Genomic DNA, 56,283 nt, shown 5'->3' on the forward strand with positions numbered 1-56,283 from the left:
GCTCGGTGTCCGCGCGTCGAGTCCCAGCCGCTCGAGGTACCCCCGCAGGTCGAGCTGCGCGGCCTGCCAGTCGTCGCGGGTCGTCACGACGCCACCTCCGCCAGGGCAGCCGGGGGACGAGCGGCGCGCAGCGTCCACCCCCACCAGATCAGCCGGTCGAGCATCGCGCGCATCGCCCGGTCGGGCCCCGCCGGGGAGCCAAGGCACCCACCGTCGTCGAACATGTCCCAGACCCGCACCAGCGTGACCGACTCCCGGACCGTGACCGCGTCCAGCTCCGCGAAGACCTGCCGCAGCTGCTCGACGGAGCGCGCCCCGCCCGCGCCGCCGCCGTAGGAGACGAACGCGACCGGCTTGGCCTGCCACTCGTCCACGACCGAGTCGATCGCGGTCTTCAGGTAGCCGGGGTAGCCGTGGTTGTACTCGGGCGTCAGGACGACGAAGGCGTCGGCCGCGTCGACGCGCGAGCGCCACCGCTCCGTGTCTCCCCCGCCGTCGAGCCCGGCGGGCAGGTCGAGCTCCATGAGGTCGACGACGTCGAGACAGGTCCCCCCGTGCGCCACGATGCGGGCGGTGGCCCAGGCGGCGACGGTCGATCCGAACCGGTCGGGGCGGACGCTCGCGACGACGAGCACGACGCGAAGATCGGCAGTGGGGTGGGACATGGCCTTTCCTCTCTCGGTCAGGAGTGGTGCGGGGCGGTGCCGGTGGTGGTGCGGACGACGAGCTCCGTGGGCAGGAGCACGCGGTGGGCGGTGAACGACGGGTCGAGGAGCATCCGGCCCAGCGTGCGGCCCTTCTCCCGGACCGGTTGGTGGACGGTCGTCAGCCCTTCCTGGGCCGCCTGCGGCAGGTCGTCGAAACCCGTGACGGAGACGTCCACCCCCGGCCGGACGCCACGGCTGCGGAGGGCCTCGAGCACCCCGAGCGCCAGGACGTCGGACGTGGCGACGACGGCGGTGACCCACGGGTCGCGCGCGAGGATCGCGTCCACGGCACGACGGCCCGACCGCGCCGTGTTGGTGCCGGCGTCCACGACCATCACCTCGTGGGGCTCCAGCGCCTCCCGGACACCCTCGAGACGGCGCCGCGCGTACGGGAAGAGCGGCCGGTGGTCGGCGGGCTCGACCCGGGGCCTGCCGTCACCGGTGCTGTCGGCGACGAACGCGACCCGCCGGTGCCCCAGGCTCCGCAGGTGCTCGCCGAGCGCCCTGCCCGCGCCGGCGTCGTCGACGACCACGCTGCGCCCGCCGCCCTCGTCGGTGGTGCGCACGAGCGGGACGTCCCGCTCGGCGAGCACCCGCAGCATCGGGTGGTCCGGCTGGACGCCGTCGGCGATGGCCCCGTCGACCGCCGCCCGGCGCACGCCGTGCACCAGGCGCATCTCCTCGTCGCGCGAGTACGTGCGGGACGAGACGTGGGGACCCACCGGCATGAGAAGGATGTTGGAGCCTGCCTCCGTCGCGACGTCCGCGATGCCGGCGAGCAGCGTGGTGCAGTAGGGGTCGTCGAACGCGTAGGTGAGCGCCTGCGCGAAGAGCATGCCGATCGAACCGGTGCGCCGGCTGCGCAACGAGCTGGCGGTCGGGTCGGGGCCGGCGTAGCCCATGCGGTCGGCGACGTCGAGGATCCGTTCCCGCACGGCGCCGGAGAGCTGCTCGGGTCGGTTGTACGCGTTCGACACCGTCGCCGGCGAGACGCCGGCGGCCGCGGCCACCGTCTTGATGCTCGGTCTGCTCGTCATGGCTCTTCCGCTCGACGACCCTCGGGCTTCTTGATCGATTTAGTAGAACGTATCAGGAGATCGGGGCGAGTCAACAGGTTCAGGTGCGGATCCGCGCGGTCAGCGCACCATGGACTGCCGGCCGACGACGGCGAGGAGCGCGAGCTTCTCCTCCGCCTCGGAGCGGGGCGGCGCGGTGAGCACGAGCAGCGCCTGCGTCTGGTCCTCGGTGAACAGCACCTGGCAGTCCAGCTCGACGGGCCCGACCTGCGGGTGCATCAGCGTCTTGTGGTCGGCGAAGCGCTGGTGCACCTCGTGCCGGTCCCACAGCTCGGCGAACTCGGCGCTGCGCGCCTGCAGCTCGCGCACGAGCTCCCCCGCCCGCGAGCGCGGCCCGAGCATCCCGTGCGCCACGCGCAGCGTGGAGACGAGCGCGCGCCCCTGACGGTCGCGGTCGTCGTCGGGGTAGAGCTCGCGCTCGACGGGGTCGGTGAACCAGCGGTAGACGTCGCTGCGCGCCCACCCGGTCAGTGCGGAGCGGTCGCCCAGCAGCGCGACGGCGAGGTCGTTCGCGACCAGCGTCTCGCCCAGGGCGGACAGGACCAGCGCGGGAGTGTCCGCCAGCCTGTCGAGCACCCGTAGCAGCGCCGGGGAGACGTGCGACGACATGGTCATCCGGTCCGGGGTCCCGCGGCCGGCGACCCGGAACAGGTAGTCCCGCTCGTCGTCGGACAGGCGCAGCGCCCGCGCGAGGGAGGCCAGCATCTGCTCGCTGGGCTGCGGGCCGCGCTGCTGCTCCAGGCGGGTGTAGTAGTCCGCCGACATGGCCGCGAGCGCCGCGACCTCCTCGCGTCGCAGGCCGGCGGTCCGGCGCCGCGCACCCTCGGGCAGCCCCACGTCCCCGGGTCGTACGGACTCCCGGCGTCGGCGGAGGAACTCCGCGAGGGCTGCTCGGTCCATGCGGACCATCGTCCGACGGCGCCGCGCGCTCCGCCAGGCCCCAGCCAGGGACCGCCGGTCCCCCGATGACCGGTCCTCTCCCGCCCCGCGCGACGCCGGCGCACGGTGAGGACATGGACCTCACCACCAGCACCGTCTTCATCCCTGGCGCGACCAGCGGCATCGGTCTCGCGCTGGCCCTGCGGCTCCGGGCCCGCGGGGCCACCGTGGTCGTGGGCGGCCGCCGCACCGCGCTGCTCGACGAGATCGCCGCCGCGCACCCCGGCGTCGACACCGTCCGCATCGACACCGCGGACCCCGACAGCATCGACGCCGCACGACGCGAGGTGCTCGACCGGCGCCCCGACCTCGACGTGGTCGTCGCGATGGCCGGCATCATGCAGGCCGAGGACTGGACGTCCGACGACTTCCTCGCCACGGCCGAGCGCACGGTCACCACGAACCTGCTCGGCCCGATCCGGCTGGCCGCCGCGTTCCTCCCGCACCTGCGGGGGCGCGCGGACGCCGCCTTCGTCACGGTGTCGTCGGGCCTGGCGCACGTGCCGCTCGCCGCGACGCCCACCTACAACGCGACCAAGGCGGCGGTGCACCGGCTGAGCGAGGGCATCCGGCTCCAGCTCGAGCCGGCGGGCGTGCGGGTGCTGGAGATCGTGCCGCCCGCCGTGCGCACCGGGCTCATGCCCGGCCAGGAGGACAACCCCGTCGCGATGCCGCTCGACGCCTTCGCGGACGAGGTGGTCGACCTCCTGGTCTCGCAGCCGGACGCCCGCGAGATCCTGGTCGAGGGCGTGAAGTTCCTCCGGTTCGCCGAGACGTCAGGTACCTACGACGCGACCGTCGCGCGCCTCAACGCGACAGACCGGCACGCCGTCTGACCGGGCCTCAGGGGCGCGACTTGCGCAGGTACTTCGCCGCGAGGAAGCCGTACTTGCTGCCGGCCTTGACCTTCACCCAGCCGTTCTTCGTCGGGTGGATCATGGCCACCGCGGTGCCCTTGCTCAGGCTCGCGCGGACGGCCGACGACGTGGTGGGCTTGGCCCGCAGCCGCAGGCCGTTCACCTGCACGTACCTCGTGCCCAACGACGTCGTGGTGGGCGAGACGTAGTACGCGTGCATCCAGCCGACCGTGCCGTTGCGGTTGACCTTGCGCCAGACGCCCGAGCCGTCTCCCGGCTTGGCGGTGAGCTTGAGGTTCACCCCGACCGTCTTGAGCACCCGGTAGTCCGTGCCCGGGCCGGAGCGGAGGTTGACGCTCGTCGTCGTGAAGTACTTGCACGACGTCGGCACGACCCGCTTGTTGGCCCACGCCGCACCCCGCCTGAGGTCGGCGCCGTGGTTCTTCATCCACGGCAGCGGGTCGGCGGTGCGGCCCGAGCCCTTGTAGGCGTTCTTCCAGATCTCCAGGTGCAGGTGCGGGGCGGTCGACGTGCCCGTGCTGCCGACCTGCGCGATCCGCTGGCCACGCTTGACGTTCTTGCCCGCCTTCACGAACCGGTCGCCGTCGATGACGTGCCCGTACACGTGGAAGACCTTGCCCTCGGTCGCGTTGGTGCGGATCACCACGACCTGGCCGAACCCGGTGGCGGACCCCGCCTTGACGACCCTCCCGGGCGCGACGGCCTTGATCGTGGTGCCGCGCCTGGCGCTCATGTCCTGGCCCTGGTGGTACGTGGACGCGCCGCGGATCGGCATGCACCGTGGGCCGTAGTAGGACGACAGCCCGTACGAACCGTCGGGCAGCGGGCGTACCGCGGCCTCGGCCGCGCCTGCCCCGACGAGGCCGGTGGCGGCGGCCAGGGCCCCGGCGAGCCCCATGGCGATGCCGGTCGTGGCGATACGGCGTGCGAGTCCCATGTCCCTGCCCTCCCCGTGCGGAGGGCCCCGTTGCCCCCCGTGGCGCACGGTAACCATGCCGACGGCCGGAGCGCGCGGGATGACGGTCGCAAACCTTCCCTGGCACGCGCGAGTGTGAAACTCTCTTACCGTCCCGCCCGTCGTCCCGACCACGACCGCTCGACCGGAGGAACTGCAATGACGCACCCCGACTCGACAGCCACGACCACCCCGACCGTCCCGACGGCGCGTGCCCTCGACCGCCGCGGCTTCATCACGCTGGCGAGCGCCGGCCTGGCCGGCTCCGCCCTGTCCGTCACCGTCGGGTCGATGACGCCCGCGGGCGCCGCGACGTCCACGGACACCCCGGTCGCGTCGTCCGCCGCGGCGCTCCCGGCCGCGCGCAAGCGCGAGCTGCGGGCGATGTGGATCTCGTCGGTGGTGAACATCGACTGGCCGTCGCGCACCGGCCTGAGCGCGGACGAGCTCAAGGCGGAGTACCTGCACTGGCTGGACGTCGCCGCCGACATGAACCTCAACGCCGTGTTCGTCCAGGTGCGCCCCACGGCGGACGCGTTCTGGCCCAGCCCGTACGAGCCCTGGTCGCAGTACCTCACCGGCACGCAGGGCGGCGACCCCGGCTTCGACCCGCTGCGCTTCGTGGTCACCGAGACGCACCGGCGCAACCTCGAGCTGCACACCTGGTACAACCCGTACCGGGTGTCGATGCAGACCGACCCGTCCCGGCTGGTGCCCGAGCACCCGGCGCGGCAGCACCCCGACTGGGTGTGGCCGTACGGCGGCAAGCTGTACTTCGACCCGGGGCTGCCCGAGGCGCGCGAGCACATCTACCGCGCCATCCTGCACAGCGTCGAGCACTACGACATCGACGGCGTCCACTTCGACGACTACTTCTACCCGTACCCCGTGGCGGGCCAGACGCTGCCCGACGCCGCCACCTACGCGGCGCACGGGGCCGGCTTCGACACCATCGAGGCGTGGCGCCGGAACAACGTGGACGAGTTCGTCCGGGAGGTCTCCGAGCGCATCAAGGCGCTCAAGCCCTGGGTCAAGTTCGGCATCAGCCCGTTCGGCATCTGGCGCAACGCCGCGACGGACCCGCGCGGGTCGGACACGAACGGGTCGCAGAGCTACGACAACCAGTTCGCCGACACCCGCCGGTGGGTGCTCGAGGGGTGGCTCGACTACGTCAACCCGCAGATCTACTGGCAGCTCGGACTCGCCGTCGCCGACTACCGCAAGCTCGTGCCGTGGTGGGCCGACGTCGCCGCGCAGTCGGGCGCCCACCTGTACGTCGGCGAGGCGCTGTACAAGGTGACGTCCGGGGTGTTCACCGACCCGGCCGAGCTGAGCAACCACCTCACCTACTGCGCCGAGGTCACGGAGGCCGGCACGCCCGTGCACGGCAACGTGCACTTCTCCGCGGTGCACGTGCCGCAGGACCCGCAGGGCTCGATGTCCCGGGTGCGCGCCGACCACTACGCCCACCCCGCCCTGGTCCCCGCGATGCCGCACCTGCCACGCACGCCGGTGCGCGTCCCCGTGCTGACGCACGTCGGCGCCACCGGCGACGGGGTGGAGCTGCACTGGGTGGACGCGGCGCCGCACCGCGCCCGGGCGACGTCGTTCGCCGTCTACCGCGTGCCCGGACGACACGGCGGACCCGACGCCGTCGACGTGGACGACGCGACCCACCTCCTCGCCACCGTCCGGTCGTCGGGGCGGGTGCTGCAGCAGCTCACCGACACGACGGCCTTGCCCGGCGAGCGGTACACCTACGTGGTGACGGCGCTCGACCGGGTGTGGAACGAGTCGGGCCCGAGCCGCCCCCGCCACGTCTAGGCCGGACGCACGACGCCGAACGGTTGCACCGAGCCATCAACCGGGACACTGTGACCTGTGCCACCATTGCAGACCTGGAACAGGAGTCGATGATGCCTCGCACCGGTCCAGCGCTCCGGCGCACCCTCGCCCTCGCCCTCACGGCGGCCACGGCCGTCGCGGGCGTCTCCGCCGCGGCACCGCCCGCCACCCCCGAGGCCGCTCCCGCCCAGGCCGCCGGCCACGGCGGCGGCGGGGGCGGCCACGGCGGCGGGGGCGGCGCCGACCAGGTGGTGACCTGGGGCGCGAGCGCCGACACCGTCCCCGGGTCGCTCGACGACCAGACGGTCCGCAACCTGGTGCACACCAGCATCGGCGGGCGGAACGTCCGGGTCGAGGTGTCGAACGCGTTCGGCACCGAGCCCGTGACGTTCGACTCCGTGTACGCCGGGATCCCCGCCGACGAGGACGACCCGGCCGCCGACCTCGCGCCCGGCAGCAACCACGAGGTGACGTTCTCCGGCAGCTCGAGCGTCACCGTGCCGCCCGGCGCGCAGGCGCTGAGCGACCCGGTGGACTGGGACGTCCCCGCCGACACGACGCTCGCGGTGAGCGTGCACGCCGCGGGCGAGCAGGGCGCGCTCACCGGCCACAACCTCGCGATGTCGACCACCTACGTCTCCGAGCCCGGCGACGTCGCCGCCGACGAGAGCGGCGACGCCTACACGCAGACCGAGGAGCACTGGTACTGGGTGACCGGCCTGGTCGTGGACGCGCCGCGCCAGGTCGACACCCTCGCCCTGCTGGGCGACTCGATCACCGACGGGCACAGCTCGACCGTCGACGCGAACCACCGCTGGCCGGACCTCCTCGCGGACCGGCTCGCCGAGGAGCCGCTCCCCCATCGGTACGGCGTGATGAACCAGGGCATCTCCGGCAACCGCGTGCTGGTCGACAGCGCCGGGGTGAGCGCCCAGGCGCGCTTCGACCGCGACGTCCTGGCGAAGCCCGACGTCGAGACCGTGGTCCTGCTCGAGGGCATCAACGACATCGGCAACGGCGACGCCACCTCCGCGGACCAGCTCGTCGCGGCGTACCGGCAGCTCATCGCCCGCGCCCACGCGGCGGACGTGTGCATCGTCGGCGCGACGCTCACCCCGTTCGAGGGCGCCTTCTACTACAGCGAGGCCAAGGAGGAGGTGCGCGCCGGGGTGAACGAGTGGATCCGCACCAGCGGCGAGTTCGACGCGGTCATCGACTTCGACGCCGCCGTCCGCGACCCGGAGAACCCGCTCGCGATGCTGCCCGCGTACGACATCGGCGACAACCTGCACCCCAACGACGCCGGCTACCAGGCGATGGCGGACGCCGTCGACCTGGACGTCCTCGACTGCGACCGGTGAGCCGCCCGGCGCCGGCCGCGCGACGGCCGGCGCCGGTCAGTCGAGGAAGATCCCGTTGCCCGGCCCCACCGGCAGGTCGAGGAAGAAGAACGCCGTCAGGATCGCCGCCCACACCACCCAGAAGCAGACGGTGAACGGCAGCAGCCGCGCCATGACGGTGCCGAGCCCGGCCTCGGGCTCCCAGCGCCGCAGGAACGTCAGCAGCACGATCATGTACGGGTTGAGCGGCGTGATGATCTGCGTGGCGGAGTCCCCGACGCGGAACGCGGCCTGCACGAAGCCCGGCTCGTAGCCGATGAGCGCGAACATGGGGACGAAGACGGCCGCCATCAGCGTCCACAGCGCCGAGCCGGAGATGATGAACAGGTTCAGCAGCGACGCGACGACGAGGAAGCCGAGGATCGCGCCGTAGCCGGTGAGCCCGACCGACTCCAGCGCCGACGCCCCCGACACCGCGATCCACTGCCCCACGCCGGACCAGTTGAACAGCGCGATGAACTGGCCGAGCACGAACGCCAGCACGACGAACCCGATCATGTCGCGCAGCGCCTGGCCGAACATGATCGGCACGTCCTCGATCCGGCGCACGGTGCCCACGGCTCGGCCGAAGGCCACCGCCGGGACCAGGAACATCGTGAAGACGATGAACACGATCGAGCTCAGCAGCGGCGACTCGGGCAGGAAGCCGCCGTCCTCGTTGCGCCAGGGCGAGCCGGGCACCAGCACGGCCGCGGCCATCACCACGGCGACGGCGAGCCCCGCGAGCAGCGCGTGGCGCAGCCCGCGTCGCTCGTCCGGCGTCGTCGCGGCGGACGTCGACGCGAGCGGGTCGTCGCCGTCGTCGGCGACCTGCTCCACGGGGACGCCCTGGCGCCGGATCCGCGGCTCGAGCACCTTGTCGATGAGGAAGCCGGCCAGCAGCGCCAGGACGACCGACGAGACGGCGTTGAAGAACCAGTTCGACAGCGGGTTCACGGGGTCGCCCGGGTTCGGCAGGATCTGCACGACCGAGCTCGTGATGCCCGCGAAGAGCGCGTCCAGGCTGGTGACCAGGATGTTCGTCGAGTACCCGGCGCCGGCGGCGGCGAAGCCGCCGAGCAGCCCCGCCACGGGGTGGCGCCCGGCGGCCCGGAACACCATCGCCGCCAGCGGCGGGATGATGATGAACGCCGTGTCGGCCATGACGCTGCCGAGCACGCCGACGAACCCGACCGCGTAGGCGAGCGCCCAGCGGGGCGCCGAACCGAAGACGACCCGCACGGCGGCGGGAAGCAGCCCCGACTTCTCGGCGACGCCCACGGCCATGAGGATGGGCAGCACGGTCACCAGCGGCGGGAAGCCGACGAAGTTGGCGCCGAGGTTCTCGGTCAGCCACGTCATCCCCTCGGCCGTGAACAGGCCCTTGACCTCGACGACCTCGTCGGTGCCCGGCATCTGCACCGTGACGCCCGCGAGCGCCATGCCCGTGGACGCCACCGCGATGACGGCGAAGAGGACGAGGAACAGGGTGAACGGCTCGGGCAGGCGGTTCCCGACCCGTTCCACGGCGGCGAGGAAGCGGTCGGTGCGGGATCGTGCGTCGACGGCGCTGGTCACGCGACCCGACGATAGTGGCCCCGGTCACATTACTGACCCCTGGGCGCGCCGACATCCCTACGATGCCTGACATGACCGCGACCACACCCGGCGACCGGCCGAGCACCGCGTACCTCGACCACCTCGCGTCCGAGACCGAGGCCCGGCGGGGGGCCACCGTGGCGCCCGACGTCGCCCCGTCGTCGCTGCCGGAGGCGGTCGCGGCCGCCGTCGAGCGCGCGGCCGAGGCGCTGGAGCCCGAGCTGCGCGAGATCGTCGAGCGGCTGCACGCGGACCCGGAGCCCGCGTTCGAGGAGCACCGCAGCGCCGCCACGCTCGTCGAGGTCCTCGCCCGGCACGGGGTCACGGCCGAGCTCGGGGCCCACGGGGTCGAGACCGCGTTCCGCGCGGAGCTGGGCGACGGCGCCGGGCCCACCGTCGCGATCTGCGCCGAGTACGACGCGCTGCCCGGGATCGGGCACGCGTGCGGGCACAACGTCATCGCTGCCGCCGGGGTGGGGGCGTTCCTCGCGCTGCAGGGGGTCATGACCGGCGACGGCGCGCCCGCCGGCCGCGTCGTCCTGCTGGGCACCCCGGCCGAGGAGGGGCACACCGGCAAGGAGGTGCTGGCCCGCGCCGGGGCGTTCGACGACGTGGACGCCGCGATCATGGTGCACCCGTACGGGCAGGACGTCGCCGACCAGGTGTGGCTGGGCCGCCGGCTGCTCACCTGGACCTTCACGGGCCGGCCCGCGCACGCGTCGGCGCAGCCGTTCATGGGCCGCAACGCGCTGGACGCGGCGAACCTCGCCTACCAGGCCATCGGCCTGCTGCGGCAGCAGATGCCGCCGGTGGACCGCGTGCACGCGACGATCGTCGAGGGCGGCACCCGGCCCAGCATCATCACCGAGCGTGCCGTGATGCGACTGTACGCCCGGTCGAAGTACCCCGACACCCTGCGCGACCTGTCCGCCCGGCTGGACGACGTCGCCCGCGGCGCGGCGCTCATGACCGGCACCGAGGTGGAGATCGCGTGGGACGACGGCGCGCTGCCGAGCCTGCCGGTGCGCACCAACGCCGCGCTCACCGCACGCTGGGTGGCGGCGCAGCGGCGGCGCGGCCGGGACCCGCTGCCGGCGGGCGTGGTCTCCGAGACGCTCGCGGCGTCCACCGACTTCGGCAACGTGTCGTTCCGGGTGCCGGGGATGCACCCGCTGATCCAGGTCTCGGGCCCCGAGGTGGCCCTGCACAGCGCCGAGTTCGCCGATGCCGCGGCCGGTCCCGACGCCGTGCGGGCCGCCGTCGACGGCGCGTTCGGGCTCGCGACGACCGCCCTCGAGTACCTCGCCGACGACGCGCTGCGGACCGCCGTGCACGACGAGTTCGTCGCGCACGGCGGCCCGCTGGACGTGCCGCGCTACTTCGAGTGAGGCAGGGTCAGCTGCCGGACGTCACCCCGATGTTCGCGGGGACCTTGCCCGGCACGTCGCCGCGCAGCACGGTCGCCTTCGCGGCGGTCCGCTCGTCGGTCACCGTGAACCGCAGGGTCTCGGTGAACTCGCGGCCGCGGTTGTCGGTCGCGCTGACCTCGGCGGTGTGGGTGCCCTCGTCGAGGTCCGCCGGGAGCGGCAGCCGCCACAGGTGCGCGTTCGACTGCGTGACCCCGCCGCTGGTGAGCAGGTTGCGCGTGGCCGCGAACGTGTCGGAGTACTCCCACCCCGTCGCCAGCGCCTCGCCCTGCATGGGCTGCGAGTGCTCGGCCTCGACCTCGGCGCCGCCGTCGATCGACACCTCGACGCGGGCGTCCGTGGAGCCGGCGTAGAAGTTGGCGGTCAGCCAGCTCTCGCCGGCCAGGTCCTCGGCGGAGACGACGCCCTCGTCACCGAGCGCGGGCGCGTCGCCCTCCTTGCCGCCGTCGCGCCACTCGAGCTGCTTGGCGGCCCACTCGCGCCAGTGCGGCGTGTTCACGCCGAGCGCGAGCTGCAGGTCGTCGGACTCCCCGCGGATCGTGTACCGCTCGGAGAACTCGTTGCCGTCCAGCTCGAGCGTGAGCACGCCGGGGCGCGCACCGTCCGTCATGAACGCGTACGGCAGGCCCTGCTCGTCGAGGCCGCCGGAGTACCAGTTGCCCGACACGGCGCCGGCCACGAGCTGGGTGTGCTCGAGCTCCTCGACGCCGCCGGCCGCCCACTCCTCGCGGGTGTCGCCCGGGAGCAGGTTCTCCAGCATGTGCGTGTGGCCGCCGATCGTGACGGCGTTGCGCCCCTCCAGCACGTCGTACAGCTCCGCGGCGTTGTCGGTGACGACCATGCGGTGGTCGACGATCGGCGCGTGCGCGGCGACGACGACGAGCTTGTTCGCCGGCACCTCGGCGAGGTCGTTCTCCAGCCACTCGAGCTGCTGGTCGTCGATCGCCTCCTTGTAGCCGCCGTTCTTGCCGCCCTCCTTGGCGCCGTTGTAGATGACGTTGTCCAGCACGACGACGTGCGCCTGCCCGACGTCGTAGGAGAAGTAGCCGGGCCCGAACTGGTGGCGGAACGTGTCGAGGGCGTGCGTGTCGTCCGCCGCGTCGTAGTCCATGTCGTGGTTGCCGGGCGTCGCGCGGACGGGCCCGTTGGCGTCGGCGTAGATGTCCTTGAGCGCCGGGTTGAGGCTCAGGTCGTCGCCCACGTTGTCGCCGAGCATGAGGATGCCGCAGCTGGCGTAGTCGTCGCGGGCCATGAGGTCCGCCACGGCGCCGTCGCGGGCGTAGCCCATCTCGGTCATGTTGTACGCCTGCGTGTCGGAGGCGATCGGGCAGCTCTGCTGCGCCTTGCCGGTCGCCTTGGACTTCGCCAGCGGGAAGTTCACCGCCTCCGGCAGCTCGCCGGTGGCGGGGATGCCGCCGTACTTCAGCTCCGGCGACCCCTCGGGCAGGTGGTTGTAGCTGAACTGGGCGATCTGGTGCTCGTCCACCGGCACCTGGTAGCCCGCGGGCTGGGTGACGAAGACGGTCATGTTGTCGAAGGCAGGGATGCTGTAGCGGCCCTGGCCGTCGGTGGTGGCGACGTCGCGGCCGTTGGAGACCGTCACGCCGGCGATGCCCTTCTCCCGGCGGTCCTGCGTGGAGTCCTCGTCCCGGTCGTGGAACACGGTGCCGGTGAGCACCTCGGGGTCGGCGGCCTCGCCGCGGACCACCTCCACGTGGCCGGTGTAGGGGTCGTAGGACGCGCCGTCGCCGGATGGTGCGGCGCTCGCGCCCGGCGCGACGAGGAACAGCCCGACGATGGGGGCGATCCCTGCGACTGCGCAGGTCAGACGTGTGCTGCGGGGGCTCATGTACTTCCTCCGAGATCGATGTGATCGGTGAGAGCGGATCGAGTACACGCCCTGGCCAAGGGCGCTCCGGCATGCCGACGACGACGTTATGCAGCCCGGGCAACCGTCTGGTGACGGCCGGTGGCCGGTCAGCCGAACGTCAGGAGCTCCTCCGCGAACTCTCGGCGAACTCTGCCGAGGGCGGGCCGCACCGGTTGCGGTCCCGCGGGTGCGCGGCTACCCGCATGGCTGCGCGCGGCCTGTCCGGCCCTGGGCGCGGCCCCACGTAGCATGCTGCGAATGATCGAGACGTACCCCGCACTCACGCTGCTGCCGCCGCTGGTGGCGATCGTGCTCGTGGTGATCACCAAGAAGGTGCTCGTCAGCCTCGGCGTCGGTGCCCTGACGGCGGCGCTGCTGGTGGCGGACTTCGCTCCCCTCGAGACCCTGCGGCTGGTCTGGGGCGCGTTCGCGGGCATCTTCTGGGCGGACGGGGCGCTCAACGCGTCGAACGTCTACATCCTGGCGTTCCTGCTGATGCTGGGCGTGACGACGGCGTTCGTCATGATGTCGGGCGGCACGCGGGCGTTCGCGGACTGGGCGATGACGCGCATCCGCACGCGCCGCGGGGCGCAGGTGCTGCCGGCCGTGCTCGGCATCATCATCTTCATCGACGACTACTTCAACGCCCTCGCCGTGGGCCAGGTGAGCCGCCCGGTGACCGACCGGCATCGGGTGTCCCGCGCCAAGCTCGCGTACATCATCGACTCGACGTCGGCGCCCGTGTCGGTGCTCGCGCCGATCTCCAGCTGGGGCGCGTACATCATGGGGCTGCTCGTGCCGATCGTGGCGGCGACGACGCTCGACCTCGGCAGCGTGGAGGCGTTCCTCGGCGCCGCCGCCGCCAACTACTACGCGATCGCCGCGCTGGTGCTGGTGTGGCTGGTGGCGCTGCTCGGGATCGACCTGAAGCCGATGCGGGCGGAGGAGGAGCGCGCCGTCACCGAGGGCCGCCCGTTCGCCGACGCCGCCGACCTGCCGGGGCGCCTGTCCGAGGACCTGCCCGTCCACCACCCCGGCGCCAAGCGGGCGCTCGTCGTGCCGTTCGTGCTGCTGGTCGTCGGCGTGCTCGCGGGGATCGTGTGGACCGGTCACGTCGCGTCGGGCAGCTGGAACCCCGTCGACGTCCTGGCCGCGACCGACTCCTCCCAGGCCCTGATGTGGGGCGGCATCGCGGGCCTCGTCTCGGCCGTCGCCCTGTACCTGCGCTACACGGCGCCCAACCCGCGGTTCGCGGCGGGGACGTTCGGCCGGGGCTGGTCGGAGGGCGTGCGCTCGATGCTGCCCGCCGTGCAGATCCTCGTGCTGGCCTGGATGCTCGCGGCGCTGATCGACGAGCTCGGCACCGGCGCCTACCTGGGCGGGCTCGTGGAGGGCGCCAGCATCCCGACGGCGTGGCTGGTGCCGCTCGTGTTCCTCGTCGCGCTCGGGATGGCGTTCGCGACCGGGACGTCGTGGGGGTCGTTCGGGCTCCTGCTGCCCCTGGTGGGCGGCATCATCGCCTCGACGGACTCGCCCGAGCTGCTGCTGCCCGCGATGGGTGCCGTGCTGGCCGGCGCCGTCGGCGGGGACCACGCGTCACCCATCTCGGACACGACGATCCTGTCCGCCACCGGGGCGAGCTGCAACGTCATCACGCATGTGCTGACGCAGCTGCCGTACTTCGCGGTCGCGGCCGGGTGCGCGCTGCTCGGCTACGTCGCCGTCGCGCTGGGCGCCGGCACGCTCGTCGGCCTGCTGGTGACACTGGCCGGGCTCGCGGTCTTCACCGTCGTCGCGCGCCTCGCGACGCGTCCGGTCGCCGTCCCCGCCTGAGCGTCCGCTCCCGAGCCCTCAGCTCTCGACGGGCAGCCCGCGGGACGACCAGCTCACCATGCCGCCGTCGAGGTTGACCGCGTCGTAACCGACGGCCTCGACGAGGAAGCGGGTGGCCTGCGCCGACCGGCCGCCCGTGCGGCAGACGACGAAGACCGGCGCGTCCGCGTCGAGCTCGGCGTGGCGGGCGGGCAGCTCGGCCAGCGGGATGTGCACCGCGCCGGGGGCGTGCCCGGCGTCCCACTCGTCCTGCTCGCGCACGTCCAGCAGGGTCGCGCCCTCGGGCAGCGGCGCGGCGGGGTCCAGGTCGCGCACGTCGAGGGTCGGCACGTCGGGCTGCATCGGCGGGAACATGCCACCAGGGTAGGCGCCGCGCCCGGCGGGCGAGGGCCCGTTCGAGGTCCGGTCAGTCGAGGGCCCAGGCGAAGGCCCGCTCCACGAACGCCCGTGCGTCGTGCGTCACGACCGGCCCGTGGGCGAGCACGACCTGCGAGAAGTCCCAGTCGAGCACCCGGCGCACGCTGGCGCGCAGCGCGCCGCGGTCCCGGAAGGACAGCCTGATGTCGACCGACGTCCCGCCGTCGGGTGCCGCCACGCCGCCCCACCGCTTGACCGCGTTGGAGAACGCGCGGCCGGGCAGCTGCTGGTGCACCTGGACGACGTCGCCGAGGACCAGGGTGCGCGACCGGCGGTGGAAGAAGCAGACCTCCTCGAGGAGCCTGCTGCCCAGGAGCGGAGCCTGGTCGAGGTCCGCGGCCCACGCCGCGGGCGGATCGGCACCGAGCACCCCCGACAGCGGCAGGGTCGTCCGCCGCAGCGTGACCGGGGTGTGGCGCACCGACCACAGCTCGGCGTCGGGGAACAGCTCGTGCCAGGCGTCGAGCCGCCACACGTGGCGGGGCGTGTTCGACACCAGGTGGCGCACCGGCCCGATCCCCGTCAGCCGCGTCAGGGTCTCGTAGCTCGCCGGGACCGGCGACTCGACCCACAACGACCCGTCGGACAGCGTGACGACCGTCATCCGCGTGGTGAACGGCATCCCCGTGTCACGGACCACGGGGCCGTCGACCACGACCAGACCGTCACCGAGCTCCGACCATCCGCTCATCCGTCCACGCTATCCGCGCCGTCCCGTCGAGGCTATGGCGGGCATAGGACGATCGGTGGTTCCCCGGGCGGCGCACGGCCGGGAGGGTGTGAGCATCGCCGACCCGACGACCCGCCCGGCCGACCCCAGGGAGCCCACGTGACCGCCACCTCCTTCACCGTCAACGACCGCTCGTACACGATGCCGGACGCTCCCGTCGTCGTGATCTGCATCGACGGCTCCGAGCCCGACTACCACCGCGAGGCGGTCGCAGCGGGCCGGATGCCCTGGCTCGCGCGGACGCTCGGGTCGACCGGTTCGTCGTGGGAGGCGCACTGCGCCATGCCGGCCCTCACGAACCCGAACAACGTCTCGATCGCGACCGGCCGGCCCCCGGCCGTGCACGGCATCAGCGGCAACTACATCTTCGACACCACGACCGGCGAGGAGGTGCTGATGAACGACTCGCGCTTCCTGCGGGTGCCGACGGTCTTCGGCGCCGCGAACGACGCCGGACTCGACGTCGTCGTCGTCACCGCGAAGGACAAGCTGCGCCGCCTCCTCGGCGCGGGCCTCGTCGAGGCCGGACCGGACCTCGGCGGCAGCGGCGAGTTCGTGGAGCCGCGCCGCCGAGGCATCTGCTTCTCCGCCGAGAAGGCCGACCAGGCCACCGTCGAGGCCAACGGCATCGACGGCGTGCTCGACCTGGTGGGGCGGCCGCTGCCGAGCGTGTACTCGGCCGACCTCAGCGAGTTCGCGCTCGCCGCCGGCGTCGAGATCCTCCGCACCCGCGGCGCCGACCTCATGTACCTGTCTCTGACCGACTACATCCAGCACAAGAACGCGCCCGGCACGCCCGTCGCGAACGACTTCTACGCGATGATCGACCACTACGCGGCCGAGCTGGACGCGCTCGGCGCGATCGTCGTGCTCACCGCCGACCACGGGATGAGCGCCAAGACGGACGACGCCGGCGTCGCGCAGGTGGTCTACGTCGAGGACGAGGTCCGGCGCATCCTCGGCACGGCCGGCGCCGAGCCGGGCAGCGACGGGCTGCGCGTCATCCTCCCGATCACCGACCCGTACACCGTCCACCACGGCGCGCTCGGCTCGTTCGCGAGCGTGCACCTGCCCGACGGCGCGGACGCCGCCGCGACCGCCCGCGGGCTGCGCGACGTGCCCGGCGTCCAGGCCGTGCACCTGCGCGACGACGCCGCGGCCACGTTCTCGCTGCCCCCGGACCGGATCGGGGACGTCGTGGTCCTCGCCGAGAAGGGGACGGCCCTCGGCCGGTACGCCGCGTGGCACGACCTCAGCGGCCTCGACGCCCCCCTGCGCTCGCACGGAGCCCTCGGGGAGCTGCAGATCCCGTTCGTGGTCAACCGCCCCCTGCCCCGGCCCGAGCCCCTCGACGAGCCGTACGGCCGCGAGGCGTACCTCCACAACTACGACGCGTTCTGGGTCGGCACGACCCTCGTCAGCGGCGCCTCCGACGTCGACCGCCCCCTGGCGAGCGCCAGGGTCTGAGAACCGCACGGAAAGGGAGCCGACGATGTCTCTCCTCCGCAACACCGCTTCACAGGCGACCGGCAAGGCCGGCCGCAGCCTGCGCAGCTGGCAGACCCAGGTCTTCGTCGTCTCGTGGGTCACGTACGCGGCGTTCTACTTCCCGCGCTCGTCGTTCTCGGCGGCCAAGGTCGGGATCCTCGAGGACCCGACCGTCAACGGGACGCTCACGCAAGGGGTGCTCGGCAACCTCGACGCCCTCTACCTGGCGGCGTACGCGATCGGGCAGTTCACGTGGGGAGCCGTCGCCGAGAAGTGGGGCACCCGCGTCGTCGTGACGGGCGGCATGATCTTCGCCGGCCTCGCCGCGATCTTCATGGGCTTCGGGTCGGCCCTGTGGCTGTTCGCGCCGCTGATGATCGTCCAGGGGCTGGCCCAGGCGACCGGGTGGTCGGCGCTCAGCAAGAACATCGCGTCGTTCTTCACCGTGAAGAGCCGCGGCCGGGCCATGGGGATGTTCTCCACCAGCTACGCGTTCGGCGGCCTCGTCGCCGCCCCGGTGGCGGGCTTCTTCGCCTACTCGGTGTTGCACGACTGGCGGGCCGCGTTCTTCACGGGTGGCCTCGTCATCCTGGCCCTGCTGGTCGTCTTCGTGGCGCTGCAGCGCAACAACCTGCGTGAGTGCGGGCTGCCGGACATCGACGTCATCGACTCCGACCTGCCGGAGGCCGGGGAGAAGACCGCCGCGATCGAGGAGGGGCGTCGTCGGATGCGGCTGAGCGACCTGCTCGCCGCGGCCCGGCACGACAGCATGATCCTGCGGCTCGGGGTCTCGTACTTCCTCCTCAAGCCCGCCCGGTACGCGATCCTGCTGTGGGGCCCGGTGCTCGTGATCCAGGCGATGCCGGAGGTCGACAAGCTCACCGCCGTGCTCGTCCCGATCGCGTTCGGCGTCGCCGGGGTGGTCGCCCCGATCGTGTGCGGCTGGCTGTCAGACACGGTCTTCGGCGCCCGCCGGGTCCCGGTCTGCGTGATCTCGTTGGCCCTCCTGGTGGGGGTGCTGTGCCTGTGGGGCCCGATGACGGCGACCGGCTCGGTGCCGCTCGTGTGCGGGGCGCTCGCCCTGATCGGCCTCGCCGCCTACGGCGCGGACGCGATGATCTCCGGAGTCGCGGCCGTCGACTTCGGGACGTCGCGGCACGCTGCCGGCGCCGCCGGATTCATCAACGGGTGCGGCTCCGTGGGCGCCATCCTCGGGGGCCTGCTGCCCGGCTACCTCGGCGGCGGCGCGCTCTTCTACGGGTTCGCGGTCGCTGCCGCGATCGCCGCCGCCGTCCTGGCGCCGCAGTGGAACCGGCGCCCCGTCTCCGCCTGACCGGCACCCTCCCCGGGCGGAGCCCGGGCACGACCAAGGAGTAGCGATGACCACCACTCTGGACGACACCGACGTCGTCGTCGTCGGAGCCGGCATCGCCGGCCTGGCCCACGCCCTCGCCTGCGCCCGCCGCGGGCTGCGGGTCACCGTCGTCGAGCGCGACGACCGCGCCGTCGGGGCCTCGATCCGCAACTTCGGGTCGATCTGGCCCATCGGCCAGGTGCACGGCGACGACTGGTCGGACTACGAGCGCGGCTGCCGCGGCGCCGACGTGTGGCGCACGGTCGCCGCCGAGACGGGCATGTGGATCGCCGACACCGGCTCCCTGGCCGTCGCCCGCCACGCCGACGAGCTGGCGGTGCTGGAGGAGTTCCTGGCCCAGGGTGGGCCGGCGGTCGAGCGGGGCGCCCGGCTCGTGACGGCTGCGGAGGTGGTGGACCTCAGCCCGGCCGTCGTCCCCGACGAGGTCGTCGGCGGCATGTTCAGCCCCACGGAGGTCAACGTCGACCCGACGGTCGGCATCCCCACCGTGGCCCGCTGGCTGGCCGAGCGGCACGGTGTCCGCTTCGTCTGGGGCGCGCTGGTGCGGGAGATCGACCTGCCCCGGGTGCGCACCAGTGCGGGCGACCTGCGCTGCGAGCAGGTGTTCGTGTGCAGCGGCGCGGACTTCCAGACGCTCTACCCGGAGCTGTGGGGCCCGGACGTCGCGCGCAAGTGCAAGCTGCAGATGATGCGCACCGTCCCGCAGCCCGGCGGCTGGGACCTGGGGCCGACGCTCTGCGCCGGCCTCACGCTGCTGCACTACGACAGCTTCTCCCGGCTCTCCTCGCTCGGCGCCCTGCGCGAGCGCATGGCGGACGAGCTGCCGTTCCAGCGCGAGCACGGCATCCACGTCCTGGCGACCCAGACCGCGTCGGGGGCTGTCACGATCGGTGACAGTCACGACTACGCGCCGACGCACGACCCCTTCGAGAAGCAGGCCGTGTTCGACGCGATCCTCGACTACTTCGACGGCTTCGTCCGCCTGCCGGACCGCCGCATCGAGGAGTACTGGCACGGCGTCTACCCGTCGCTGGTCGACGGCACGCCGCACCTCGTGGCAGAGCCCGAACCGGGCGTGCGGGTGGCGAACGGGCTCGGCGGCGCCGGCATGACCCTCTCCTTCGGCCTCGCCGAGGACCACCTCGCCGGGAGGGTGGGCCCGCGGACCGCCCTCGCCGCCGCCACGACCGACCACGCGTGACCTCAGCACGCACGACGAGCGAAGGAGCTCCGGTGAACCCGATGGACTTCAAGGTCGCGCCCGACCACCTGCTCAACCACGTCGGTGGCCGCTGGGTGCCGAGCGGCGCCGGCGGCACCCGTCCGAACGTCAACCCCGCCGACATCACCGACGTGGTGGGCGACTTCACCGAGTCGGTCGCCGCCGACGTCACGGCCGCGGTGGACGCCGCCGAGGCGGCCCGGCCGGCCTGGGACGCGATCGGCCCGATCGAGCGCGCGAAGGTGCTCACCCGGGCGGGGCGGCTCCTCGAGGAACGTGCGGAGGACCTGGCCCGGGCCATCACCCGCGAGCAGGGCAAGCGCCTGTCCGAGGCGCGCGGCGAGGTGACGCGGGCGCTGACGATCCTGGAGTTCACGGCCGGCGAGGCGCGGCGCCTCAACGGGGAGACCACCCCGGCCGAGGAGCCGCGCACCGTCGCGATGACCTTCCGCCGCCCCATCGGCGTGGTCGGGCTCATCACGCCGTGGAACTTCCCGGTCGCGATCCCCATCTGGAAGGTGGCGCCGGCGCTCCTGTCCGGCTGCACCGCCGTGCTCAAGCCGTCGCCCCTGACCCCGCTGACGTCGGCGCTGCTCGTGCAGGCGTTCGTCGACGCAGGTGTGCCGGGCGGCGTCCTCAACCTCGTGCAGGGCGACCGGGAGGCCGGCGAGACGCTCGTCGACGACCCGCGCGTCGCCGGGATCTCGTTCACCGGCTCCCTGCCGGTCGGGACGGCGATCAACCGGGCCGGCGCCGGCCGGCTGATGCGCACCCAGCTCGAGCTCGGCGGCAAGAACGCGCTGATCGTGCTCGCGGACGCCGACCTCGACGCCGCCGTCGACGCCGTCGTGCACGGGGCGTTCGGGCAGTCCGGGCAGCGGTGCTCGGCCACGAGCCGGGTCGTCGTCGACCGGGCCGTGCACGACGAGCTCGTCGCGCGGCTGGTCGCCCGGGTCGACGCCATGACGATCGGCCCCGGCGACGACCCGGCCGCCGACATCGGCCCGGTGGTCAACGACGAGCGCTACCGCGCGTGCCTCGACGCGGTGGCCCGCGCGACGGCGGACGGCGCGCGGGTGGTCGCCGGCGGGGGCGCGGCGGAGCTCGACACCCCCGGCTGGTACGTGCGGCCCACGGTGCTCGACGACGTCGCGTGGGACGCGGAGATCGCCCAGGAGGAGGTCTTCGGACCGGTGCTGTCGGTCGTCACCTGCGACGGGTACGACGACGCGATGCGGATCGCGAACTCGGTGCGGTACGGGATGTCCGGGACGATCTTCACCCAGGATCCGGCGCTGATCTTCCAGGCTCTGCAGGACTTCGAGGCCGGGATGCTGCACGTCAACCGGCCCGGGGTCGGCGCGTACTCGCACCTGCCACACATGGGCGCGAAGGCGTCCCAGCTGGGCGCGCCCGAGTGCTCGCCGGCGGTGTGGAACTTCTACACCGACCTGCGGTCCGCCTGCATCCGGTACTGACCGGACCGACGCGACAGGACCGGCGCGACAGGACCGGCGCTCACCCCGGCCAGGAGCCGAGCGACCGCAGCATCGCGACGAAGGCCTCCTCGGGCGGGGTGAGCACGCGGTCCGCGCGGCGCACCAGGGAGACGGTGCGCCGCGGGGGCGCGGGCTCCACCCGGAGCGCGACCAGCTGGCCCGCCGCCCGCTCTCGCACCGTCACGTGCTCGGACAGCAGGGCGACGCCGAGCCCTTCGGCGGCCGCCTCCTTCAGCGTCTCCGGCCCCCACAGCTCCCACCGGGGCTCGGACTCGAGGCCCCACGCGTGCAGGATCTCCTCCTGGAGCCGGCGCGTGGCGGAGCCCCGCTCGCGCAGGAGGAACCGCTGGCCCCGGAGGTCGGCGGGCGTCAGGTCCCGGCCGGCCAGCGGCGAGCCCGGGCCGGCCACGAGCACGATCTGGTCCTCGAGCAGCGGCTCGGCCTCCAGGTGCTCCCGCGGCTCGTCGATGCAGAGCCCCAGGGTCGCCTCCCCGCGGACGATCCACTCCTCGACGGCCTGCTCGTTGCCGACCCGGATCTGGCAGTCGACGTTGGGGGCGCGGGAGGAGAAGTCCGCGACCAGCCGCGGCAGGAGGTACGTGCCGAGGGTGGTCGTCCCCGCGACGAGGAGCCGGCCGGCGCCCAGCCCCCGGAACCCGGCCACCTGCTGCTCGAGCGACTCCAGGAGCCGGAAGATGCTGCGGGCGTGGTCGACGACGACGTCGCCCGCCGGCGTCGTCCGCGCGCCCTGGGTGGTGCGCTCCACGAGCCGGACGCCGAGCGAGCTCTCCAGGTTGCGCACGTGGTTGGAGACCGACGGCTGGCTGAGGTACATCGACTTCGCCGCGCCGGAGAACCCGCCGGCCTCGACGACCGCGACCAGCACCTCGAGCTGGTTGAGGCTCACCATGATCTCGTCGTCACGACCTTCCCGGCGCCGGCGCCGTCCACACGCTATCGGGTGGGCCCCCCTGCCGGGCCACCACAAGTGCTGGCAAGATCGGGGCATGCACGAGCGAGCAGGACAGCCGGCCCAGGACACCGACCTCATCGACGTCGACGCGGTGGTCGGTGCGTACTACGACCGCACCCCGGACGTGGACGACCCGGGCCAGCAGGTCGTCTTCGGCACGTCGGGCCATCGCGGCTCGAGCCTCGACGGCGCGTTCAACGAGGCGCACATCGCGGCGATCACGCAGGCGATCGTCGAGTACCGCGCGTCGCAGGGCACCGACGGCCCGCTGTTCATCGGCCGTGACACCCACGCGCTGTCGTTGCCCGCGTGGCAGACGGCTGTCGAGGTGCTCGCGGCCGCCGGCGTCACGGTGATGGTCGACGCGCGCGACTCGTTCACGCCGACGCCGGCGGTGTCGCAGTCGATCCTCATCCACAACGGAGCGGCCACCGACGAGGGCGTGCGCGCGCAGGGTCCCGGTTCCGCGGACGGCATCGTCGTCACGCCGTCGCACAACCCGCCGCGGGACGGCGGCTTCAAGTACAACCCGCCGCACGGCGGGCCCGCCGGCTCGGAGGCCACCGGCTGGATCGCCGACCGCGCCAACGAGATCCTGCGCTCGGGCGGCCTGGCGTCCGTGCGGCGCCTCTCCCTCGACGAGGCGCTCGCCGCCGACACCACGCACCGCCACGACTTCCTCACGACCTACGTCGACGACCTGCCGAACGTCCTCGACCTCGAGGCGATCCGCGCGGCGGGGGTGCGCATCGGCGCCGACCCGCTCGGCGGCGCGTCCGTGGAGTACTGGGGCGCCATCGCCGAGCGCTACGACCTCGACCTCACCGTCGTGAACCCGCAGGTCGACCCGCGCTGGTCGTTCATGACCCTCGACTGGGACGGCAAGATCCGCATGGACTGCTCGTCGCCGTACGCGATGGCGTCGCTCGTGGCGGCGATGCGGCCCGACGCCGCGGGCGAGGCGCCGTACGACATCGCCACGGGCAACGACGCGGACTCCGACCGGCACGGCATCGTCACGCCCGACGGCGGCCTGATGAACCCGAACCACTTCCTCGCCGTCGCGATCCGGTACCTGTACGGCGGGGCGCGGCCCGGCTGGCCGTCGGACGCCGCGATCGGCAAGACCCTCGTCTCGTCGGCGCTGATCGACCGGGTCGCGGCCGACCTGGGGCGCACGCTCGTCGAGGTGCCCGTGGGGTTCAAGTGGTTCGTGCCGGGGCTGCTGACGGGCGAGGTCGGCTTCGGCGGCGAGGAGTCGGCGGGGGCGTCGTTCCTGCGCCGCGACGGCCGCGTCTGGTCGACGGACAAGGACGGCATCCTGCTGGCGCTGCTCGCCTCCGAGATCCTCGCGACCACCGGCCGGTCGCCGTCGGCGCACCACCGCGAGCTCGTCGCGGAGCACGGCGAGTCCTGGTACGCGCGCGTCGATGCGCCCGCCACCCGCGAGCAGAAGGCGAAGCTGTCGGCACTGTCCCCCAACCAGGTGGCCTCCACCACGCTCGCGGGACAGGACATCACGGCGACGCTCACCGAGGCGCCCGGCAACGGCGCGAAGATCGGCGGCCTCAAGGTGACCACCAGCGACGCGTGGTTCGCGGCCCGCCCGTCCGGCACGGAGGACGTGTACAAGATCTACGCCGAGTCGTTCGTCTCCGCCGACCACCTCGCCGAGGTCCAGGCCGCCGCGAAGGACCTCGTCGACGGCGCGCTGGGGGACGCCTGAGCCCGGGCCGACGATGACCGGCGCGCCGCGCACCGTCGTCGTCACGGGCGCCGACTCGGGCCTGGGCCGGGCGGTCGCGGACGTCCTGAGGGCGCGCGGCGACCGGGTCGTCGCGTGCGGGCTCGGTGCGGACGTCGAGGTCCGGGCGGACCTGACGACCGCCGAGGGCCGCACCGCCCTGGTCACCCAGGTCGAGGCGCTGAGCGGCGGTCGCGTCGACGGGCTCGTCGCCGCGGCCGGGACGGGCGCCTCCCGCCCGGAGACCGTCGCGCTGAACTACTTCGGTGCGGTCGCAGTCCTGGACGGCCTCCGCGCCTCGCTGGCGGCCTCGGACTCGCCCGCCGCCGTCGTCGTCTCCTCGTCCTCGACGCTGAACCGCGGGAGCGGTGCGCTCGTCCGGGCCTGCCTCCGCGGCGACGAGCCACGCGCCCTCGCGGTGGCGCACCGGCTCTCGCGGATCGGGCTGGGGACCCAGCTCTACCGGTCGAGCAAGGCGGCGCTGAACCAGTGGACCAGGGCCACGGCCGTGACCCCGCCCTGGGCCGGGAACGGCATCGTCCTCAACGCCGTGGCCCCCGGGATCATCGCCACCGAGGTCGTGACCCGTACGTGGGACCGGGACGCCGCGCTGCTGCGGACGGCCCTGCCGCAGCCCCTCGGCGCGCCCGGTCCCGTCGCCCCGGTGGCCGACCTGATCGCCTACCTGGTCTCCCCCGCCAACCGGTTCATGACCGGCCAGGTCGTCTACTGCGACGGGGGCACCGACGCCCTGATGCGCCGAGCTCGTCCCCAGGAGGTCTACCTGCGGTACCGTCCCCGCGACCTCGTCGCCATGTGGCGGGCGTCGCGGCGGCCGGGCGACGGAGCTACCGGCCCGACGACGCCCGCAGGTCCGCGTACTCCGGGTGCCGCTCGGCGTACGCCTTGATGAACGGGCACAGCGGCACGAACGTCTCGCCTGCGTCGCGCACGTGCCCGAGCGCGCCGGCCGCGAGCTGGGAGCCGATCCCGCGGCCCTCGTAGGCGGGGTCGACCTCGGTGTGCGTGAACGTGACGACGCCGCCGGAGCGCCGGTAGTACGCGCCGCCGGCGGAGCTGCCGTCGGGGAGACGGGCGAGGAAGACCTGGTTCTCCCGGTCGTCGACGACGGTGATCTGCTCTCGGTTGTCGGTCATGCCTGCCATGATCGCCCCGCCGGCCACCGGCCGCGGCACGGGGCCCCGGGCGGTGCGAGAATCCGGGCGTGCCCCGCAACCCTTACCTCGACGTCCTCCGCCTGCCCGGGGCGGCCACGTTCTCCGCCGCGGGCTTCTTCGCGCGGCTGCCGATGTCGATGGTGGGGATCAGCACCGTCCTGATGGTGCAGGCCCTGTACGGCTCGTACGCGACCGCGGGGCGGGTGTCGGCGGTGCTGGTCGTCGCGCAGGCGGTCGTGGCACCGCAGATCGCGCGGCTGGTGGACCGTGCGGGCCAGCGGCGCGTGATGGTGCCCATGCTGGTCACGACGACGGCGGGGCTGCTGGGGCTCGCGGTCGCCGCCGTGCTGGGGGCGCCGGAGTGGGTGCTGTGGGTGCTCGCGGCGGTCGGCGGGGCGAGCCAGGGGTCGTACGGGTCGATGTCCCGCGCGCGCTGGTCGCACGCCGTCCCGGAGGCGGGCCGGCTGCACACCGCGTACGCGTGGGAGTCGGCGCTGGACGAGCTGGTGTTCGTCGTCGGGCCGGTGCTCGCGACGCTGCTCGCCACCGGCGTGACCTCGTGGGCCGGGCTGGCGGTGGCCGTCGGCGTGGGCGGCGCCGGGGCCGCGTGGTTCCTGTCCCAGCGGCGCACCGAGCCTCCGGTCCGGTCGGGGTCGTCCCCCGTCCCGACGGCGGAGCTCGCGGGGCAGCCGGCGGCCGTGGCACCGCCCACGGGCTCGGCGATCCGCATGCCCGGGATGCCGTTGCTGGCGCTGGTGTTCGTCGGCATGGGCGTGATGTTCGGCTCGAGCGACGTCGCCACGGTCGCGTTCGCTGAGGAGCAGGGTGCGAAGGGGCAGGCCGGGCTCGTGCTCGGGTGCTTCGCGCTGGGGTCGATGCTCGCCGGCCTGGGCTACGGGGCCCGGCACTGGCTGTCGCCGCTGTCGCGCCGGTTCGCGATCACGGCGTGCGCGCTGGCCGTCGGCGTCACCCTGTTCCTGCTGGTGGAGAACCTGCTGGTGCTGGCGGCCGTCATGTTCGTCGCGGGCATCGGCATCGCGCCGACCCTGATCAACGGCAACGCCCTCGTCCAGGCGCTCGTCGCGCCGCACCAGCTCACGGAGGGCCTCACGTGGGTGGGCACGTCGCTCGGCGTCGGCGTCTCGGTGGGCTCGTGGCTGGCCGGCGTGCGGATCGACGCGGCCGGCTCCCACGCCGGCTTCTTCGTGACGATGGCGGGCGGCTGGGCGTGCGCCGTGCTCGCCCTGGTCGCGCTGCCGGTGCTGAGCAAGAAGCGGGCCTACGCCGCGGCGGACGTCTAGCCACGGCGCGGCGCGTCCAGCCCTACGGCTCGGGGTGCCGGGCGTCGTAGCGCCAGAACCGCGGCTGGAACCGCACCACGAGCCACAGCACGACGATGCAGGCGAGCCCGCCCGCGACGGCGGCCCAGCCCTCCCCGAACCAGGTCGCCTCCGTGCCGAGCACCATCTCGCCGAGGCGGGGCCCGCCCGCGACGACGACGATGAACACGCCCTGCAGCCGGCCGCGCAGGTGGTCCGGGGTGGCGGTCTGCAGGATCGTCTGCCGGAAGACGGACGAGATCGCGTCCGACGCCCCCGCGGCGAGGAGGGCGACACCCGCCAGCACCAGCGCACCCCACAGGACGACGTCCGGCGAGCCCGGCCCGACCGCCACGAGCACCGCACCGAACGCGGCCACGCTCAGGCCCCACGCCGTGATCGCCCAGACGATGATGCGGCCCTGCCACCGCACCCGCACCAGGCCGCCCGAGAACACGCTCGCGAGGATGCCGCCGACGGCGAACCCGGCGGCGAGCACGCCCGTCGTCGTCTCCCCGCCGCCGAGGTACAGCGCGCCCGCGGCCGGCCACAGCACGCGCGGGAACGCGAGCACCATCGCCGCCAGGTCGACGACGAACGTGGTGCGCACGTTGGGGCGGGTCGCGAGGTAGCGCAGGCCGTCGAGCACCGAGGAGAGCCCGACGACGCGGCGCCGGCCGGGCGACGTCGCCGCGCCTGCCACGCTCGACGACTCCGGCTCGGGTGGGATGGGCGGCAGCCGCCACACCGCCCACAGCGCCGCGGTGAACAGCAGCGTGTCGACGGTGTACGCGACGGAGTAGTCGAGCTGCGCCACGAGCAAGGCGCCCAGCAAGGGCCCGCCCGTGAGGGCGACGTTCATCGACAGCGTCTGCAGCGCGTTGGCGGCGGGCATCAGCTCGGGCGCCACCAGGCGCGGGATGATCGCCGACCGCGCCGGGTTGTTGATGGCGAACGCCGCCGACTGCAGGGCGACGAGCGCGTACAGCAGGTTGACGGACCCGACGTCGAGCCACGCCTGCGCCGCGATCCCCGCCGTCACCAGCCACAGCACCGACGACGCGAGGAGCGACACCGTGCGCCGGTCGTAGTGGTCGACGAGCGCCCCTCCGTACAGGCCGAGCGCGACCAGCGGCACCAGGGCCGCGATGCCGAGTGCGCCCACCGCCAGGGTCGACCCCGTGATGGCGTACACCTGCAGGCCGACCGCGACGACCGTCAGCTGGGTGCCGATGTTCGACACCCCGAGCCCCCACCACAGCCTGCGGTACGCCGGCGAGACGCGCAGCGGCGTGAGGTCGGCGATCAGGCGGGGCACGAGGCCCCAGCGTAGGCGTCGACGGCGCGCGAGCGACCCCGGGCAGGTCTACCGTTCATGATCCGGTGATCCTCTGCCCGGGGCCGCTCTGCCTTCCCGGTCCCTGGATGCCGTCGTCCCGCGGTGCTGCCGAGCCCCCTGCGCCCTGCTGCACCGCCGCCGGCCCCGGCCGGGGTGGAACGGTCACGGGCCGCCCCCCAGCGACGTCCCGTGACCGTTCCACCCCGGCCGGAGTCGGGTCGACTCCGGCCGGAGCCGGTCAGCGGGAGATGCGCTGGGCGACCGCCACGACGCGACCGCGCGCGACGAGGCCCGTGCCCACGAGCATCAGCAGCAGCGACAGGACCAGCAGGCGCTGGTCCGCCCCTGTCACGGGAAGCGTCGACGGCAGGTCCGTCGTCGCGGTCGTCATCGACGAGTCCGGGACGAACGACACGCCGTCGTTGCCCGTGATCGGGTTGCCGACCTCGTCAGTGGCGTCCCCGGAACCGTCCCAGCCCGAACCGTCCGCACCAGAACCGTCGGCACCATCGGCGCCGTCCGTGCCGTCCGTGCCGTCCGTGCCGCCGGTGCCGTCCGAACCCGGGCCGTCGGCACCGTCGTTGCCGTCCGAGCCCGGCCCGTCCGTCCCGGAGTCGGTCCCGTCACCGGGGTCCGTGGGATCCGTCGGGTCGGTGGGATCCGTCGGGTCCGTCGGGTCGGTGGGATCCGTCGGGTCCGTCGGGTCGGTGGGATCCGTCGGGTCCGTCGGGTCGGTGGGATCCGTCGGGTCGACGGCGCTCCCGTCCTCGAGCACGTCGTCCACGAGGCCGTCGTCCGCGAGCACCTCTTCGGTGACGCCGCCGAGGTCGCCGTCGATCAGCTCGCCGACCGTCTGGTCGAGGTCGTCGACCGCGTGCTCGACGAGCTCGTCGGTCACGCCACCCTCGGGCTCGTCGGCACCGACGACGTCATCCACCACGCCGTCCTCACCGACCAGACCATCCACGGTGTCCTGCACCAGCGGTTCCGTGCCCAGCACGTCATCCACCGTGCCCGACGCATCCACGACGTCCTGCAGCACCGGGTCGAGACCCTGGTCCTCCAGCACGTCGTCGACCAGACCGTCCTCCGCGAGGACAGCGTCGTTCACTCCCTGCAGATCACCGGCACCGAGCTCGTCCAGCGCGGTGTCGACGTCCTCGACGACCGACTCCACCAGCTCGTCGGTCACGCCGCCCTCAGGCCCGTCGGCACCGACGACGTCATCCACCACGCCGTCCTCACCGACCAGACCATCCACGGTGTCCTGCACCAGCGGTTCCGTGCCCAGCACGTCATCCACCGTGCCCGACGCATCCACGACATCACCGAGCACCGGGTCGAGACCCTGGTCCTCCAGCACGTCGTCGACAAGACCGTCCTCCGCGGTCACGGAGTCCACGACCCCGCCGAGGTCGCCCTCGACCAGGTCACCGACCGTCTGATCCGCGTCCTCGACGACCGACTCCACCAGCTCGTCGGTCACACCGCCCTCAGGCCCGTCGGCACCGACGACGTCATCCACCACGCCGTCCTCACCGACCAGACCATCCACGGTGTCCTGCACCAGCGGTTCCGTGCCCAGCACGTCATCCACCGTGCCCGACGCATCCACGACATCACCGAGCACCGGGTCGAGACCCTGGTCCTCCAGCACGTCGTCGACCAGACCCTCCTCAGCCGTCACACCACCGACGACACCAGGCAGATCACCCGCCATCAGCAGCATCACCACCTCGTCGACGTCCGCGACCGCGTGCTCCACGGCCTCATCGGTCACACCGCCCTCAGGCCCGTCGGCACCGACGACGTCATCCACCACGCCGTCCTCACCGACCAGACCGTCAGCGACGTCCTGCACCAGCGGGTCCGTGCCCAGCACGTCGTCCACCGGGCCCGTCGCGTCCACGACATCACCGAGCACCGGGTCGAGACCCTGGTCCTCCAGCACGTCGTCGACCAGAGCGTCCTCAGCCGTCACACCACCGACGACACCAGGCAGATCACCCGCCATCAGCAGCATCACCACCTCGTCGACGTCCGCGACCGCGTGCTCCACGGCCTCATCGGTCACGCCACCCTCAGGCCCGTCGGCACCGACGACGTCATCGACCACGCCGTCCTCACCGACCAGGCCGTCCGCAACGTCCTGCACCAGCGGTTCCGTGCCCAGCACGTCGTCCACCGTGCCCGTCGCGTCCACGACATCACCGAGCACCGGGTCGAGACCCTGGTCCTCCAGCACGTCGTCGACCAGACCGTCCTCCGCGAGGACAGCGTCGTTCACTCCCTGCAGATCACCGGCACCGAGCTCGTCCAGCGCGGTGTCGACGTCCTCGACGACCGACTCCACCAGCTCGTCGGTCACACCGCCCTCAGGCCCGTCGGCACCGACGACGTCATCCACCACGCCGTCCTCACCGACCAGGCCGTCAGCGACGTCCTGCACCAGCGGGTCAGTCCCGAGCGTGTCGTCGACCACGGCCGTCAAGGCCGAGACGGTGGCGAGCACGCCGTCCAGCACCATGTCAGCGCCCAGGTCAACAGGTACGTCGCCCGGACCGGGGAGACCCGCAAGGTCGCCAAGGTCAAGGCCGCCAAGGTCGCCAACCGGACCCGTCAGATCACCCAGACCACCAACACCAGCCGGATCACCCAGGCCCAGACCACCAAGGTCAAGGCCACCAAGGCCACCAAGGCCACCAAGGCCACCGAGCTCACCCAGCTCACCGGGCTCACCCAGCTCACCGAGGTCACCGAGGTCACCGAGGTCACCGAGGTCACCGAGGTCACCAAGGTCACCAAGGCCACCAAGGCCACCAAGGCCACCAAGGCCACCAAGGTCGCCAAGGTCGCCAAGGTCGCCAAGGTCACCGAGGTCGCCAAGACCCCCGAGCTCACCGAGGTCACCAAGCTCACCCAGGTCACCAAGACCCCCGAGCTCACCCAGGTCACCAAGACCCCCGAGACCGCCGAGGTCCCCCAGGCCGGCCGGGTCACCGAGTCCCAGACCGCCGTCCAGGCCAGGGACGTCGCCGATGGTGTCGGTCAGGCCGGTGACGGGCTCGGTCACGGCACCGACGGTGTCCTGCACCGTCGAGCCGGTGCCGAGTGCGCCGTCGACACCGCCGCCGAGTCCGGCGAGCGCTCCGTCGGCGTCACCGAGGACCGCAGCGGCACCGCCGTCCTCGAGCGCGTCGTCGAGGAGGCCGTCCTCGGCGACCAGGGAGTCGACCGTCCCGCCGACATCTCCGGCGGTCACGGAACCGAGCGTGTGGTCGACGTCGTCGAGCACGTGGTCCACGACCTCGTCGGTCACCCCGGTCTCGGGCTGGTCAGCCCCCACGACGTCGTCGACGACACCGTCCGGGCCGGCCACACCGTCGACCGTGTCCCGCACGGCGGAGCCGGTGCCGAGCGCGTCGTCCAGTGCGCCGGACGTCTCGGACACGGTCCCGACGACGTCATCGACCGTGCCGTCGACGCCGCCGTCCTCGAGTGCGTCGTCGACGACACCGTCCTCGGAGGCCACGTCCGCCACGACCGCTTCGACGTCGCCCTGCCCCGCGTCCCGAACCGCCTGCGCGGCGTCGTCGACGAGGTGCTCGGCGACGTCGTCCGTCGCGCCGGACTCGGGCTCGTCGGCCACGACGACGTCATCCACCGCGCCGTCGTCACCCACCAGCCCGTCGACCAGTCCGTCGACGGCACCGGTCGCGTCCGCCACACCGTCGTCCTGGCCCGATCCACGGTCGGGACCATTCCCCTCCGCAGGACCATTCCCCTCCGCAGGACCATTCCCCTCCGCAGGACCATTCCCCTCCGCAGGACCATTCCCCTCCGCAGGGCCATTCCCCTCGGCAGGCTCTTCCTCGCCGGCCTGGCCGTCACCGGCCTCGTCGGCGGGGCGCTCCGGCTGTCCGGCGGGGTCAGCCGAGGCACCGTCCGAGGTCTGCCCGGTCACGCCGTCGACGACGTCCTGGACGACGTTCGACCCGTCACCCTCGGGCGCACCTACCTCGGCGTTCGCGTCCACGTCCACGTCAGCGTTTGCATCGGCGTTCGCGTCAGCGTCGGCACTCGCGTCAGCGTCGGCGTTCGCTTCAGCATCCGCGTCCACGTCGGCGTTCGCGTCAGCGTCGGCGTTGGCATCGGCGTCAGCGTCCACGTCGGCGATGACCGAGGCCTTCACCGGTGTCTTCTCACCCGACGATCCGACGTCCTGCTCGACCGCCGTGTCGTCGTCGGCGGCGAGGTCGACGGCGACGTCGGCGACGTCTCCGTCCGCAGCTTGGGCCATCCCGGCCCCGGCGACCACCAGGCCGCCCGCGACGAGCGCTGATCGCAGCGCGCGTCGTACATGGGTATGCATGATCCACTCCTGAACTGACGTGGGTCGCCGGCGGCGGGTGCCGCCTACGGTCGCGGTCGCGCTCAGAGGCGCGACGCGGCCACGTCAGGCAGGAGAGACGGGGATGTCGTGAGCGACCGCCGTGAGGCGGAGGAAGACCTCGCCGGAGGGCCGGAACCAGGCTCCGGCGGAACCGCCGGCGAGGGAGGCGAGGACGGCGACGGCGTCGCCACCGGAGGACGGCCCGCGGTAGCTCGCTCCCGCACCGCCGACGTTGACGGTGACGGCGGGGGCGAGCGGCCGGCTCGGCGCGGGGTCGCCGTCGGGCGTGCCGGCGTCCTGCGTGGGTGCGACCGTGAGGTCGGCACCTGCCACCAGGGCGACGTCGCCGACAGCAGCGTCGAGGTCGGCCGCCATGGTCGCGCGACGCTCCGGCGTGGCTGGCCGCACGTCCTGCGGCGCGACCGGCTCCGCGTCGTGCGCGCCCGGGGTCGCGGGGCGGTCCACCTCGGGGTCGATCTCGACAGGGTCGATGCCGACGGCGTCCATGACGGGTCCGACGGCGGGGTCGAGCGCGTCGGTCACCGGGGCCGTGACGGGCGCGAGCGTACCGACCACGGGCGCCACGACCGGGTCCAGCGCACCGGTCACCGGAGCGACGACGTCGAGCACCGGGGCGACCACAGGGTCGAGGGACTTCACGACCGGGGACAGCAGCCCCACGACGGGCTCGACGACCGGGTCGAGGGACTTCACGACCGGGCGAGCCGCCGACCCCACGGCGTCGGTGACGGGCGCGAGCGGCTCGGTCACGGCACGCACCACGGGCCGCACGGGCTCGAGGACCGGCGACAGCCCGTCGAGCACCGGCGTGACGATCCCCGCCAGCGGCTTCGTCACCGGCTGGAGCACCGCCCCGACCGGGGCGGTCACCTTCCCGACGACGGCGGTCAGCGGCTCGAGCGCCGCGCCCGTCGGGCCCGCGACCTCGCCGACCGTCTCCCCGACGGGAGTCGTCACCGTCGTCACGACGTCAGCGACCGGTGTCACGACGTCGGAGACCGGGTCTGCTGCGGCGTCCTCGGACACCAGGTCCGCTGCGCCATCCTCGGAGGCGCGCTCCGCCACGACGTCGTCGGGCGACGCCACGTCGTGGGCCTCCGGGCCGGCGCCTGCGTCCTGCGAGACCGGCGCCAGGCCGAGGAGGTCGGCGACGACGTCCTCGGAACGCTCCGCCGGGGTACCCGTCGAGACATCCTGGTCCGCGCTCGACGGCGCGGACCGCTCCGACGGCTCGGACGGCTCGGCCATGGCCTCGGCCACGGCTGCGCTCGTCTCCTCGAGCGTCGGCAGGTCGTCGACGAACGCCTCGGCCCGGTCCTCGACACGGTCCTTCACCTGCTCCGCGCGCGCCGCGTGGTCCTGGAGCCGGTCCTCTCGCACAGGCCGGTCGGACTCCGCCGACGGTGCCTCGCGCTCGGCCTCCGCCGCGGAGGCGCGCTCCGCAGGCTCAGAAGACCCACGCTCCTCGGCAGGCTCGGCCTGCTCGGGCGCCAGCCCGGAGAGCACCTTGGCGACCGGCTCGTCCTCGCGCGGCTCCGTCGCGGGCTGCGGCTCCGGCTGGGGCTCCGACTCCGTCGCGGGCTCGGGCTCCGTCACGGGCTCGGGCTCCGTGTCCCGCTCAACTTCGGGCTCAGGCTCCGCGGCCTGCTCGACCTCAGGCTTCACGGCCCGCTCCGCCTCGGGCTCGACGGCGTCGTGTCCCGGGTCGACCAGGTCGCGGACAGCGTCGCGCACGGGGGTGGCGCGCTCCTCGACGACGGCGTCCGGTCGTGCGCCGTCGTACGCCTCGTCGCCGGCGGCGGACGCGGTGCCCGCGACGGCGACGGTGAGGGTGGCGGCTCCGAGAAGGCTCCCGGCCGCTGCGGCGGCGCGCGCGAGCCACCGACGGCGTGCTGCCGCCCGTGCCCGGTCCGCGCTGCGTGCCACAGAGCCCCCTTCGATGCCACGCCGGGCCACGACGTCCGGCGCGTGGCCCTGGTCACACTGTGACGCCGGGGCAACCGCTCTGCAACGTGAGCGGGTGAATCTTCACCCGCTCGCGTCCGGCGGCGTCAGGCCAGCGTGGTCCCGAAGGCGAGCCCGAGCACATAGGTGACGGCGGCGGCGCCGAAGCCGATCAGCAGCTGGCGCAACGCGCGGGTGAGGGGCGACGTCCCGGAGAGCAGGCCGGTGATCGCCCCCGTGACCAGCAGCGACACCCCGACGAGCAGGCAGGCGACGAACACGGCCTGCATCCCGACGAGGCCCAGCAGGTAGGGGAGCACGGGGATCAGCGCGCCGGACGCGAAGAAGCAGAAGCTGGAGATCGCAGCACCCCACGCGGTGCCGTGCGTCTCGTGGTCGGTCTCGGCCGCCCCGGGCCCGTCGGCCTCGCCGCCGTCGTGGGTGAGGGGGCCGGGTCCGGCCGCGCCCGTCGCGGCCAGCGAGGCGAGCACGCCGTCGGCGCGGCGCTGGGCGTCGTCGGACGCCATCCCCCGCGCCCGGTACACGAGCGCCAGCTCGTTCGCGTCGACGTCCAGGTGGGGCAGCGCCTTCGCGCTGCGCGGGTCGGGCGTGGACGCGTCCAGCAGCTCGCGCTGGGAGCGCACCGACACGAACTCCCCGGCCCCCATGGACAGCGCGCCGGCGAGGAGGCCCGCCAGGCCGGTGAACAGGACGGTCTGCGACGACACCCCGGACGCCCCGATGCCGAGGACGAGCGCGAGGTTGGACACGAGGCCGTCGTTGGCGCCGAAGACGGCGGCACGGAAGGTGCCTGAGAGCCGGTTGCGTCCCCGGGTGGCGAGGCCGCGCACCACCTCCTCGTGGATCTGCTCGTCGGCGGCCATGGTGGCCGTCGCGAACGCCTCCTGGTCGTAGCTGGACCGGGACTCGGCGCGCTGCGCGAGCGCGAGCACGAACACGCCGCCGAACCGCCGCGCGAGGAAGCCGAGCAGCCGGGTGCGCACGTCCCCGCGCAGGGGGCGCCCGACGTCGTCGCCGAGGAGGTCGAGCCAGTGCTGCTCGTGCCGCTTCTCGGCGTCGGCGAGCGCGAGCAGGATGGCGCGCTCCTCGCCCGTGCGTCGCCCGGCGAGGTCGCGGTAGACGGCGGCCTCGGCGCGCTCGTCCGCCAGGTACCGGCGCCAGCGCCGCACGTCCGCGGGCGTGCGGGGGCGGCCGGGCATCGCGGGATCGGGGTCCGGGTGGGCGTCCATGGCGCCATGATCGCCGCGATCGGACGGTCATGGGTTCCGGTGGTTCGGGCCCGAGTGTTCGGCCGTCCGCACTCTCGGGACCTGCTCGGACGGCATCGCCGTGGACGGTTCACCTGAATGTCACCGGTACGGGGCACAATGGGGGCCGACGCCCGGGGCGCTCCGGGTGCACACATCGGGACACTGAGGGACACCGGCGTGATCATTGTCAGCACCGACGGCTCGTGCCTGCGCAACCCAGGCGGCGCGATCGGCTGGGCGTGGATCGCCCACGAGGGAGGCCGGTTCGACTCCGGCGGCGCCGCATCGGGCACCAACCAGATCGCGGAGCTCACGGCGCTCCTGCGCGCGATCGAGGCACATCCCGGCGACGAGCCGCTGCTCGTGGAGTCCGACTCGCAGTACGCGATCCGTTGCGCGTCGGAGTGGCTGGAGGGGTGGAAGCGCAAGGGCTGGCGCACGGCCTCCGGCGACCAGGTGAAGAACCTGGAGCTCATCCAGTCGATCGACCGGGCCATCTCGGGGCGCCAGGGCCCCGTGCGCTTCCGGTGGGTCCGCGGGCACGTGGGCAACCCGTTCAACGAGCGCGCCGATCAGCTCGCCGGTCTGGCCGCGCAGGAGTGGGCTGCCGGTCGCGGCGTCGTCGACGACGTCCTCGTCTCCTCGCAGGACGCCGAGTCCGGCACGGCCCGCCCCGCCCGCCAGCCCGCGTCGGAGCCCGCCCGCGAGGTCGTCGGCGCACGGTCCGAGCCGGGCTGGGAGCTCGGCACCCTCTTCGACTGACCGCGCAAAACGACGATCCGACCCGCCGTGCCAGCCGATGTGACGTTCGAGCACCTCTCCGACCGACCGCTCGACCTCGCCCTGACCCTGTCCCCGTTGCGCCACGGGGCCGGCGACCCCACGTTCTGCCGCACGCCCGACGGCGCGATCTGGCGCACTTCGTTGGGGAGGTCGGGGCCCGTCACCCAGCGCTTCGTCGCGACCGGGGAGCGTTCCGCCGCCGTGCAGCTGTGGGGGCCGGGGGCGCGGGAGTCCGCGGCACGCCTGCCCGACCTGCTCGGTGAGGGCGACAGCACCGCCGGCTTCGTCCCGCCGCCGCAGGCTCAGGCGGCGATGCGCCGCGCCCCGGGGCTGCGGATCCCGCGCAGCGGGCGCGTCATGGAGGCGCTGGTGCCCGCGGTCCTGGAGCAGAAGGTGCAGGTCGTCACGGCGCACCGGGCGTGGCGGTGGCTTCTGGCCCGCCGGGGCACACCTGCCCCCGGGCCCGCGCCCGCGGGGATGCGCGTGGTGCCGGACGCCCGGACGTGGGCGACGCTGCCCGTCTGGGAGTGGCACCGGGCCGGCGTCGACCCGAGGCGGGCGCAGGTCGTCGTGCGTTGTGCCCGCGTCGCCGCTCGCCTCGAGGAGGCCACGACCATGCCGAGCGCCGAGGCGCGGGCCAGGCTCGAGGCGGTGTCCGGGATCGGGGTGTGGACGTCGGCGGAGGTCGCGCAGCGCGCGCTCGGCGACGCGGACGCGGTGTCGGTCGGCGACTTCCACCTGGCGGCGGCCGTGGGCTGGGCGCTCACGGGCGAACGCACGGACGACGACGGGATGCTGCGCCTGCTCGCGCCGTACTCGCCCCACCGGCACCGCGTGGTGCGGCTGCTCTTCCTCGACCGCCGCGCGCAGGCGCCTCGCCGCGGACCGCGCCTGCCGATCCCCGACTACCGCCGGTTCTGAGGTCCGCTACTCGGGGAGCGCGCAGCTGCCGTCCGCGCAGACGCCGCCGTCGTCGCCCAGGATCTGCAGGCCGTGGTCCTCGCCGGTGCCGGCATTCGGCGTCGGGTGCCCGTGGTGCGGTGCGGCGGCCTCCGACGCGCTGCGCCCCACCAGCGTGGTGCGGCGCGGGTTCGCGATCGAGCGGTGCGCGCTCTCGGTGATCTCGTTCATCTCTTCTCCTCCACGGTGGGCGCACGGCGCCGGTGCTCGCGTGCCTGGTGTTGGGCCGCCGCAACGTTGCGGGACGGGGTCTCAATTGTGCGTGAAACTCAGTCGCAACGGGAGGTCGGCGTGGTGTGAGTTGCCGCACGCCGATCTCGCCCGCGTCTAGCCCCGCTCGTCCAGCACCTGCTGCAGCACCTGGACGAAGGTGTCCGGGTCCTGCGCGCCGGACACGCCGTACTTGCCGTCGAGCACGAAGAACGGGACGCCGTTGATGCCGAAGCCGCGGGCCCGGGCGATGTCGTCGGCGACGGCCTCGGCGAAGGTCCCGGCCTCGAGCGCCACGACGACCGCCTCGCGCTCCAGGCCGACCTCGGCCGCGAGGTCGGCGAGCTCCTCGACGCGGCCGACGTGCCGGCCCTCGGTGAAGTACGCGCGCAGCAGGCGCTCCTTCATCTCCGCCTGCTTCCCGAACGCCTTCGCGAGGTGCAGCAGCTCGTGCGCCTTGAGGGTCTTGGTGTGCCGGACGTCGCCCATCCGGTACTCGAGCCCCTCCTCGGCCGCGAGCGCCGTCACCTGGTCCTGCATCTGCTGCGCCGTCTCCAGCGGGATGCCCTTGTGGTGGGCGAGGAACTCGGTGGCCGTGCCGTCGAAGTCGACCGGCGTGTCGGGCGAGAGCTCGAACGAGTGGTACTCGATCTCGACCTCGGGCGCCCCGCCGTCATGCTCCGCCAGCCGGGACAGGGCGGTCTCGAACCGCCGCTTGCCGATGTAGCACCAGGGGCACGCGACGTCGGACCAGACGTCGACCTTGAGGGTCTTGAGGGTCTCGGATGTCGTCACACGAGCGCCAACGCCCCGCCGCGGGAGTCGATTCCCGCGGCGGGGCGTGGCGCGCCTCTCGGCGCTCGGTCCCGTGGCGCTCGGTCCGTGGCGCTCAGTTCAGCGGCGCAGCACCGTTCGAGCTCGCGGCGGGTGTGGCGTCGGCGTCGGGGGTGGTCAGCTGCGTCCCCGCGATCCCGGCGATGAGCTGGTGGATGTCCACGCCGGTGAGCTGCTTGACGACGCCCTGTCCCTCGCCGAGCACGGACGCGACGGTCTTGGTCACGGCCGACGCGCCGTCCGTCGAGACCACCGTCATGCCCTGGATGGAGCCGATGGGCTCGGCCGCGGCACGAACGATCTCGGGCAGCCGCTCGATGAGTTCCTGCACGAGCGCCGCCTCGCCGTACTTCTTGAGCGCCTCGGCCTTCGCGTCGGTGGCGACGGCCTCGGCGCGGCCCTCGGCCTCGATCGCGGCACCCTTGGCCTCGCCCTCGGCCTTGATGCCCGCGGCGAGCGCGATCTGCCGGTCGCGCTCGGCCTCGCCGGCACGCCGGACGGCCGTCGCGGACGCCTCGGCGTCCTGGATGGCGGCCGTCTTGTTCGCCTCGGCGATGGTGGTGCGCTTGAAGGCGTCGGCCTCGGTGGCCGCGTTCGCCGCGTCGCGGCGGGCGGTCGCCTCCTGGACCTCGGCGTACGCCTTGGCCTCGGCGGGCTTGCGGATCTCGATGTCGAGCCGCTCCTGTGTCACGCGCGCCTGCTCGGCGAGCGCCTCGCGCTCCTGCTGCGCGACCAGGCGGTCCTGCTCGGCGCGGGCGAGCTGCCCGGCCGCGTCCGCCTCGGCGTTGGCGCGGTCGGTGTCGGCCTTGATCACGGCCTTCTTGAGGTCGAGCGCCTTCTGGCGCTCCGCGATCTGCTCGGCGGCCTCGATGACGGCGAACTCCGACACCCGGCGGGCCTCCGCCTCGGACACCTCGGCGACCTGCAGCGCGCGGGCCCCCTCGGCGCGACCGAGGTTCGCCAGGTACTCCGAGCCGGGGGTAGAGATGTCGGAGATGTTGAGCAGGTCGACCTGCAGGCCCTGCTCGGCCAGGTCGGTCTTGGTCGACTGCACCACCCGGTCGGACAGCCCCTTGCGGTCCGAGATGATCTGCTCGATCGTCATGTCGCCGACGATGGAGCGCAGCGAGCCCTCGAGGGACTCCTTGATGATCTCGGTGAGCATCTCCTGCTGGGACAGGAAGCGCTGCGCCGCCCGGCGCACGCCCTCGTCGTCGCCCCGCACCTTGAAGTTGATGGACGCCTTGATGGCGATCTTGATGCGGTTCTTGTCGACGCCCTCGACGGTGATGCCGATCTGCCGCTGCTCGAGGGAGATCGCGAAGCCCTGCTGCAGGATCGGCCAGACGAACGTGCGCCCGCCGATGACGACCCGCTGGCTCTGGGCGGCGGACTCCTTCTTGCCGGCGCCACGGCCGACGATGACGAGCGCCTGGTTCGGCGGGACGCGGCGGATGCGCTGGGCGACGAAGATGCCCACCGCGAGGAAGGCCACCACGAGGGCGAGGACCGCGATCGTGGTGATGAAGCTGCTGTCGGACGAGTCGAACATGGGGCGCGCCGGGGCGCGTCTCCTTCCAGCTGGTGCGGAGTGGTCAGCGGGCCTGCGCGCCGACCCGGACGGTGGAACCGGAGTGCTCGAGGACGACGACGCGGGCGCCCGAGGGGATGTGGTCGTCGGAGCGGGCGAGGCGACGCTCGAGCTCGGTGGCCGCGTCGAGGGTCACCTCGCCGGACGTGGGCGTGATGTCGGTGGTCGCGGTGCCGTGCACGCCGACGAGGGAGGTCGTGGTGCCGTCCTCGGTGGCAGCCAGCCGCCGGATCATCGCCTGGGCGGCCACGACGCCGAGCACGCCGACGACCGCCGACGCGACGTACGCCAGCCATGCCTGGCCGCCGTTCGCGACCACGATCGTCCCGACGGCCCCGAAGACGACCGCCCCGACACCGAGCGACGTGCCGGAGACCGCGCCGTCGCCCAGGTCGACGAGCTCGCCCACCACGAGCGAGAGGAGGAGCAGCACCATGCCTGCCGCGCCGATGAGGACGAAGACCAGCACGAGCAGCTCCCTGTGGTGTTGTCGGCGGCCGGTGCCGTCGTCGGGGACCAACCTCCCAGACGGCGGAGCCCGAGCACTACCTGGACACTCACTGTGACCGAACTGTGACTCGCGGGTGCCCCGCCCACGGAGGTGCGCGATGCTTCCAAGATGCCTCTCGTGCCGAGCAAGGACCCGCAGCTGGTGCTGCTGCGCCACGGCGAGACGGAGTGGAGCCGCAGCGGTCAGCACACCGGGCGCACCGACCTTCCGCTCACGCCCGACGGCGAAGAGCAGGCCCGCACCGCGGGGCGCGCCCTCGCCGCGCTGGACTTCGCCGTCGTCTACTCGTCGCCTCTGCAGCGCGCGCGGCGGACCGCGGAGATCGCCGGCCACCCCGACCCCGTGACCGACCCCGACCTGGCCGAGTGGGACTACGGGCCGGTCGACGGCCGGTCCTCCGCCGAGGTGGGCGACCTCGTCGGCCACGAGTTCCAGATCTTCGACGACGGCGTGCGGGTGCTGCCGCCCGACCCCGCCCACGGCGACGGCCGCCCCGGCGAGCTGCTGGAGGACGTCGCCGCCCGCGCACGACGCTTCGTCGAACGGGCCGACGCCACGCTCAACGACGGCGGGAACGTGCTCGCCGTCGCGCACGGGCACCTGCTGCGCGTGCTCGCCACCGCGTGGCTCGGCGTCGACCCCCGGTACGGGGCGCGGCTCGAGCTCGGCACCGCCGCCATCTGCCTGCTCGGCTACGGGCACCAGCTGCGGACCATCGAGGGGTGGAACCTGCCACCCACGCTCTGACGCTCTGGCAGCATGTGCCCCATGGCGTTGAACGAGCAGAACCTCGTCGAGGGCGAGCACGTGATCATGGAGCTGCGGGAGCACGCGAAGGCCCTCATCTGGCCGTTCCTGCTCCTGCTCGTGCTGCTCGTCGGGGCTGCCGCGTCGTTCGTCGTCACGCTCGACGACACGGTGCGCTGGGTCCTGCTCGGCGTCATCGCCGTCGTCGCGGTGGTGTGGGTGTTCGTGCCCTGGCTGAAGTGGCGCAGCACGTCGTACACCGTGACGACGCAGCGCATCGCGATGCGCTCGGGGATCTTCACCCGCGTGGGTCGTGACATCCCCCTGTACCGCATCAACGACATCGCGCTGGAGAAGGACCTCGTCGACCGGATGCTCGGCTGCGGCACGCTCCAGGTCTCCGACGCCACGGAGAAGGCCGGCATGGTGCTGGTCGACGTGCCCCGGGTGGACGAGGTGCACGTGAAGCTCCAGGAGCTGCTCTACGCCGTGGACGACGGGTCCGACGACGGCGAGTGGCCGCCCGCCGAGCCGCCGCGCGGCCGCCGGCGCTGACCTGTCGCGCCGCGCACCTCCGCCCCGGCGGGGCGCGCCGGGACCTCGGGCGGCCGGTGGGCCTCGGGCGGCCGGTCGTGCTGGTGCCCCGTGGGTGCGGTCCAGCGCGTGACCCCCGTCGCCGGGTCCCGGGAGACCCGCCAGCCGCCGCTGGTCTTCGCGCGATGGTGCGTGCGGCACAGCGCGTGCAGGTTGTCGCCGTGGGTCTGCGGGCCGTCGACGGCCGGGTCGAACGGCTCCACGTGGTCGAGGTCGCATCCTGACGCAGGCACCCGGCAGCCGGGGAACGTACAGGTGACGTCGCGCGCCACCACCGCCGCACGCAGGCGCGCGCCCGGTCGGTACGAGCGGGACGACGTGTCGGTGAGGACCCCGGTGCCGGGGTCGGTGAAGATCCGCTGCCACACGGCGTCCGGGTCGCCGGCCAGCGCCCGCGCCGTCCCGGCGGGGACCGGGCCGTGCCCACGGAGGATCGCCGGAAGATCGTCCGAGCCCAGCAGGGTCGACGCCGCGATGCTCACCCGCACCCCGCCACGTCGTGACGCCGCGCCCGAAGGCTGCACCGGCACGGCGCGGCGCACCCCGTCATTTCCCGCCACGTCACGACCGGACCCGTCACCGTCGGCGACGTCAGCACCGTCGCCGGCACGGAGGCGTCCGCTGAGCAGCCCGGTGAGCACGTCGGCGCGGCACTCGGCGAGCAGCCGCTCCTCCCCCGGACCGCGGCGCACCGCCAGCGCGAGCTCGTCGACGGCCGCGAAGGCGCGGACCGCGTCGTCGGCCGGGAGGTACGCGGTGAGATAGGCCATCGCGTCGTCCACCGGCTCGAGGCGGACGTACCGTTCCGTGCGTGCCACCCGGTGGCGCTCCTCGGCACCGCTCGGGTCGACGGCGATCTCCGCACGCCTCATCCGGGTACGGATCTGCGGGACGGTCAGGTGCTCGACGTCGGGCAGCAGCTCTCTGACGGCCTGCCGGCGCTGCTCGTCCGGGAGCCGGCCGGTCGCGATCAGGGCCTCCGCCTTGCGACGGTCGACGAGCCCGTCCGCCAGCGCGTCGGCGACCTCGGGCAGGTGTGCCGTCCCGTGGGCGACCGTGACGTGCTGCGCGGCGGCGCTCCGGGTCAGCCCGAGGCGCGCTGCCACGCCGTCGGCGACGAGCTCGTGCCCCGACGAGCCCGCGGTGCGTTCCAGCAGCTCGGCCAGGACCCGCGCGGAACCTGCCTGCGCCCAGGACGCCACCCGTTCCCACGCGGCGAGCGCCTCGACGAGCGTGTGGTCGTCGAGGTCGGCCGGCTCGAGCGACGCGAGCCACTCCGCCAGCTCCGCCCCCGGCAGTGCGGCGTCCAGCCGGGCCGCGAGCGAGGCACCGCGGTCCTCCTGCGGCGAGGCACCACGACCGTCCCGCGCCGGCGAGCCGGCCGAACCGGTCGGCAGGACAGCCGACGCCGGCGGTGAAGAAGGGCCCGCCATGACGGCGGAGTCCGTGAACGGCGGCACGGCGCGGCGAACCCACCTCGTCTCGACGGCCCGCATGCCGCCGTCAGGCCGGGACCGGAGCGCCGCGTCGCTGAGCTCGACGAGACGGCCGAGCATCTTCTCGACCCGAGTGGCGGGCGGGCGCGAGGCCAGGGTCAACAGCGTGCCCGGCTCCGGTGCGGCCGGGGCACTGGCCACACCGGAGCCGGACGTTCGACGACGCGTGGTGCCGGCCGTGTGACGAGCCGCCCCGCTCCGCGCATCTTCGAACATGTGTTCGACTCTATCGAACGGATGCCGACCTCACAAGGTGTCACGGGGCCTCGGGCGAGGCGGTTTCCCGCGCCCGGGTGACGCCGGTCCCCCGGCAGGGGGAGGCCCGCCGCCCGCCGCGACGGGAGCGTGGGAGCCACGCACCCATCGGCGAGAGGAACCACGATGACCAGCCCGTCCGCCCCCTACGACACCCCGGCGCGGGACGCGGTGCCCGGCGCACCCGGCGCACCCGGAGCCCCGTCGGACCCGAGCGGGCACGTGGCCCGGCAGTCCACCCGGAGGCTCGCAGTCGCCGCGCTCGTCGCGTCGGCGGCGACGGCGGTGCTCGTCACGTTCTTCGCCGTGCGGCCCGGGCTCAGCCCGCTCCTCGAGACCGGCAACACTCTGGGCCGGACGTTCCTGCCGGGCGCGCTCCTCACCGGGGTGCTGCTCGCCGCGGCACTGCTCGGCGTCGCGACCGCGGCCGCCGCGCTCGCCCGACCCGCGAGCCGCGTGACCCAGCGGGCGGTCGCGCCGGTCGCCGTCGTCCAGGTGCTCGCGTTCGGCTTCCTCGCCCAGGGCTCCGGGACGCTCAGCGTGGCCGGCTACCTCGTCGCGATGGCCGTCCCCGTCCTCGCCGTGTGGGCGGGCGTCCAGGTGTTCCGCACCCGGCCCGCGTGGCGGCTCCCCGTCGCCGCCGCGGGCGTGCTCGCCCTCGTCGGTATCGTCGTCGCCCGCGACGACTTCGCCACCTGGCTCGGTGCCCTCGCGAGCGGCTTGGCACGTGAGCGCTGGGGTCTCCTCGCGGTGCTCCTGCCCCTCGCGACGGCGACGGCGTGGGCCGGCCTCGCGCTCGTCCGCGCCTGGCGGCGGGGGTCGCTCCGCGGGGCGACCGCGTGGGTGACGCGCCACCGCCGGCTGTTCACCGTCCTCGCGGCCCTCGGCCCGCTGCCGTACGCGCTCGCCCGCCTCACCTGGCTGACGCCGTGGCCGCAGCTCGTCATGGAGGGCGACATGCCGCTCGCCGTCCGCATCCAGGGGCTGGCGCTCTCCTCCGGCGCGTGGGCCGGCATCATCCTCACGCTCGGCCTGATCCTGCCGTGGGGCGAGACGTTCCCGCGCTGGTTCCCGCGCCGGGCCGGACAGCCCGTGCCCCCGGCCGCGGCGATCGTCCCTGGCGGGATCGTCGCCGTCATGCTCTGCGGCGCAGCGATCCCGATGCTCGTCATGATGGGCGGGAGCAGCGCCCTGTTCTTCCCCGCGTGGTTCTGGGGGCCGGCGCTCGCCCTCGCCGTCTGGGGCTACGCCGGGCACCGCGCCGGCATCCGGTGACCTAGCCGACCGCGCGCAGCGCCAGCGCGTGGATCTCCTCGCCGAGCAGCGACCCGCCCGCGTCGTGCTCGGCGAGGAGCGTCGCCGCGAGCTCGGCCGCCGGCCGGGACCCCTCGAGCCGGAACGAGGCGCCGAACCAGTCGGCCAGGGTCACCCCGTGCCGCGGCGTGGAGACGACCTCGACGGCGTCGCCCGCCCGGAGCTCGCCCGGCTCGACGACGCGCAGGTACGCCCCGGTCCGGTTCGCCACGGTGAACCGGCGTACCCACCGCGGCGGGGAGCCGAGGCGGCGGGCGAACGTCTGGCACGGGGTGCGCGGCTGCGACACCTCCAGCAGCGCCGACCCGACCCGCCAGCGCTGCCCGATGACGGCGCGGCTCACCTCCAGCCCGCGGGTGCGCAGGTTCTCGCCGAACAGGCCGGGCACGACCTCGTACCCGAGCTCCGCGGCCCAGTGGTCGGCGTCCTCCTGCGAGTACGCGTACACCGCCTGGTCGTGACCGCCGTGGTTCTCGCGGTCGGCCTGCACGTCCGCGTACAGCCCGAGGGGCCGGACGCAGACCGGGCCGTCGACCGGCCGCTTGTCGATCGCCGTCACCCCGACCGAGCCCGTGTCCGGCAGCAGCCTGTGGACGCGGCAGACCGCGAGGAGCTCACCCGTGCCGTGCGTGCCGTGCGTGCCGTGCGTCCCGTGCATGGCGACATGGTCGCAAAGTCCGCCGGCCCGGCGGGCCACGGTCCACGGGCCGGCGACAACGACGGGCACGACGGGCACGACGGGCTCGACGGGCTCGACCACCCGGCCGTCGATACGGTGGGCAGGTGACCGACCGCCCCGCCCTGCCCCACGTCGTCGTCGTCGGAGGTGGCTTCGGCGGGCTCGCCGTCGTCAAGGCGCTCGCGGGAGCCCCCGTGCGGGTGACGCTGGTGGAGCGCCGCGTCTACAACACGTTCCAGCCGCTGCTGTACCAGGTCGCGACCGGCGGGCTCAGCCCCGGCGACGTGACCTACTGGCTGCGCGGGCTGCGGCTGCGGCAGAAGAACGTGCGCGTGCTGCACGAGCACCTGGTCGGCATCGACCACGACGCCCGCACCATCCGGCTCGCCAACGACGAGACGATCGCCTTCGACCACCTCGTGCTCGCCAACGGCACCACCGTGAACTACTTCGGCACCCCGGGCGCGAAGGAGCACGCCTTCGGCATGTACTCCCGCTCGCAGGCGCTGAAGATCCGGGACCAGCTGTTCATCCGGCTCGAGAACTCGGCCTTCACGCCCGGCTCGGACGACGGCCTGCGGGTCGTGGTCGTCGGCGGCGGCGCCACAGGCGTCGAGGTCGCGGGCGCGCTCGCCGAGCTGCGCACCGCCGGCCTGGAGCCCGCGTACCCGGAGATCCACGGCGACGCGTTCGAGATCACCGTCGTGCAGCGCGGCCCCGACCTGCTGAAGGGTTTCCACCCCGACCTGCGGCAGTACGCGGCCCGCGAGCTCGCCCGGCGCGGCGTGACGCTGCGGCTGGGCGCCGGGGTCGCCGAGGTGCTGCCCGACGCCGTCGTGCTGACCGACGGCTCCCGCCTCCACGCCGACCTCACCGTGTGGTCGGCCGGCGTCGGGCCGCACCCCGAGGTCGACGACTGGGACCTGCCGCGCCGCGACGGCGGCCGGATCGCCGTCGGGCCGGACCTCCAGGTCGAGGGCCGGCCCGGCGTGTACGCGATCGGCGACATCGCCGAGACGCCGGACTGGCTCCCCCAGCTCGCGCAGCCCGCGATCCAGGGCGGGCAGCAGGCGGCGCGCAACATCCTCGCGCAGCTGGGCGGCCGCCCCACCGAGCCGCTGCGCTACCGCGACAAGGGCACGATGGCGGTGATCGGGCGACGGGCGGCCGTCGCGGAGATCGCGGTCCCCGGCCGCACCGCGCACCTGCGCCTCACGAGCGGCCTCGCCTGGCTGGTGTGGCTGTTCGTGCACGTGATGTCGCTGGTCGGGCCCCGCAACCGCGTCACGACCCTCGCCGGGCTGGTGACCCGCTACGGCTTCCCGTTCCACCGCCGCCCGATCCCCATCGTCGGCGACGTGCCGACGGTGCGGCCGGACAAGCCCGCCTGACGGGCGGCGTCAGTCGCGGGCGCGCCGCACGCCCCGCGTCAGGGCGTAGACGGCGAGGATGACCACGACCAGCCCGGCCGTCGCGGTGAGCTGGGCGCGGGCCGCGGCGTCGGACAGCATGAGCCCCGCGAGGCCGACCAGGGCCACGAGGACGACCCACGAGAGCCACGGGAAACCCCACATGCGCAGGCGCATGGGCTCGCCGGACCGCGCGGCCTCCGCCTCCAGGCGGGGCCGCAGGCGCAGCTGGGAGATCGTGATGAGCAGCCACACGACGAACAGCGCGGACCCGACGGCGTTGAGCAGGATCGACAGCAGCGCCTCCGGCAGGAGCCAGTTGAGCACGACGGCGACGACGCCGAAGAACACCGAGACCAGCACGGCGACCCACGGCACGTCGCGGCGCGACACCTTGGTCACCGCCTTCGGCGCGTCGTCGCGCTGGCCGAGCGAGAAGAGCATGCGCGACGTGCCGTACACGTTGGCGTTGAAGGCGCTCAGCAGCGCCAGCGCCACGACGACCTCCATCAGGCGCGCCGCCCAGTCGAACCCGGCGAGCTGCAGGACGGAGACGAACGGGGACGCGAGGGCCTCGGCGTCGTCCCACGGGACCAGCGCCACGATGATGGCGACGGCACCGACGTAGAAGAACAGGATGCGCCACAGGATGGTGCGGGTGGCGCGGGCGACGGCGTCGCGCGGGTCGCGCGCCTCGGCCGCGGCGATGGCCACGATCTCGATGCCGCCGAACGCGAACGCCACCGCGAGGAGGCCCGCGGCGATGCCGGCGACGCCGGCCGGGGCGAAGCCGCCGTGCTCCGCCCAGTGGCCGAGCACGCTGCCGGACACGGGGATGACGCCGACGACGATGAGCACGCCCACGACCAGGAACGCGAGGATCGCGACGACCTTGATGAGGGCGAACCAGAACTCGGCCTCGCCGAACTGGCGCACGCCCACGAGGTTGATGCCGCCGAGCACGGCCACGATGACGGCCGCCACGGCCCACTGGGGCACCGACGGCCACCAGCCGGTGACGATCTCCGCCACGCCCGTGACCTCGACGCCGAGCACCATGATGAGCATGAACCAGTACACCCAGCCGAGCAGGAACCCGGCCCAGCGGCCCAGCGCGGCCTCGGCGTACACGGAGAACGAGCCCGACGCGGGCATGGCCGAGGCCATCTCCGCGAGCATCCGCATGACGAGCACGACGATCGCGCCCGCGATCGCGTAGCTGATGAGCACGGCGGGCCCGGCGGTGCCGATCGCCTGGCCCGAGCCGAGGAAGAGCCCGGCCCCGATCGCGGAGCCCAGGCCCATCATGGTCAGGTGCCGCGGCCGGAGCCCGTGGGCGAGGTGTGCGTCGGACGACGGCGCCGGCGTCCCCTGCTGGTCGGTGGTAGTCACGGCGGACCACCGTAGTGCCTCGACGGCGGGACGACGCAGCCGCGCCGGTCAGCGAGACCGGCGCGGCTGCGTCGAGGGTGGCGACGGCACCCGTCAGGTGGTGACCACGTCCCGGCGCCGGAAGCCGACGAACGCGAGCGCGTACAGCACCGCGGCGACGGCGAGCAGGCCGACGAACGCGACGCCGTCGAAGTCCTCCACGAACGCCTCCGGCACCCAGTACAGGGGTGACAGGTAGTGCGCCGCGTCGGGCATGTCCTCGATCAGCGGGCCGAAGAACCCGATGAAGAAGGTGTAGCCCAGCAGCGCCCAGCCCAGGCCGGTCAGCCGCGGAGCCCAGGCGAACAGCGCGGCCACGAACCCGAGGTAGACGAGCACCGCGGGGAGCTGGGCCAGGAAGACCTCCGAGTACGGCCCGAAGCCTGGTTCGGACTCCCCGACCACCACGGCCCCGAACCAGAGGGCGTACACGCTCACGGCCGTGAGCACGACCGCGCCGAGCGTGGCGACGGACAGCTGCGCCCCGAGCCACCGGCCGCGGGACACGGGCCGCGCGAGGGCGATCTCGAGCCGGCCGGCGGTCTCCTCCGCCTTCGGCCGCGCGGCCATGACGATGGCGTACGCGGCGCAGCACAGGACGGCGTACAGGACGATCACCCCGAGGAACCCGGTCGCGAAGGTGCTCGGGTCGTCGCCGAAGAGCGCCGCCATCGCGGGGTTCTCCGACACCAGGTCGCCGACCATCGTGCCGATGTCCGGGATGAGCGTGCCCGTCGCGAACCACATCAGGCCGAGCCCGAGGCAGCTCCACAGGAGCGCCATGCGCTGCTGGGTCCAGGCCAGCGCGAACGGCCCGCGCAGCGACGCCTTCGCGTCGGCCCGGCCCTTGCGGGTCGCGATCATGCCGCCGCCGAAGTCGCGGCGCGACGCGAGGATCGCGGCGAGCCACAGCAGCAGGAGGATGGCGACGACGCTCAGCGCCATCGGCCACCAGCGCAGGTCCACGAACGCCCGCGTCTGCTGGGCCCAGGCGATCGGGGAGAACCAGGACAGCGTCGTGCCGCCCGGGATCTCCCGCAGGTTCCCCGCGACCTGGATCGCGAACGCGAGGCCGAACACGGCCAGGGACAGCCCGGTGGCGCCGCGCCCGTGCTCGGACAGCTGGCTCAGCACCAGCGCGATCGCGCCGAACACGATCGAGCTCAGCGCGACGCCGACGGTCATGCCGAGCGAGTCGGCCATCGGCAGCTCGTCGATGCCGCCGGCGCCCGTCATCGCCAGCGCCGAGACGAGCGCGATGACCACGTTGACGAGCACCAGCGTGACCACCGCGGCGACGGCGGGGGCGTGCCGGCCGACGACGGCCGCGCGGACCAGCTCCGACCGGCTCGACTCCTCCTCGGCCCGCGTGTGGCGCACCACGTGCAGGATGCTCATGATCGACAGCGCCAGCACCATCCAGACGGTGCCCTCGTTCGCCATCGACGCGCCGACCGTGTAGTTGTCGATCCCGTACCCCGGGCCGCCCATGACGATGCCGGCAGGCGTCTCCATGAGCGCCCCGCGGGCCTCGAGCGCGCCGGGGGTGTCGGACATGAGGCCGAGCGCCGCCGTGAAGTACGCGTAGAACATCACGATCAGCACGGTCCACACCGTGAGCCGCACGCGGTCGCGGCGCAGGATGAACCGGATGAGGCTCCAGGTCCCCGTGAGGGTCGACCCCCCGCGGGCGGCCGGCGCGGCGGGCGCGGGGGGCGCCGGCCGTTCCAGTGTGGTCGTCATCGCGCACCTGCCCTGCTGCGCGCCCCCGGCTCGGCCGCGTCTGCCGCGTGCTTCGCGGCGGCCTCCTCCTGCGCGAGCTCGTCGCCGTAGTGGCGCATGAACAGCTCCTCCAGCGACGGCGGGGCCGCGGTGAAGCTGTGCACGCCCATGGCGCTGAGCGCGGTGAGGACGCCGCCGATGTCCGCGTTGTCGACGTCGAAGGTGACGCGGGTGCCCTCCTCCACGGTGGTGGTCTGCACGTCGTGCACGCCCGGCAGCACGGCGAGGCCGGCCGGGTCGCCCGTGACGACCGTCGTGACGGCGGACCGCGTGAGGTGGCGCAGCTGGTCGAGCGTGCCGGACTCCACCGACCGGCCGGCCCGGATGATCGTGACGGTGTCGCAGACCTTCTCGACCTCGGACAGGATGTGGCTGCTCAGCAGCACGGACGTGCCCCGGTCCTTGGCCTCGCGCACGTAGTCCATGAAGACGGACTCCATGAGCGGGTCGAGGCCCGACGTCGGCTCGTCGAGCACCAGCAGGTCCACCTCGGCCATGAACGCCGCGACCAGCGCGACCTTCTGCCGGTTCCCCTTGGAGTAGGTGCGGGCCTTCTTGGTGGGGTCGAGCTCGAAGCGCTCCAGCAGCTCGGCCTTGCGCCGCTTGTCGACGGTGCCGCGCAGGCGGGTCAGGTAGTCGATGGCCTCGCCGCCCGACAGGTTCGGCCACAGCGACACGTCGCCCGGCACGTACGCGAGGCGCCGGTGCAGCGCGACGGCGTCGCGCCAGGGGTCGCCGCCGAGCAGGCGCACGTTCCCGGAGTCCTTGCGCAGCAGGCCGAGCAGCACGCGGATGGTGGTGGACTTGCCGGCCCCGTTCGGGCCGAGGAAGCCGGCGACCTGGCCGTGGGTGACGGCCAGCTCCAGGCCGTCCAGGGCCTTCACGGGGCCGAACGACTTGTGCAGGTCGTGGATCTCGATCGCGGGCGCGCCGGCGGCGGCGCCCGAAGGCGTGGTGGTCATGGTCCCTCTCCAGAGGTGCGTTGCCGATTCCAGTGCTGGGCGTGCGAGGGGCTGCGGCGCTCAGGCCGCGGGCTCGTCCTCGCCGGCGCCGGGCGGCGGGTCCCCGACGTACAGGAGGTAGTCGTCGAGCATGCGGCGGGTGGTGAGGAAGCCCTCGGTGAAGAGCTCGAGCATCGGCAGGTAGAGGTCGTCCATGAAGGCGCGGACGGCGGTGTTCACGTCCTCGGGGTCGTCCGGGGGGTTCATCGTGACCGACAGCAGCAGCGATCCGAGCGACGAGTAGACGAGGTAGCGCACCCGCGCCCTCTCGTCGAGGCTGGGCTTGGCGAGGCCCTGCTCGACCGCCTCGGCGGTGTACTTCTCGGCGTCGTCGATCATGTGCTCGACGAACGACTTCCCGACGGCGCCGCCCGCCTGCATCGACCGCAGAACGTACCCCACGAGGGGCGCGAACTCGTCCGCCTGGGCGAGCACCTCGAGCAGCCGGCCGCCGGTGGCCTTGCCCATGTTCTCCCGCTTGGACTTCGCGATCCAGGCCAGCACGTGTTCGTCGCAGGCCTCGTGCAGCTTGTCCTTGGACCCGAAGTGGTGGATCACCAGTGCGGGGCTGACGCCGGCGTCGGTGGCGACGGCGCGCACCGACGCCCCGAAGCCGGAGCGGGCGAACCGCAGCACCGCCGCCTCGAGGATCCGGGCCCGCGCACTGGTGTCCGGCGGGGCGGCGACCGTCCCCGGCTCCTCGGCACCTCCCGTGGCTGAACGCATGTTCAACAGGCTAAACAGGTGTTCAGTGTTCGCGCAAGGGGGTCGTCGGGTGTCAGTTTCCGAAGTCGACTGCACGAGTGTCCGAAGTCCTCTGCACAGGGCTATCCGCCCTGAGCAGAAGGAATGGCGGAAGGGCTCGATCACCGACTGGCGAGCGTCCTTCGCTGTTGCGGCTCAACGGCGGGGTGGGTCGACGGGTTCTGCGCCGCGTTCGATCCGGACATCAGTGAACTCGAGGTCGGCCGGCTCGGTGAAGCGGCGGCCGTTGATCTCGTCGTGACGCATGAAGGTGGGCGGGTCGACGTGGACGCGCAGCGTGTAGGCGCCGTCCTCGGGGAGGTTCCAGTTGCGGGCGTAGTGATACATCATCGGGTGCCACACCAGTTGCTGGTCGTAGGGGCCCAACTCGGTGCCCGAGGGTGCGATCAGCGTGGCGCTGACCTGGACGGCGGGTATGAAGCGTCCGTCTGCCGCGTCCCTCACGGTGACCTCGACGTGCGCGTTCTCCTCCTCCGGGTTGTGCCAGGTCAGTTCGCCGTCATCTTAGGCGTACATGCCCTCGGCGTCCTCGATCGCGTAACCGATGAGGTACTGGCCGGCCCGTTGCAGCTGTGCTGATCTGTGCTGATGTAGAGAAGGGCCGCCGCGGCGTCGTCAAGCGGGCTGCGTGAGCCGGAAGGCGGCATCCGTGAAGTGGCCTTTCGCTCTGGTCCCGTGCTCTTCGGTCGTGGTCTCAGGTGGGGAGTTTGGAGGCCTGTACGTCGAGCTTGTCGATCGTGGGTTCGGAGAACAGCGTGCCGGTCTGCTCGCCGAGGGCTGCCGCGACCGGGCCGGACAGGTGGGTGTCGCGGCCGTCCTCGTCGGGGAACACGTCGAAGATCCCGAACGAGGACGGTCCGAGCCGGATCCCGAACCACGCGATGGTTGCCGGCTCCTGGTCCACCAGCGCAAGGCCGGCGTCGAGGAACTCCTTCACCTCGTCCTCCTTACCGGGCAGGGCGTCGAAGCGGACCAACAAGCCCTTGGTCACGGTCATGATGTCACCTTTCTTCGGTCGAGCTGCCCGCGAACTCGGTCACGATCGCGTCGCAGAACACGGGCAGGTCATCGGGTGAGCGGCTGGTGGTCAGGTTGCCGTCGACCACCACTTCCTGGTCGAGGACGTCTGCGCCGGCATTGCGCAGATCGGTTCGGATGCTCGGGAAGGACGTCAGGGTGCGACCCCCGACCACGCCGGCCTCGATCAACGTCCAGGGACCGTGGCAGATCGCCGCCACCGGCTTGCCGCTGTCGACGAAGTCGCGGACGAACGCGACTGCGTCCGGGTCGATTCGTAGCTGGTCTGGGTTCACCGTACCGCCGGGAAGCAGCAACGCGTCGTAGTCGGTCACGAACGCGTCGGTGACCGTCCGATCGACGGTGAAGGTGCCCGCTGCGTCCAAGTCATTGTCGCGGGCCTGGATCTCGCCGTCATGGACCGACAACAGGTCGGTCTGGGCGCCGGCTCCACCCAATGCCTCGCGAGGCTTCTCGAGCTCGACGCGTTCCACCCCGTCCGCAGCAAGGATCGCGACTCTCTTGCCCTGCAGCTGCTCGGCCATCTCAGCCCGCCTTCCCGGCCGGCATTGCGGGCTTGAGGATGACCTTGGTCCACCCGTCGGTGCGGTCGTCGAACTGTTGGTAGGCCTCGACGGCGCCGTCGAGAGGCAGCTCGTGGGAGACGATCCAAGACGGTGTCGCCTTGCCCGCCGCGATCAGGTCTCGCAGCCGCCGGTTGTACTTCTTGACCGGCGCCTGCCCGGTGCCGATGGTCTGGCCCTTGAACCAAGACAGTCCGAAGTCGAAGGGGACCTTGCCCTGCTGGGCCATCTCGTCCGGGCCGCCCGGATCGGCGGGCAGGAACACCCCCACCACTCCGATGCCGCCGGTGAACCTGACCGAGGCGATGATCCGATTCATCGTCAACGCGGGGTCCTCGGTGCCTTGCGGGTCGTGGGCCTGGTAGCCGACACACTCACACCCGCGATCCGCACCCAGACCCATCGTCTGGTCCAAGACGGCCTGGACCGGGTCGACCTTCGAGTCGTCGATCGCGATCGCGCCGATCTGCTCGGCGAGCTTGAGCCGGTCTGCGTGCCGGTCGACGACCATCACCTTGGCCGCTCCCTTGATCGTCGCCGAGTACGCCGCCATCAGCCCGACGGGCCCACCGCCATAGATCACCACGGAGTCACCCGGGACCACCCCGGCCATCTCGGTGGCGTGATACCCGGTCGGGAAGATGTCGGCCAACATCACGTAGTCGTTCTCCTTCTCCGCCGCGTCCTCCCCCAGGCGAAGGCAGTTGTGGTCGCCGTAGGGCACCCGCAGGTATTCCGCCTGCCCACCGGCCCAGGGACCCATCGCGGCGAACCCGTACGCGGCGCCGGCGGCAGCGGGATCTGGCTGGGTGGTCAGGCAGTAGTTGGTCAGGCCCCGCTCGCAGTTCTTGCAGAAGCCGCACGAGATATTGAACGGCAGCACCACATGCCCACCGACCTCGACCTTGTCCACACCGCTGCCGACCTCGACGACCTCGCCCATGTTCTCGTGCCCGAACGTGCGCCCGGTCTCGAAGTCGGTGCGGCCCTCGTACATATGCAGATCCGACCCGCAGATGTTGGTGGCGGTGATCCGCACCAGCACATCGGTCGGACGTTCGATCCTGGCGTCCGGCACATCGTTGACGCTGACCTGACGCGGCCCTTCGTAAACAACTGCTTTCATGCTCGGCTCCTCGGCGTCGGAGTCCACGTACGTGGACCTGCTCTGCGGCGGAACGCCACCGATCCCCACGCTCGACCGCGAGACGCACCCGAAGCAATCGACGCTACTCCGCCCCCGTGACCGAGTCGAGACCTCGGTGAGCAAGACTGCCAGGGTCACCGACCGAGATGGAACTCCCCGGGCCGCGCGCTGCCGTGCGGTTGGAGGACCCCGGTGATCGGCTGAGGGCAACGACGCTGCTGCGCCACCCGATCCCGTCAGGAGACAGGAGGCATCACTGGCTATGAGTGCCTCCGAGCCGGGCGCCGAGAAGGACGACCGGACCACAGACGCCCTGGAGCTGTTCTTCGACCTGGTCTTCGTGTTCGCGATGTCCCAGGTCACCCAGTTGATGCTCGCCGAGGGCTCGTGGCTGGGACTGGCACGAGGCGCGTTGGCGTTGACAGCAGTGTGGTGGACCTGGGTCTGCTACGCCTGGCTGACCAACACCACCAGCGATGCCAGAGTGGCGGCACGGATACTGACCCTTGCCGCCATGGCAGCGATGCTGGTCGCCGCCATCGCGCTACCAGATGCGTTCGCCGCTCGGGCTCTGGTCTTCGCGGTGGCCTTCCTGTGTGTGCGGCTGGTGCACCTGGTGCTCCTGGTTCTCGAGACAGGGCACAGCCGCGAGCAGCGATCAGCGGCCATCCATCTGATGCCCAGCCTGTTGGCCGGACCCTGCCTCGTCCTGCTCGCCGCGTTCCTCGGCGCGCCGTACCGGGAGCTGGTGTGGATCCTCGCCGCGCTGATCGACCTCGGCGGCCCGCTGGTTGTCGGATTCGGGGGACTTCGCGTGCTGCCCCGCTACTTCGTCGACCGGCACGGGCTGATCATCATCATCGCCCTCGGCGAGACCATCGTCCAGGTCGGAACCGGCGCCACCCGAGACCTGAGTCAACCGGGCGTCCTTACAGCGGTCATCCTGGCGGTGCTCATCGCCGGCCAGCTCTGGTGGTCCTACTTCGCCCTCACCGACGCTGCCCAAGCACGGCTGACTGTGGCTTGCGCCGATAAATGGCGGGGTTCTGTAGGTGCTATGTGGCGGCCTGTCAACTGACGCCGATGACAAGGGTGCTGGCGGCGGCTTCGATGACGTCGTTGGTGATGGTGTCGAGTTCGTTGATCTTCAGGACGCGCTCGATCTGGGGGAAGAGTCGTTCCAGGAGTCGGAAGTTCCCTCGGGTGATGCGGGCGATGGCGGCGATGGCTTGGGCGTCGGTGAAGTCCTCTGGGTCGAGGGTCTTGGTGAGGGCGCGCCAGTGCCGTTGAAGGACGAAGAGCAGTTCGTCCTTGCCCAGGGGCCGGTACTGGTGGGCGAAGCCGACGCGGCTGTAGAACTGGGGGTAGTGGCTGAACTGCTTCTCCAGGCCGGGCATGCCGATCAGGATGAGGGCGATGTTGTCGCGGTCGTAGCGATCGCGCAGCAGTTCCAGTGCGGTGGGGCGTAGGCGTTCGGACTCATCGACGATGATCAGCTCGACGTAGTTCCTGCTGTGGCGCCACCCGCGCGTCTCTGGCGTGACCTGTCCGGCCGGCGCGAGGTGCTGCTCGATGCAGATATTGGTGCGGGAGATGACCTGGTCGAGCTCCTCCTTCAGGGCCCGTGGCGTGGTCAGCACGCTGGGGGTGTAGAGCACGGTACGGCTCTTGGCCAGCGCGGCGTAGATTGTCCCGCCCCGGGTTCAGTGGAGGCTCGATACTGACGCCTCGACGGTAGCCGGGGCGGTGTGG

The 56,283-nt window shown here is 73.0% G+C and carries 49 protein-coding genes and 1 pseudogene (1 of these 50 running past the window's edge); 20 read left to right on the plus strand and 30 right to left on the minus strand.

Translation table 11 applies throughout. The features are described 5' to 3' along the window. From IEW03_RS18915 to IEW03_RS18930, 4 genes are all read right to left on the minus strand, one after another. Nucleotides 1-87: the 5' end (the start) of an arylamine N-acetyltransferase family protein gene (locus tag IEW03_RS18915; protein ID WP_188525270.1), read on the minus strand. The gene continues 759 nt to the left of window position 1, outside the view; 87 of the gene's 846 nt are visible here — the first part of the coding sequence; it begins with the start codon at nt 85-87; its stop codon lies beyond the left edge, outside the window. After that, the gene (locus IEW03_RS18920) at nt 84-665 is read right to left on the minus strand and encodes an NADPH-dependent FMN reductase (RefSeq protein WP_188525271.1); all 582 of its coding nucleotides are present in this window, start codon (nt 663-665) and stop codon (nt 84-86) included. The genes IEW03_RS18915 and IEW03_RS18920 overlap by 4 nt, the downstream gene beginning before the upstream one ends. Before the next feature lie 17 nt (nt 666-682). After that, nucleotides 683-1,744 (minus strand): LacI family DNA-binding transcriptional regulator, encoded by a 1,062-nt coding sequence (locus IEW03_RS18925; protein WP_188525272.1) that lies wholly within the window; start codon nt 1,742-1,744, stop codon nt 683-685. Between the two features lie 99 nt (nt 1,745-1,843). Beyond that, on the minus strand, nt 1,844-2,683 hold the full coding sequence (locus IEW03_RS18930) for a helix-turn-helix transcriptional regulator (RefSeq protein WP_188525273.1): 840 nt from the start codon (nt 2,681-2,683) through the stop codon (nt 1,844-1,846). A 113-nt stretch (nt 2,684-2,796) separates the two neighbouring features. On the opposite strand from IEW03_RS18930, the gene IEW03_RS18935 reads away from it, so the two are divergent. Beyond that, complete coding sequence (locus IEW03_RS18935; RefSeq protein ID WP_188525274.1) at nt 2,797-3,558, plus strand: SDR family oxidoreductase; 762 nt, start codon at nt 2,797-2,799, stop codon at nt 3,556-3,558. Between the two features lie 7 nt (nt 3,559-3,565). On the opposite strand, the gene IEW03_RS18940 is transcribed toward IEW03_RS18935, so the two are convergent. Then, complete coding sequence (locus tag IEW03_RS18940; protein ID WP_188525275.1) at nt 3,566-4,537, minus strand: peptidoglycan DD-metalloendopeptidase family protein; 972 nt, start codon at nt 4,535-4,537, stop codon at nt 3,566-3,568. A 177-nt stretch (nt 4,538-4,714) separates the two neighbouring features. Between IEW03_RS18940 and IEW03_RS18945 the strand changes: the two genes are divergently transcribed. Further along, nucleotides 4,715-6,379: a glycoside hydrolase family 10-like protein gene (locus IEW03_RS18945; protein WP_188525276.1), complete on the plus strand. Its 1,665-nt coding sequence runs from the start codon at nt 4,715-4,717 to the stop codon at nt 6,377-6,379. 92 nt (nt 6,380-6,471) lie between these two features. Continuing rightward, nucleotides 6,472-7,761, plus strand: coding sequence for an SGNH/GDSL hydrolase family protein (locus tag IEW03_RS18950; protein ID WP_188525277.1), 1,290 nt, complete (start codon nt 6,472-6,474; stop codon nt 7,759-7,761). A 36-nt stretch (nt 7,762-7,797) separates the two neighbouring features. On the opposite strand, the gene IEW03_RS18955 is transcribed toward IEW03_RS18950, so the two are convergent. After that, nucleotides 7,798-9,357 carry an AbgT family transporter gene (locus IEW03_RS18955; RefSeq protein ID WP_188525278.1) on the minus strand — a complete coding sequence of 520 codons (1,560 nt, stop codon included), beginning with the start codon at nt 9,355-9,357 and terminating at the stop codon, nt 7,798-7,800. 62 nt (nt 9,358-9,419) lie between these two features. On the opposite strand from IEW03_RS18955, the gene IEW03_RS18960 reads away from it, so the two are divergent. Further along, complete coding sequence (locus tag IEW03_RS18960) at nt 9,420-10,766, plus strand: M20 family metallopeptidase (RefSeq protein WP_188525279.1); 1,347 nt, start codon at nt 9,420-9,422, stop codon at nt 10,764-10,766. A gap of 7 nt (nt 10,767-10,773) precedes the next feature. Here the strand turns inward: IEW03_RS18960 and IEW03_RS18965 are convergent, their stop codons facing one another. Then, a complete protein-coding gene (locus IEW03_RS18965) occupies nt 10,774-12,654 on the minus strand; it encodes a calcineurin-like phosphoesterase C-terminal domain-containing protein (protein WP_188525280.1) in 1,881 nt (626 codons plus the stop codon). Between the two features lie 279 nt (nt 12,655-12,933). Between IEW03_RS18965 and IEW03_RS18970 the strand changes: the two genes are divergently transcribed. After that, nucleotides 12,934-14,508, plus strand: a complete 1,575-nt coding sequence (locus IEW03_RS18970) for a Na+/H+ antiporter NhaC family protein (RefSeq protein WP_188525281.1) — start codon at nt 12,934-12,936, stop codon at nt 14,506-14,508. An 18-nt stretch (nt 14,509-14,526) separates the two neighbouring features. On the opposite strand, the gene IEW03_RS18975 is transcribed toward IEW03_RS18970, so the two are convergent. Further along, a complete protein-coding gene (locus tag IEW03_RS18975; RefSeq protein WP_188525282.1) occupies nt 14,527-14,862 on the minus strand; it encodes a rhodanese-like domain-containing protein in 336 nt (111 codons plus the stop codon). A gap of 52 nt (nt 14,863-14,914) precedes the next feature. Further along, nucleotides 14,915-15,616 (minus strand): DUF4336 domain-containing protein, encoded by a 702-nt coding sequence (locus IEW03_RS18980; RefSeq protein WP_188525283.1) that lies wholly within the window; start codon nt 15,614-15,616, stop codon nt 14,915-14,917. 138 nt (nt 15,617-15,754) lie between these two features. On the opposite strand from IEW03_RS18980, the gene phnA reads away from it, so the two are divergent. From phnA to IEW03_RS19000, 4 genes are read left to right on the plus strand one after another with little or no spacing between them, the layout of a single operon-like run. Beyond that, complete coding sequence (phnA, locus tag IEW03_RS18985; RefSeq protein WP_188525284.1) at nt 15,755-17,122, plus strand: phosphonoacetate hydrolase; 1,368 nt, start codon at nt 15,755-15,757, stop codon at nt 17,120-17,122. Nucleotides 17,123-17,147: 25 nt separating this feature from the next. Further along, the gene (locus IEW03_RS18990; protein ID WP_188525285.1) at nt 17,148-18,476 is read left to right on the plus strand and encodes an MFS transporter; all 1,329 of its coding nucleotides are present in this window, start codon (nt 17,148-17,150) and stop codon (nt 18,474-18,476) included. Between the two features lie 46 nt (nt 18,477-18,522). Continuing rightward, nucleotides 18,523-19,719, plus strand: a complete 1,197-nt coding sequence (locus IEW03_RS18995; RefSeq protein ID WP_188525286.1) for a TIGR03364 family FAD-dependent oxidoreductase — start codon at nt 18,523-18,525, stop codon at nt 19,717-19,719. A 41-nt stretch (nt 19,720-19,760) separates the two neighbouring features. Then, nucleotides 19,761-21,218, plus strand: a complete 1,458-nt coding sequence (locus IEW03_RS19000) for an aldehyde dehydrogenase family protein (protein WP_188525320.1) — start codon at nt 19,761-19,763, stop codon at nt 21,216-21,218. Between the two features lie 40 nt (nt 21,219-21,258). Here the strand turns inward: IEW03_RS19000 and IEW03_RS19005 are convergent, their stop codons facing one another. Beyond that, complete coding sequence (locus IEW03_RS19005) at nt 21,259-22,149, minus strand: LysR substrate-binding domain-containing protein (RefSeq protein WP_188525287.1); 891 nt, start codon at nt 22,147-22,149, stop codon at nt 21,259-21,261. A gap of 97 nt (nt 22,150-22,246) precedes the next feature. On the opposite strand from IEW03_RS19005, the gene pgm reads away from it, so the two are divergent. Beyond that, nucleotides 22,247-23,938: a phosphoglucomutase (alpha-D-glucose-1,6-bisphosphate-dependent) gene (pgm, locus tag IEW03_RS19010; protein WP_188525288.1), complete on the plus strand. Its 1,692-nt coding sequence runs from the start codon at nt 22,247-22,249 to the stop codon at nt 23,936-23,938. A 13-nt stretch (nt 23,939-23,951) separates the two neighbouring features. Beyond that, complete coding sequence (locus IEW03_RS19015; RefSeq protein WP_188525289.1) at nt 23,952-24,866, plus strand: SDR family oxidoreductase; 915 nt, start codon at nt 23,952-23,954, stop codon at nt 24,864-24,866. Here IEW03_RS19015 and IEW03_RS19020 read toward each other — a convergent pair. Next, complete coding sequence (locus IEW03_RS19020) at nt 24,805-25,113, minus strand: GNAT family N-acetyltransferase (protein ID WP_188525290.1); 309 nt, start codon at nt 25,111-25,113, stop codon at nt 24,805-24,807. The genes IEW03_RS19015 and IEW03_RS19020 overlap by 62 nt on opposite strands. 68 nt (nt 25,114-25,181) lie before the next feature. Here IEW03_RS19020 and IEW03_RS19025 point away from each other — a divergent pair, with 68 nt between their 5' ends. Continuing rightward, nucleotides 25,182-26,435, plus strand: a complete 1,254-nt coding sequence (locus IEW03_RS19025; protein WP_188525291.1) for an MFS transporter — start codon at nt 25,182-25,184, stop codon at nt 26,433-26,435. Between the two features lie 22 nt (nt 26,436-26,457). Here IEW03_RS19025 and IEW03_RS19030 read toward each other — a convergent pair whose 3' ends face one another. Then, complete coding sequence (locus IEW03_RS19030; protein ID WP_188525292.1) at nt 26,458-27,771, minus strand: MFS transporter; 1,314 nt, start codon at nt 27,769-27,771, stop codon at nt 26,458-26,460. A 259-nt stretch (nt 27,772-28,030) separates the two neighbouring features. After that, on the minus strand, nt 28,031-29,866 hold the full coding sequence (locus IEW03_RS19035) for an RNA-binding protein (protein WP_188525293.1): 1,836 nt from the start codon (nt 29,864-29,866) through the stop codon (nt 28,031-28,033). On the opposite strand from IEW03_RS19035, the gene IEW03_RS20515 reads away from it, so the two are divergent. Continuing rightward, the gene (locus tag IEW03_RS20515) at nt 29,843-32,134 is read left to right on the plus strand and encodes a hypothetical protein (protein ID WP_229738437.1); all 2,292 of its coding nucleotides are present in this window, start codon (nt 29,843-29,845) and stop codon (nt 32,132-32,134) included. The genes IEW03_RS19035 and IEW03_RS20515 overlap by 24 nt on opposite strands. Before the next feature lie 114 nt (nt 32,135-32,248). Here IEW03_RS20515 and IEW03_RS19045 read toward each other — a convergent pair whose 3' ends face one another. Both IEW03_RS19045 and IEW03_RS19050 read right to left on the minus strand, forming a co-directional pair. Next, entirely contained in the window at nt 32,249-34,132 is a 1,884-nt protein-coding gene (locus IEW03_RS19045) for a hypothetical protein (protein ID WP_188525294.1), read from the minus strand. A gap of 125 nt (nt 34,133-34,257) precedes the next feature. Then, nucleotides 34,258-35,400 carry a VIT1/CCC1 transporter family protein gene (locus IEW03_RS19050; RefSeq protein WP_188525295.1) on the minus strand — a complete coding sequence of 381 codons (1,143 nt, stop codon included), beginning with the start codon at nt 35,398-35,400 and terminating at the stop codon, nt 34,258-34,260. Between the two features lie 198 nt (nt 35,401-35,598). On the opposite strand from IEW03_RS19050, the gene IEW03_RS19055 reads away from it, so the two are divergent. Both IEW03_RS19055 and IEW03_RS19060 read left to right on the plus strand, forming a co-directional pair. Then, nucleotides 35,599-36,183 (plus strand): ribonuclease H family protein, encoded by a 585-nt coding sequence (locus tag IEW03_RS19055; RefSeq protein ID WP_188525296.1) that lies wholly within the window; start codon nt 35,599-35,601, stop codon nt 36,181-36,183. Nucleotides 36,184-36,210: 27 nt separating this feature from the next. Then, nucleotides 36,211-37,125 (plus strand): DNA-3-methyladenine glycosylase family protein, encoded by a 915-nt coding sequence (locus IEW03_RS19060; protein WP_229738438.1) that lies wholly within the window; start codon nt 36,211-36,213, stop codon nt 37,123-37,125. Between the two features lie 6 nt (nt 37,126-37,131). Here IEW03_RS19060 and IEW03_RS19065 read toward each other — a convergent pair whose 3' ends face one another. The 4 genes from IEW03_RS19065 to IEW03_RS19080 all read right to left on the minus strand — a co-directional run bounded on the left by IEW03_RS19065 (nt 37,132) and on the right by IEW03_RS19080 (nt 40,268). Further along, on the minus strand, nt 37,132-37,335 hold the full coding sequence (locus IEW03_RS19065) for a hypothetical protein (RefSeq protein WP_188525297.1): 204 nt from the start codon (nt 37,333-37,335) through the stop codon (nt 37,132-37,134). A gap of 156 nt (nt 37,336-37,491) precedes the next feature. Then, entirely contained in the window at nt 37,492-38,169 is a 678-nt protein-coding gene (locus IEW03_RS19070) for a DsbA family oxidoreductase (protein ID WP_188525298.1), read from the minus strand. A gap of 94 nt (nt 38,170-38,263) precedes the next feature. Continuing rightward, entirely contained in the window at nt 38,264-39,760 is a 1,497-nt protein-coding gene (locus IEW03_RS19075) for a flotillin family protein (RefSeq protein ID WP_188525299.1), read from the minus strand. 43 nt (nt 39,761-39,803) lie between these two features. Continuing rightward, nucleotides 39,804-40,268, minus strand: coding sequence for an NfeD family protein (locus IEW03_RS19080; RefSeq protein ID WP_188525300.1), 465 nt, complete (start codon nt 40,266-40,268; stop codon nt 39,804-39,806). A 150-nt stretch (nt 40,269-40,418) separates the two neighbouring features. Between IEW03_RS19080 and IEW03_RS19085 the strand changes: the two genes are divergently transcribed. Then, nucleotides 40,419-41,057 carry a histidine phosphatase family protein gene (locus tag IEW03_RS19085; RefSeq protein WP_188525301.1) on the plus strand — a complete coding sequence of 213 codons (639 nt, stop codon included), beginning with the start codon at nt 40,419-40,421 and terminating at the stop codon, nt 41,055-41,057. 21 nt (nt 41,058-41,078) lie between these two features. Beyond that, on the plus strand, nt 41,079-41,612 hold the full coding sequence (locus tag IEW03_RS19090; protein WP_188525302.1) for a PH domain-containing protein: 534 nt from the start codon (nt 41,079-41,081) through the stop codon (nt 41,610-41,612). On the opposite strand, the gene IEW03_RS19095 is transcribed toward IEW03_RS19090, so the two are convergent. Next, entirely contained in the window at nt 41,540-43,207 is a 1,668-nt protein-coding gene (locus IEW03_RS19095) for an HNH endonuclease signature motif containing protein (protein WP_188525303.1), read from the minus strand. The genes IEW03_RS19090 and IEW03_RS19095 overlap by 73 nt on opposite strands. A 321-nt stretch (nt 43,208-43,528) precedes the next feature. On the opposite strand from IEW03_RS19095, the gene IEW03_RS19100 reads away from it, so the two are divergent. Further along, the gene (locus IEW03_RS19100) at nt 43,529-44,677 is read left to right on the plus strand and encodes a hypothetical protein (RefSeq protein ID WP_188525304.1); all 1,149 of its coding nucleotides are present in this window, start codon (nt 43,529-43,531) and stop codon (nt 44,675-44,677) included. 1 nt (nt 44,678) lies between these two features. Here the strand turns inward: IEW03_RS19100 and IEW03_RS19105 are convergent, their stop codons facing one another. After that, a complete protein-coding gene (locus IEW03_RS19105; RefSeq protein ID WP_188525322.1) occupies nt 44,679-45,374 on the minus strand; it encodes an MOSC domain-containing protein in 696 nt (231 codons plus the stop codon). Nucleotides 45,375-45,499: 125 nt separating this feature from the next. On the opposite strand from IEW03_RS19105, the gene IEW03_RS19110 reads away from it, so the two are divergent. Further along, complete coding sequence (locus IEW03_RS19110; RefSeq protein WP_188525305.1) at nt 45,500-46,786, plus strand: NAD(P)/FAD-dependent oxidoreductase; 1,287 nt, start codon at nt 45,500-45,502, stop codon at nt 46,784-46,786. A gap of 9 nt (nt 46,787-46,795) precedes the next feature. Here IEW03_RS19110 and IEW03_RS19115 read toward each other — a convergent pair whose 3' ends face one another. The 8 genes from IEW03_RS19115 to IEW03_RS19150 form a co-directional block, all read right to left on the minus strand. Next, the gene (locus tag IEW03_RS19115) at nt 46,796-48,196 is read right to left on the minus strand and encodes an amino acid permease (protein WP_308808262.1); all 1,401 of its coding nucleotides are present in this window, start codon (nt 48,194-48,196) and stop codon (nt 46,796-46,798) included. Nucleotides 48,197-48,289: 93 nt separating this feature from the next. Further along, a complete protein-coding gene (locus IEW03_RS19120) occupies nt 48,290-49,978 on the minus strand; it encodes an ABC transporter permease (protein WP_188525306.1) in 1,689 nt (562 codons plus the stop codon). After that, the gene (locus tag IEW03_RS19125) at nt 49,975-50,979 is read right to left on the minus strand and encodes an ABC transporter ATP-binding protein (RefSeq protein WP_188525307.1); all 1,005 of its coding nucleotides are present in this window, start codon (nt 50,977-50,979) and stop codon (nt 49,975-49,977) included. The genes IEW03_RS19120 and IEW03_RS19125 overlap by 4 nt, the downstream gene beginning before the upstream one ends. A 60-nt stretch (nt 50,980-51,039) precedes the next feature. Next, nucleotides 51,040-51,744, minus strand: coding sequence for a TetR/AcrR family transcriptional regulator (locus IEW03_RS19130; RefSeq protein ID WP_188525308.1), 705 nt, complete (start codon nt 51,742-51,744; stop codon nt 51,040-51,042). Between the two features lie 174 nt (nt 51,745-51,918). Next, the gene (locus IEW03_RS19135; RefSeq protein ID WP_188525309.1) at nt 51,919-52,227 is read right to left on the minus strand and encodes an iron transporter; all 309 of its coding nucleotides are present in this window, start codon (nt 52,225-52,227) and stop codon (nt 51,919-51,921) included. A 250-nt stretch (nt 52,228-52,477) separates the two neighbouring features. After that, complete coding sequence (locus tag IEW03_RS19140) at nt 52,478-52,780, minus strand: putative quinol monooxygenase (protein ID WP_188525310.1); 303 nt, start codon at nt 52,778-52,780, stop codon at nt 52,478-52,480. 4 nt (nt 52,781-52,784) lie between these two features. Further along, nucleotides 52,785-53,345 carry a type 1 glutamine amidotransferase domain-containing protein gene (locus tag IEW03_RS19145; RefSeq protein WP_188525311.1) on the minus strand — a complete coding sequence of 187 codons (561 nt, stop codon included), beginning with the start codon at nt 53,343-53,345 and terminating at the stop codon, nt 52,785-52,787. A 1-nt stretch (nt 53,346) separates the two neighbouring features. After that, a complete protein-coding gene (locus IEW03_RS19150; RefSeq protein ID WP_229738439.1) occupies nt 53,347-54,537 on the minus strand; it encodes a glutathione-independent formaldehyde dehydrogenase in 1,191 nt (396 codons plus the stop codon). A 256-nt stretch (nt 54,538-54,793) separates the two neighbouring features. Here IEW03_RS19150 and IEW03_RS19155 point away from each other — a divergent pair, with 256 nt between their 5' ends. Continuing rightward, complete coding sequence (locus IEW03_RS19155; protein ID WP_188525312.1) at nt 54,794-55,609, plus strand: low temperature requirement protein A; 816 nt, start codon at nt 54,794-54,796, stop codon at nt 55,607-55,609. Here the strand turns inward: IEW03_RS19155 and IEW03_RS19160 are convergent. After that, nucleotides 55,602-56,219, minus strand: a pseudogene (locus IEW03_RS19160) (AAA family ATPase); the annotation flags it as partial. The gene IEW03_RS19155 and the pseudogene IEW03_RS19160 sit on opposite strands and share 8 nt — an antisense overlap. Nucleotides 56,220-56,283 lie beyond the last annotated feature (64 nt).

The sequence above is a fragment of the Isoptericola cucumis genome, assembly GCF_014635665.1.
GTDB classification, from domain to species: domain Bacteria; phylum Actinomycetota; class Actinomycetes; order Actinomycetales; family Cellulomonadaceae; genus Isoptericola; species Isoptericola cucumis.

Excerpts from the sequence above, each read along its gene's own strand:
- IEW03_RS19155 (WP_188525312.1), top strand. The coding sequence starts at position 54,794 with ATGAGTGCCTCCGAGCCGGGCGCCGAGAAGGACGACCGGACCACAGAC.
- IEW03_RS19095 (WP_188525303.1), bottom strand. The coding sequence starts at position 43,207 with ATGCTCGGCCGTCTCGTCGAGCTCAGCGACGCGGCGCTCCGGTCCCGG.
- IEW03_RS19140 (WP_188525310.1), bottom strand. The coding sequence starts at position 52,780 with ATGACCGTGACCAAGGGCTTGTTGGTCCGCTTCGACGCCCTGCCCGGT.
- IEW03_RS19130 (WP_188525308.1), bottom strand. The coding sequence starts at position 51,744 with ATGCGTTCAGCCACGGGAGGTGCCGAGGAGCCGGGGACGGTCGCCGCC.
- IEW03_RS18940 (WP_188525275.1), bottom strand. The coding sequence starts at position 4,537 with ATGGGACTCGCACGCCGTATCGCCACGACCGGCATCGCCATGGGGCTC.
- IEW03_RS18980 (WP_188525283.1), bottom strand. The coding sequence starts at position 15,616 with ATGAGCGGATGGTCGGAGCTCGGTGACGGTCTGGTCGTGGTCGACGGC.
- IEW03_RS18995 (WP_188525286.1), top strand. The coding sequence starts at position 18,523 with ATGACCACCACTCTGGACGACACCGACGTCGTCGTCGTCGGAGCCGGC.
- IEW03_RS19100 (WP_188525304.1), top strand. The coding sequence starts at position 43,529 with ATGACCAGCCCGTCCGCCCCCTACGACACCCCGGCGCGGGACGCGGTG.
- IEW03_RS18990 (WP_188525285.1), top strand. The coding sequence starts at position 17,148 with ATGTCTCTCCTCCGCAACACCGCTTCACAGGCGACCGGCAAGGCCGGC.
- IEW03_RS18945 (WP_188525276.1), top strand. The coding sequence starts at position 4,715 with ATGACGCACCCCGACTCGACAGCCACGACCACCCCGACCGTCCCGACG.
- IEW03_RS18960 (WP_188525279.1), top strand. The coding sequence starts at position 9,420 with ATGCCTGACATGACCGCGACCACACCCGGCGACCGGCCGAGCACCGCG.
- IEW03_RS19085 (WP_188525301.1), top strand. The coding sequence starts at position 40,419 with ATGCCTCTCGTGCCGAGCAAGGACCCGCAGCTGGTGCTGCTGCGCCAC.
- IEW03_RS18970 (WP_188525281.1), top strand. The coding sequence starts at position 12,934 with ATGATCGAGACGTACCCCGCACTCACGCTGCTGCCGCCGCTGGTGGCG.
- IEW03_RS19090 (WP_188525302.1), top strand. The coding sequence starts at position 41,079 with ATGGCGTTGAACGAGCAGAACCTCGTCGAGGGCGAGCACGTGATCATG.
- IEW03_RS18930 (WP_188525273.1), bottom strand. The coding sequence starts at position 2,683 with ATGGACCGAGCAGCCCTCGCGGAGTTCCTCCGCCGACGCCGGGAGTCC.
- IEW03_RS18950 (WP_188525277.1), top strand. The coding sequence starts at position 6,472 with ATGCCTCGCACCGGTCCAGCGCTCCGGCGCACCCTCGCCCTCGCCCTC.
- IEW03_RS19105 (WP_188525322.1), bottom strand. The coding sequence starts at position 45,374 with ATGCACGGGACGCACGGCACGCACGGCACGCACGGCACGGGTGAGCTC.
- IEW03_RS19015 (WP_188525289.1), top strand. The coding sequence starts at position 23,952 with ATGACCGGCGCGCCGCGCACCGTCGTCGTCACGGGCGCCGACTCGGGC.
- IEW03_RS19020 (WP_188525290.1), bottom strand. The coding sequence starts at position 25,113 with ATGACCGACAACCGAGAGCAGATCACCGTCGTCGACGACCGGGAGAAC.
- IEW03_RS18935 (WP_188525274.1), top strand. The coding sequence starts at position 2,797 with ATGGACCTCACCACCAGCACCGTCTTCATCCCTGGCGCGACCAGCGGC.
- IEW03_RS19050 (WP_188525295.1), bottom strand. The coding sequence starts at position 35,400 with ATGGACGCCCACCCGGACCCCGATCCCGCGATGCCCGGCCGCCCCCGC.
- IEW03_RS19075 (WP_188525299.1), bottom strand. The coding sequence starts at position 39,760 with ATGTTCGACTCGTCCGACAGCAGCTTCATCACCACGATCGCGGTCCTC.
- IEW03_RS19125 (WP_188525307.1), bottom strand. The coding sequence starts at position 50,979 with ATGACCACCACGCCTTCGGGCGCCGCCGCCGGCGCGCCCGCGATCGAG.
- IEW03_RS18920 (WP_188525271.1), bottom strand. The coding sequence starts at position 665 with ATGTCCCACCCCACTGCCGATCTTCGCGTCGTGCTCGTCGTCGCGAGC.
- IEW03_RS18965 (WP_188525280.1), bottom strand. The coding sequence starts at position 12,654 with ATGAGCCCCCGCAGCACACGTCTGACCTGCGCAGTCGCAGGGATCGCC.
- IEW03_RS19120 (WP_188525306.1), bottom strand. The coding sequence starts at position 49,978 with ATGACGACCACACTGGAACGGCCGGCGCCCCCCGCGCCCGCCGCGCCG.
- IEW03_RS19005 (WP_188525287.1), bottom strand. The coding sequence starts at position 22,149 with ATGGTGAGCCTCAACCAGCTCGAGGTGCTGGTCGCGGTCGTCGAGGCC.
- IEW03_RS18975 (WP_188525282.1), bottom strand. The coding sequence starts at position 14,862 with ATGTTCCCGCCGATGCAGCCCGACGTGCCGACCCTCGACGTGCGCGAC.
- IEW03_RS19065 (WP_188525297.1), bottom strand. The coding sequence starts at position 37,335 with ATGAACGAGATCACCGAGAGCGCGCACCGCTCGATCGCGAACCCGCGC.
- pgm (WP_188525288.1), top strand. The coding sequence starts at position 22,247 with ATGCACGAGCGAGCAGGACAGCCGGCCCAGGACACCGACCTCATCGAC.
- IEW03_RS19145 (WP_188525311.1), bottom strand. The coding sequence starts at position 53,345 with ATGGCCGAGCAGCTGCAGGGCAAGAGAGTCGCGATCCTTGCTGCGGAC.
- IEW03_RS18925 (WP_188525272.1), bottom strand. The coding sequence starts at position 1,744 with ATGACGAGCAGACCGAGCATCAAGACGGTGGCCGCGGCCGCCGGCGTC.
- IEW03_RS19000 (WP_188525320.1), top strand. The coding sequence starts at position 19,761 with ATGGACTTCAAGGTCGCGCCCGACCACCTGCTCAACCACGTCGGTGGC.